Here is a 57,671-nt window from a genome sequence, read left to right on the forward strand (position 1 = left end):
AATACGATTTTCTGCAATTTTTTACAATGATTTTGAACATACTTTAATTACAGTGTATTGAAAATCAAAACATTATTGCAATTCTAAGGAACAACTAAATAAGGAAAACAGATCATAAAAGGATAAAAAAATATTCTGCACCGTTCAGATACAGAATATTGATATGATTCTAAAATAGAAAACAGCAGTCTATTTTTGTGACAATGCCATTAAAATTTTATCGGGAGTAATCGGCAAATCTCTCATTCGTATACCAATGGCATTATAAATTGCATTGGCTATCGCAGGTGCTGTACCAATAATTCCTACTTCTCCGAGACCTTTCGCGCCGGAAGGGTTAATATTCGGATCGGGTTTATGAATAAAGTCGACTTCAATAATCGGAGCATCCGCATTAACGGCAAAATGATATCCTGCAAGATCATTACCGATTAACGTTCCTAATTTTGCATCGATCTGGTTTTCTTCCATCAGCGTCATTCCGATCCCGCCAACTGCGGCTCCCGACATCTGATTGGCTGCTGCCTGACTATTGATTATTTTTCCTCCGTCTGCTACGACAGCCAGTTTTTCAATTTTAACTTTTCCGGTTCGCTTATTAACGCGGACTTTGCAAAAATGTGCCGCTGAAGAGCAGAAGGCAAATTTCTCACGTTCGCTTCCCGGTTTTGAAGCTACTTCAAGACGAATTTCAGTCAGATTATTCTTTTCAAACAATTCTTCATAAGAAACAGAAACAGTTGAATTATTTTTTAAACTGATGCTTTTATCTGAAAGAAGAATATTTTCCAGAGCAGTTCCCTTAAAGCTTCCATTAACTAATGATGCATATTCCGCCAGTTTTTGCTTCAACTGATTGCTCGCATCGTACACCGCACCACTTACCGATGAAAGCCCTGTACTTCCACCCTGACTTGGCGCAGGAGGAAGCGCAGAATTTCCCAATTCTATATTGATTTTATTTTTTGAAATTCCGGTAATTTCATGCGCAATGTTCTGCATTCCGGTTCCGGTTCCCGTCCCGATGTCTGTCATCGCGGTCTGTACAATGAGACTTCCGTCTTTGCTCATGATAATTGCTGCTTTGGCTTCTGCTCTTCCGGCATTCCACATTCCGACTGCCATTCCGTAACCGATGTACCAGTCGCCTTCAATAACGGTAGACGGAGTTGCTTTTCTGGCATTCCATCCGATCATTTTAGCACCTTTGTTTATACATTCATCCAGAAAATGGGTAGACCACGGCAAATTTGAATCAGGATGTTTTTCCAGTGAAATATTCTTCAATCTCAACGCTACAGGATCCATTTTAAGTTGGTAGGACAGTTCATCAATGGCAGATTCCAAAGCGAAAACTCCGGTACAGTCTCCCGGACCGCGCATCCACGTTGGTGTGCTTAAATTTAACGGAACATTAGCTGCTTCCGTTTTTAAATTGGGAAACTTGTAAATTAATCTTGTCACGCGGGTAATACCGTCGTTAAAATTTTCATAGACTGAAGTTTCGTTCTTTGCCTGATGTAAAATTCCTGAAAGATTTCCTGACGGATCTGATGCCAATTTTATTCTCTGCCATGAAGCCGGTCTGTATCCTGTTGCCGCAAACATCTGTGGTCTGGTAAGCATCAGTTTTACAGGACGTCCAACCTGTTTAGCTCCCATTACCGAAGCTAAAACGTGTGGCCAGATTCTAAGTCCGGAGCCGAAACCGCCTCCTACAAATTCACTGAATACCTGTATATTTTTTTCAGGGATAGAAAATAACCTTGCAAATGTTCTCTGAACATTATTTACTCCTTGGTTTTTATCGTAAAGCTTCAACGTATCATTGCCTGTCCAATGAGCAATCGTGGCATGCATTTCCATGGGATTATGCACATCTGCATTAATATTATATTGCTGATCTACCGTGAATGGTAAATTCTGCCAATTGTCAAAATTTCCTCTTTCTTTTCCTTCTGCTTTTAAAGCAACTGTTTCTTTCGCAGAATCAAAATCAACCGCAAAACTGTCTTTCTGATATTCAGCCTCCACCAAAGATGCGGCAAAAGTTGCGTCTTCCAGTGTTTCTGCAATCACCATCGCAACAGGCTGTCCTTTGAAAAATATTTTATCCGTATGAAAAATCGGCAAGCCAAATTTTGCTTCTTTGATCTTTTCTTCAGTTGCCATACCAGGAACCGAAGGTTTGTGAAGATGGGTAATGATATCAATAACGCCTTCCACTTCTTTGGCTTTATCAACCGAGATCGACTGTATTTTTCCGGAAGGAACCGTACTGTTTACCAATACGGCGTAGGAGATATTTTTAACTTCGTATTCGGCAGCGTATTTACCGCTTCCGGTAACTTTTTCCACTCCTTCAACACGTCCTTCGGGTCTTTTGGATCTGATGTTCAGTAATTCGAGTAATCCCATAATTGTTACTTTTTAATATATCCCGATCTTATTGATTTACACAATTTTGTAATGCTGTTACAATAGCTCCCTGAAGCATCGGTATCTTATAGCCGTTCTCAGACAAGGGTTTCAGATCTTTGGTCGCCAGTTTAGCAGCTTCCTCAAAGATTTCTACCGTAGCTTTTTTTCCGTTCAGAAATTTTTCTGCCTCCAACCATCTCCAGGGTTTATGCGCCACACCTCCTGAAGCTAAGCGGGCATCTTTTATCGTTTTCCCATCCAGATCCAGTGCTGCTGCAACCGAAACCAATGCAAAAGCGTATGAAGTCCTGTCTCTTACTTTTACATAAGCAGAATGTTTCCCGAAAGCATTATCAGGAATTTCTATATTGGTTATTATCGCATCCTGCGGTAATGTATTATCTAGCCAAGGAGTATTTTCCGGCAGTTTATGAAAGTCTTTAAATGGTATTTTAATTTCTTTCTGATCTTTTGTCTGAGCGGTAATGGTGGCATCCAATGCAGCCAGAGCCACACAAAAATCCGACGGATGAACCGCAACACACTGATTATTATATCCTGCAACGGCACTCATTCGGTTGGCACCATCAATGGCACTGCAACCGCTGTTGGGTTTTCTCTTGTTGCAGGGTGTTGTAATATCATAAAAATAAGGACATCTGGTTCGCTGCAATAAATTTCCAGCTGAACTTGCCATATTTCTGATCTGTGGTGAAGCACCCGCCAAAATAGCTTTTGAAATGAGAGGAAATTTTTCCGTCACATCTTTACTATTTGCAACTTTGGTATTACTTGCCATTGCACCAATCTGCAATTTATTATTCTGATGAATTACCGCATCGGATAATGCCGTGGTAACATCAATCAGCTTCTCCGGCTGGGCAATGTTTTTCTTCATCAGATCTACCAGATTCGTTCCGCCTGCAATATACTGACTGACTTCTGATTTCATAGTGGAAGCTTCAGCAGCAGATTTTATTTTTTCAAAATTAAATGGTCTCATTGGGCTGCAACTTTTTGAATGGACTGAACAATACCGTTATACGCTCCGCAACGGCAAAGATTACCGCTCATATATTCTTTAATTTCTTCTACAGAACCTGCATGACCTTCATTAACGCAGGCAACAGCAGACATAATCTGTCCCGGCGTGCAATATCCGCACTGGAAGCCGTCACATTCTATAAATGCCTTCTGCATCGGATGAAGCTCATCTCCGTTTGCAAGACCTTCAATAGTTGTGATCTCTTTTCCCTGAGCCATTGCCGCTAATGTAAGGCAACTCAGTGCTCTTTCCCCATTGATATGGATGGTACAGGCGCCACATTGTCCGTGGTCACAGCCTTTTTTAGATCCGGTAAGATTTAACTGTTCTCTGAACAGATCCAATAAGGTAGTTCTCGTATCAACATAAAGGGTATGACTTTTTTTATTGATGGAAAGCGTAAGTCTGGATACGTTTTTCTTGGGAACAAGATACTGTTTCACATCCTGATAAAATGCTTTTACCGAAGACGGAATAGCCATAAAACCAGCCAGTAATCCTGAAACTTTGAGGAAGCTCCTCCTGCTGTATTGTCCTTTTAATTCCATAAGTTATTTTTTAATCAATATAATTGTATACGGATAGGTTTTAACAAATATCATCAATTAAAATAAGAAATTGATGATACACATTACAGTTTTATATACCAATATTACAGTTTTTGAGTGTAGCCCGGAAAAAAACAGATAATATTTATGTAAATTTGAATATATAATAACTTTTTAATGATTTTATCTCAACAAAAATCATACATAAGTTGAAAAAACAATGAGTAATCCATAAAAATGTTTTCCGGTGAAAGAGATCAATGATATTGTAAAAGCATATAAAAAGGCACATTTAAATGGGTTAAAGGCTGCTTTGGCAACGGTGGTAAAGGTAGAAGGTTCTTCATACAGACAGGCAGGAGCGAGAATGCTGGTTACAGAAGACGGACAGCTTACAGGCGCCATCAGTGGAGGATGTTTAGAAGGTGATGCTTTGAGAAAAGCGCTGCTTGCCATTCATCAGAAAAACAATAAGCTCATTACGTATGATACCAGTAATCCGGATGATCTGGAATTTGGCGTTCAGTTGGGATGTAACGGAATCGTACATATTCTTTTTGAATATATTAATGAAAATTCTCCTCAAAATCCTATTTCCCTTTTAGAGAAAACAACGGAAAAAAGAGATGAATCTGTTATTATCACCATATTTTCACTGGAAAAAAGAAATAAACAGATCGGAACTGTCGGATTGATAAAAAAGGAAAATACAATAATATCGGACTCAGGTTGTATTTCAGAAAATGAACTGAATCGTTTTTCTTCAGAAGTTTTAGAAAAAAAACAAAATATCCTCACTCAGATTTCGTCAAATGAAATTCTGCTGCAATATGTTCCGCCACAGACCACTCTGATTATTGCAGGAGCAGGAAACGATGTTAAACCTTTGGTAGAAACGGCTTCTATTTTAGGATGGAAAACAGTAATTGCAGACGGAAGAGCTACACACGCCCTGAAAAAGAGATTTCCTCTTGCGGATGAGGTATTGCTCGCAACGCCCGAAGAAATCATGAAGATCATAGAAATTGACGGAGCAACGGTTTTCGTGATGATGACGCACAATTATAATTATGATCTCGCTTTGCTGAAGCTCATTATCCATCAACCGGTACAATATATAGGATTATTGGGACCTAAAGCCAGGTTCAACAGAATGATGGATGATCTTAAGAATTCAGGAATTACGGTCGGAGAAAAAGAATTAAATAAACTTTTTGGTCCGGTTGGAATAGATATTGGTGCAGAGACTTCGGAAGAAATTGCCATTTCCGTAATTGCAGAGATCAAAGCGGTCTTAAGCGGAAAAAAAGGTTCCTCATTAAGGGATAAACCAGAAAAAATGCATACTGATATTCTCAGTATATAAGGAAATTATGATAACAGATCAATTCGGAAGAACCCATAATTATCTTCGGATATCTTTAACGGACAATTGCAACCTGCGCTGCTTTTACTGTATGCCGGAAGAAAATTATGATTTCACACCGCATGCTAAACTGATGCAGGCGGATGAAATTGATACCATCGCAAAAATATTCGTTGAGCACGGCGTTACTAAAATCAGACTTACTGGAGGTGAGCCGTTCGTGAGAAAAGATGCTTCAAAGATCATCAGAAATCTGGGAAAACTTCCTGTACAATTGACGTGTACTACCAACGGAATTCGAATTGATGATATGCTTCCCGAAATTATTCAGTCAGATTTTCAGAGCATTAACATCAGCCTTGATACTTTACAGAAGGAAAAATTCCTGAAAATTACCCGCCGCGATTATTTTGACCGCGTCCTAAGAAATATTAATCTTTTACTACAACATAACATCAAAACCAAGATTAATGTTGTTGCCATGAAAGATATTAATGATGATGAAATTTCAGATTTTATCGCTTTTACAAAAGATCATCCTGTAGAAGTTCGGTTTATTGAGTTTATGCCTTTCAGCGGAAACAGATGGAGCAGCAATCAGGTCATGACACAAAAAGACATTCTGAATATTATCAGGGAAAAATATGATTTCAATCCGCTTCCTGTCGGTTTTCATGATACGGCGAAGCCATACAGCATTGATGGACATAAAGGAAGTTTTTCCATTATAAGCACGATGAGCGAACCGTTTTGCAGCGGCTGCAACAGAATCAGGCTTACCGCAGACGGAAAATTAAAGAACTGCCTGTTTTCAAAAAAAGAAACCGATCTTCTTACGCCTTTACGAAATGGTGAAGATATTTTACCGATTATAGAATCTTCGATCTGGTCTAAAGCAAAAACGCAGGGCGGACAACTGAATGAACAATTTGAAAAAATAAACACGTCCGTCATTCAGAACAGAAGTATGATCAATATTGGCGGATGATGAAAAATACAGGAATTATATTACTGGCAGCCGGAAATTCTTCCAGAATGGGATCTCCGAAACAGCTTTTGGTGTATCAGGGAAAAACATTTTTAGAAAGAATAACTGATACTGCTTTAGAAATATTTGATCCCAATCAAATCGTTTTGGTTCTCGGAGCCCGTCATCATGAAATATCTTCTGTCATTAAAAATAAAAATATACAAATCGTTATCAATGAAAACTGGGAATCAGGAATGGCTTCCTCCATACAATCAGGAATGAAAACACTGTCCGTTCTGTTTCCGGAAATGGAAAGATGTTTCATTTCGGTATGCGATCAGCCTTATCTTACGAGTGATTTATTTTCAAAAATGCTTCATTTGCAGGAAACTTCAGGAAAGGAAATTGTTGTCACAAAATATGCCTATACATTGGGCGTTCCTGCTTTATTTTCTAAAAAATATTTTAAACCATTAACGGAACTTACCGGTGAACAGGGCGCCAAAAAGATCATTCAGCAGAATATGAACGATGTGGAATCTTTTGAGTTTGAAAAAGGTGCTGTTGACATTGATACTCCGTCAGATTATAATCATTTAAAAACCCAACCATGATAAGCGTAGAAGAAGCACAAAAAATAATTGAACAAAATATTCCGGAAAGAAAAACCCGGATTCTTCCTTTGAAAGAAGCATTCGGACATACAACCGCAGAAGATATTTATTCAAAATATGATATCCCGAATTTTTCACAGTCCTCAATGGATGGCTACGCGATCCGTTTTGAAGATAAAGATCTAAAGCTGAAAATTTCGGGCGAAATGCAGGCGGGATCTACAGAGCAGTTTCATCTCGAAAAAGGGAATGCCTGTCGTATTTTTACGGGAGCTCCCCTTCCCATCGGTGCAGATACCATCGTTATGCAGGAAAAAGCTTTGACAGAAAACGGATATCTCACGGTTCATGATAACGACCTCGAAAAAGGGCTGCACGTACGAAATGCAGGAAGCGATGCGAAAAAAGACACTGTTGCAATACGTTCAGGAAGTTATCTTTCGGCTGCTGCCATCGGATATCTCGCCGGAATCGGATGTACGGAAATCAACGTTTTTGCTCCTCCATCCGTTTCGTTAATTCTTACGGGGAACGAACTCGTACAACCGGGAGAAAATTTAGCTTTTGGTCAGGTTTACGAATCCAATTCCTATCAGTTGGAAAGTGTTTTAAAACAATGTGGAATTACTACCGTTAAAATTTTTTGGGTAAAAGATGATCCTTCTGAGGTTGCAAAAACGCTGGATCTCGCCATTTCCAAAACAGATATTGTCATTTTGGTGGGCGGCGTAAGTGTCGGCGATTACGATTTCGTAATTGAAGCCGCTAAACAATGCGGCGTTGAACAGAAATTTCATAAAATACGGCAGAAACCCGGAAAGCCTTTCTATTTCGGAACGAAGGGAGAAAAACTTGTTTTCGGGTTACCCGGAAATCCTTCATCGGCATTAACCTGCTTTTATTTATATATTGCGCCATTACTTTCAGAAATAATGAAACGTCCGGCGATTACGGAGAAAACGAATGCAATTTCAACTTCTTCGTATGGAAAGAAAACCGGTCTTACCCATTTCCTGAAAGCAACCTATGAAAACGGAAAAGTAACGCCGCTTCATGCGCAGGAATCGTATCGTCTCCAGTCTTTTGCAGAAGCCAATTGTCTGATGATTTTACCTGAAGATTCGGAAGGCTGTAAAAAAGATGAAGAGGTTGAAATTATTGTATTAAAGTAAGTTCAAATAATGAATGTAGAATTTTTTTATCTGATTTTATTTATCATTGCAGCTTTATATGCAGCAGTCGGACACGGTGGCGCAAGCGGTTATCTGGCGTTAATGGCTTTATACGGAATAGCTCCCAAAGAAATGAAACCTACCGCTTTGGTACTTAATCTTTTCGTCTCGCTTACTTCTTTTATACAATATTATCGGGGAGGACATTTTAAACTCAGGATCTTTATTCCTATTGCTTTGGCGTCTATTCCTCTGGCTTTCGTGGGTGGAATGATTCATATTGAAGACACTTTGTACAAAAGAATCTTAGGTATTTTACTGCTGTTTCCTGTTTTCCGTTTTTTCTTTTTTAAAAGTCCGGATGACAGCGAGCTGAAAGATCCCCAAATCTATTTATCCTTACTTTTCGGAGGAGTGATAGGTTTATTATCGGGAATGATCGGCATTGGCGGAGGAATTTTGTTATCTCCGGTTCTTATTTTACTGAAATGGACCAACCAGAAACAGACCGCAGCAATCAGCGCTGCTTTTATTTTTGTTAATTCCGTGGCAGGTTTAGGAGGAATGTTCACCAAAGAGATTTCTTTTACCAGCGATATGTGGATGTACATCATCTGTGCATTTGCAGGAGGATTGCTTGGTGCCTATCTAGCTTCAAAAAAACTGAACCAAAACGGTCTGAAATATGTACTTGCTGTTGTACTTTTAATGGCTTCCTACAAATTAATATCAAGCACTATTTAAAGATCATTAAATGAGAAATTTAATTTTACTTCTTACAGTTTGCTGCGCTTCCGTTGCTTTTGCCCAATCTGCAAAAAGCATTGAGATTATCGCTCCGGATAACCAGAAAACAATTGTAACATCCGCCGAACTTTTGAAATATCCACAACATACATTAGACAGCATACAGATTACCAACCATTTAAAAGAATATAAATCTACCCTTAAAAATATAAAAGGGGTTTTGCTGAAAGATGTTCTTTCAAAAATTTCATTTAAAGAAAAATCACCAAAAGTTTTAAGCGAATACTACATTACCTGCATTGCAGAAGACGGCTATAAAGTTGTTTTTTCGTGGAACGAAATTTTTAACACGACTGTTGGTGATAATATTTTAATAATTCCGGAAATCGAAAACAGACCAAAGGATGGCATTTCTACCCTGTCTTCTACTGATTTTGCGACCGGAAGACGATATGTAAAAATGCTGAAAACCATTCAGCTAAAAAAAGTAAATGAATGAGTACTGTAAAAATAATAAGCTTTGGCAGACTGAAAGAGATTTTAGGTCCGGATTTTGAAGCGGAAGCCGAAAATACCGATGATCTGATCAATAAGCTGAATGAAAAATTTCCCCAGTTGAAAGATTTAAAACTGAGAATTGCAGTGAATCAGAAGATTATTTCAGAGAATACAGCTTTACAAAATAACGATGTGGCAGCTTTAATGCCGCCTTATTCAGGAGGATAAATTATGTTGAATTCAGAACGCTACGACAGACAGATTAAATTACAGGGTTTCGGCATCGAATCTCAGGACAAACTTACTTCAGCGAAAGTTTTGGTGATTGGAGCCGGCGGTTTGGGCTGTCCTGTTCTCCAATATCTCACCGCAGCCGGAGTCGGCAATATCGGAATTGTAGATGATGACCGTGTTTCGCTGAGCAATCTGCACCGGCAGATTCTTTACAATTCGGATGATGTTGGTAAACTGAAAACCGAAGCCGCTTTCGAAAGGCTGAATGCAATGAATCCTGAAGTACAGTTCAGTATTGTTTCTAAGCGAATAATTCCCCAAAATGCAGTTAATATTGTTTCTGAATATGATATCATTATAGACTGTACCGACAATTTCGCAACACGCTACTTGCTTGATGATCTATGCCGGATTTTAGAAAAACCTCTGATTTTCGGGGCAATTTATCAGTACGAAGGTCAGATTGCTGTTTTTAATGTCAGAAATAAAGAAGGTTTTACAACCCATTACCGAAATCTTTTTCCTGAACCTCCAAATCCGGGAGAAGTTCCGGACTGTAACGAGGCAGGAGTTTTGGGCGTTTTACCCGGAGTTATCGGAACTTTACAGGCTACAGAAGCCATTAAACTAATGACAGGAATCGGAGAACCGCTGATCAATAAATTAATGACAATCGATATTCTAAGTTATCAGACTGCTGTTTTTGAAATTCCTTCGTTAAATTTAACGGATAAAAATATTCCTTACAGTATTGAAGAATTTGAGAACATGAACTATCAGCTTCACTGCGGAATTGAATTTGCCGGAATTAAAAATATTTCTCCTTCAGAATTTAAAGAAGCCGTAAAACTTCCCGATACGGTTGTTATTGATGTTCGCGAACCGGAAGAACAACCAAAACTGGATGTTCCATATGTCTCGATTCCATTATCTCAGCTAAAGGAAAATGTAAGCCAGATCAATAACAGAAATGTCATTGTTGTCTGTCAATCCGGTAAGAGAAGCCTATCCGGAGCGAAAATTTTACAGGAAATTTTAGGATCAAAATACAGCATCAGTCATCTGGAAGGCGGAATCAATCATTTAAATAAAGAAACTCATGAGTAAGATTAAAAATATATTTCAGAACAGTCCTGTTTCACCTTTATTCATCGCGGAAAGCATTACCAAACATTCCGCAAAAACGGAAATTGGAGCCCATCAGATTTTTCTGGGACAGATTCGCGCAGATGAAATTGAAGGTAAAACGGTAAAAGCCATAGAATATACAGCTTACGAAGATTTAGCCCTCTCACAGATGGTAGCGATACGGGAAGAGATTTTTGCTAAATATAAACTTACCTGTATGCATATTCATCACAGTTTGGGAATCGTGAATGCAGGAGAAATATGCCTTTTTGTGTTTACCTCATCAAAACACCGCAAAGAAGCGACTTCAGCCTGTAACGAAGTAGTGGAACGTATAAAAAACGAACTCCCAATCTGGGGCAGAGAAATTTTTGAGGATGAAACGCATCAATGGAAAACAAACCAATAAACCATGGTAGATATTACTTTTAAAACCTTTACGCTGCGAAAAGCGATTGCAGCGGCAACGATAAAAACTTCAGCAATTTCAACGGTAGAAGCCGTACAAAACGGAACGGTTCCGAAAGGCAACGTTCTTGAATTTGCAAGAGCTTCCGCTTTACTGGCGATTAAAAAGACCAGCGATGTTATTCCGGATTGTCATCCTTTGCCCGTGGAATTTGCTTCGATTAATTATGAAATGAATGGTTTGGATATTAACATCACCGTTGAAGTTCATACCATTTATAAGACTGGCGTTGAAGTTGAAGCCATGCACGGAGCTTCTGTAGCAGCTTTGGTTATTTACGATATGCTGAAACCGATTGATAAAAATGTAGAGATTTCCAATATCCGGCTTTTGGAAAAGCAGGGTGGAAAAAGCAGTCAGAAAAATATTGAAACGGAAAACCTTACCGCCGCAGTAGTTGTCTGCAGTGACTCTGTTTCTCAGGGACTTAAAGATGATACTTCCGGAAAACTTTTGGTAGAATCTCTTAACAATCACGGAATCAGTAATGTTGATTATTCAGTAGTTCCCGATGATATTTCTGCCATTCAGGAAAAAATAGAATTCTTTAAAAATAAAGGCTGTCATCTTCTTGTTTTTACAGGCGGAACGGGTCTTTCGGATCGTGATGTAACACCGGAAGCGGTTTTACCATTCATCACCAAAGAAATTCCGGGAATTATGGAAACGGCAAGAAATTATGGACAGGATCGTGTAAAAACGTCCATGCTTTCCAGAGGAATCGCCGGATTTTCTGATGATATGCTGATTTTAACGTTTCCGGGATCTTCAGGTGCGGTAAAAGAATATGTTCAGGCACTATTTCCGCAGGTTTTACATGTATTTTCCGTAAAAAAGGGAGACGGACATTAATGGATGTTGAGTTTCATTTCTATGTAGCTAAAAAGTTAAAAAACTCCATGGAGTTTTATCTGTGTAGACACCATATTCGGAAGATGTTTGGCGTTCCGTAGGAACGCTATCTTTAGGATATTTATCGTATTACAGATATCAATCCTACGGATTGATTGATGGATGTATTCTTATTTCTACACAGATTCTGCTCCTAAAGGAGCAAAATTCTTTTACTTTAAACAATCTTATGTAAAAGTTACAAATGAAATTTAATTCTAAATTAAGTTCAATATTAAAAAGATTAAAAATTAATTGATAGTCAAAATGTTGTATTTTATCAATTATATTAGGCTTCGGCTCGATGTAAAGATTCCAAATTAAAATTAACCATCCGAAATCAAGTATGAGTTTTGGCTAAAGCCAATTTTCCATCTTAATCGTTAAAATGTGCTAAAGCCCATTTCTATTGATATTTGCATTGTTCTTTAAACTCATGCGAATTATCTATTTCTCAGGAGAAGAACTGTTTTCTCTATTTTTTCCACAGCGGTTTCAATCTCCGAAAGAGTGGTATATTTTCCTATGCTGAATCGTATTGAAGCCAGTGCATCATGATCACTCATTCCCATTGCCTGAAGCACGTGAGAAGGTTTGGTTGTAACGGCATTGCAGGCAGAACCGCTTGAAACGCAGATATTTCCTAAGGAAAGAATAAGATCTTCGGAATAAATACCTTCAAAACAGATATTGGTGGTATTGAAAATTCTTGCGGAATAATCTCCATTGATGCTTGTCTGAGGAATTTTCAGCAGCTTATTTTCAAGATGATCTCTTAGCATTTTAATTTTTTGAGCATCCTGTTCCATCTCCATAAGTGCGATCTCGGCTGCTTTTCCCAATCCGATAATTCCCGGAACATTTAAAGTACCGCTTCTGAGGTTATGCTGTTGTCCTCCCCCCTGAATTTGTGGCTGTACTTTATTTTTAATCGCGGAAGCAATATAAAGTGCTCCAATTCCTTTAGGGCCGTAAAATTTATGGGCTGAAAAAGCCATCAGATCGATATTCAATTCCTTTACGTTCACAGGTATTTTTCCAATAGCCTGTGTCGCATCACAGAAAACACAGCAGCCTTTTCGATGCGCGATTTCTGCGATTTCCTTTATGGGGTGAATGACACCTGTTTCATTGTTAACCAACATGATACAGACCATCAGCGTTTTTTCGGTAATCAATGATTCCAGCTCAGCAAGATTGATATTTCCCAAATGATCTACATTGAGATAATCAACTTTAAATCCATCTTTTTCGAGTTGAAAACAGGTATCTAAAACAGCTTTATGTTCTGTGGCTACTGTTATGATATGGTTTTTATCGGTATCTGTTTTAAATCCTTTTAACGCAAGATTTACAGATTCCGTCGCTCCGGATGTGAAAATAATTTCCTTAGTATCTGCACCGATGAGTTCCGCTACTTCTTCAGTTGCATTTTCAACGGCTTCTTTTACAGTAAGTCCAAAAAGGTGAGAGCTTCCTGAATTGGCATATAACTGATTAAAGTAAGGCAGCATCGCATCCACTACCTTCTTATCAACCGGAGTTGCTGCGTTATAATCAAGGTAAATAAAATCATTATCCATCATAACATTTTAATTAATTTATAAAAATAGCGAACTTTTTCAGGTTAGTTTTAAATTTAGTTCAGAAGTTTGTGTATCGCCGAATATTTGTAGGGTTTAAAGCAATCTTTTTGCCGAAAAACATTCAGTATATTTGCAGTATGCTTTCCAAGAATGATTTTCCAAAATTAAACGGACTTGTCCTTGTCGGAGGAAAAAGTCTGCGGATGGGAAATCCTAAAGACAAAATCAACTGGCATGGCAAAGAACAGCGGTATCATGCGGCAGATCTTTTAGCTCCATTCTGTGATGAAGTATTTATTTCCTGCAGACAGGATCAGCTTGAAAATTTTAACACGGATTATAAAGCGCTTCCCGATACTTTTTTAAATATGGGACCTTTTGGCGGATTGCTTTCCGCATTCGATTTTCAGAGGGATAAAGCATGGCTGGTTATTGCCTGTGATCTTCCTCTTGTAGACCAAAGTTCAATAGATTTTCTCTTACAGTTCAGAGATCCGGAAAAAGTGGCAACAGCCTATGAAAGTCCTTCTGACGGATTACCGGAGCCGTTAATTGCCATCTGGGAACCCAAAAGCTATCCTTTGCTTCTTCAGTTGCTTTCAACAGGAAACTCTTCATTAAGAAAGGCTTTGATTAACAGTGATGTAAAAATACTGAAAGCTGAAAATCCGGATTTTTTAATGAATGTAAATACGCCCGAAGAGCTGATCAAAGCAAAGGAAATCTTACGAAATCAGATTTAAAAGGGGTTCGGAAATAAATTAAAAATTTACCCTGAAGATAAGTTTTTCAGAATTATACCTGTTTAAACAAACTTATTATAAACAACAGTCCTAATCAATAATATTCTGAGACGTTTTTTGAGGCACAGCAATGGATTTCCCTGTGATTTCGTGGATCGTTTCATCGATCATATGGCACATTGTATTTAAGGCTAAATCATTGGCATCCGTTCCAAACGGTTCTTCAATTTCATCGGCAATGGCTTCAAATGCAACAAATGTGTATGCTATAAAGACCACAATAAGCGGCATGAACCATCCGAGCGAATCTACAAGACCGAAAGGTAACAAAAAACAATAAATGTACACTGTACGATGCAGCAGAACTCTGTAGCTGTACGGAATAGGAGTTGAAATGATTCTTTCGCAACCGCCAAGAATATCGGAAAGTTTATCAAAATTTTCATCAAAACGTGCCTGCTGTACAGAATCAAGAACAGCTTCATTTTTCAATTTCTGAACCCATTCGGCAAGCAGCCGTATAATAACAGCGGGTTTATATTTTGATGCTACAACGATTTTCAAATGTTCATCATTAAGTCTGGATTTTAAATCTTCGTAGCCATCTGTTCCTCTCAGTTGATGCTTCAGCGCAAAAGCAAATGCACTAATAAGCTGAACGAAATTATGAAGAGAAACATCATCATTTTTATTGCCCAATGTCATTGCCTGTCGCGTAAGTGTCCGTGAAGTATTCAGCAGATTTCCCCACAGTTTTCTTCCTTCCCAGAATCTGTCGTAGCTTGCATTGTTCCTGAAACCAAGAAATAATGCCAGAACAAATCCGAACAGGGTAAGCGGTGCCGGATTCAGCGGAACTTTAAACGAAAAAATATTTCCGTGAAAATAGGTAACCAGTAAAGAAAAAGCCAAAAGCAATCCCAGACGGGGAAGCAGAGCGGGCAAAACGGAGCCATGCCATACAAAAAGCATTCTGAACCAGTGTTCCTTTTTTCTTATAATCATTATTGAACTATAAATATTTTAGATTTTAAACTTATCCGATGACTATTTCCGTAGCTGATATATATTTTAAGTTGTTTTTCAAGCTTAAAATGATTCATAACAGAGATTGCATTACTCCAAACTTGTTCCGGATGCCGCAATAATATGCTCATCGATCTTTTTAAAAATATCCGGCTCGTGTTTTCGGATTTTGATTCGGACATATTTGGAAGCGGGCATATTGGCTCCATTCACTACATTGTTGATGGATACCAACACATTGGTTTCCGGGAAATAGGTCATGGTACTTTTCTGCGGAATAGGATATTTTACCACAATAAAAAGCGGTGCAATTCTCTCTTTGCCGTCATCATAATTGAAAAGATCTACATGATCTCCTTCTTTCAGACCAGCTTTTTCAATGTCTTTTTCGTTCATCATCACCACTCTCCTTTCATTGAAAATTCCACGGTAGCGGTCATTTAAACCATAAACTACTGTATTGAACTGGTCGTGTGTTCTGGTGGTTCCCATCAGATATTCATCATCGGCAAGCGAATTATCGGGTACGGATGTTATATTGAAGGCTGCTTTTCCAGGATAGAATTCACTGTTGAAAACTCCGTCTCTCGCTGAATTCGGAAGATAAAAACCGGCTTTCTGCACTACTCTTTCGTTGTAATTTTCAAATCCCGGAATGCATTGCTCCACATCATCACGAATGGCATCATAACTGTTGATGAATTTATCCCAATCCACTACGGAACGTTCTCCCAAAACCGCTTTTGCCATTCTGCAGGCAACATGGGTCTCATTGATCAGATGTTCTGAAATCGGGTCCAGAATTCCTTTGGAAGCCTGTATCACGCCCATTGAATTTTCGGTACTTACATGCTGAATTTCTCCGTTTACAATATCTTTTTCACTTCTGGAAATCACCGGTAAGATCAGAGCTTCTTTACCATGAATCAGGTGATTTCTGTTCAGTTTTACAGAAACTATTACCGATATTTCGAGATTGCGCATTGCTTCTGCTGTAAAGCTAGTATCGGGAGCTGCGGAAAGGAAATTCCCTCCCATACAGAACATGAATTTTACTTTTCCTTCATGCATCGCCTTCAGCGATTTTACCACATCATAGCCTCCTTTTCGGGGTACTTTAAAACCATAATATTCCTCAAGTCTGTCCAGCTGTTGTTTGGTGGGATGATGGTTGATAAGCAATGTTCTGTTTCCCTGTACGTTGCTGTGACCGCGTACAGGACAAGCTCCGCCTCCACGAATTCCGATGCTTCCTTTCATTAGTAAAAGGTTCACGATATTGTAGATCATTTCAACACCGTTGTGCTGCTGCGTAATTCCCATTCCCCAACAAATAATCATACGTTTTTTTGAAGCGATCATTTGCGCTGCTTCTTTCAGACTTTCAACAGCAATTCCGCATTGTTCAGATAAAAAATTGAGGTCATATCGTTTTAATTCTTCAGCCAGTGCTTCGAAACCTGCTGTTTTTTTTGCTATAAAATCCTGATCCAATACTTTTCCTGGATTTTTTGCTTCTTCTTCCAGTACAAGGATCTGAAGGGCTTTTAAGAGCGCCATATCTCCATTGATCTTGACAGGAAGATACAGATCTGACAATTCAAAAGGCTTATTGAGTAAGGCACGAACGTTCTGAGGATCTTTAAATCCTTTCAGACCTGCTTCCGGAAGCGGATTGATGCCTATGATTTTTGCTCCGTTTTTCTTTCCTTTTGTAAGGGCAGAAAGCATTCTCGGTGAATTGGTTCCCGGATTCTGTCCGATAATTATGATGAGATCGGTATCATAAAAGTCTTCCAGTTTTACGGTTCCTTTTCCGATACCAATGCTTCTGGAAAGTGCATATCCTGAAGTTTCATGGCACATATTGGAACAATCGGGGAAGTTGTTGGTGCCGAATTCACGGGCAAAAAGCTGATATACCCAGGTTGCTTCATTGCTGGTTCTTCCGGAGGTGTAAAATATAGCTTCGTCGGGAGAATCCAGAGCATTTAATTTTTCTGAAATTTTTGCAAAAGCTTCATCCCAGCTTATCGGCTGATAATGTGTTGCTCCTTCCGGAAGATACATCGGTTCTGCAATTCTTCCTAACTGGCTGATTTCAAAATCCGTCATTTTGGCTAAATCGTATACCGAATTCTCTTTAAAAAATTCTGCTCCTATTTTTTTTGAGGTCGCTTCTTCAGCCAGAGCTTTTGCTCCGTTTTCGCAGTATTCCCCCAGTTTGGAACGTTCGTCATCCGGATCGGGCCATGCGCAACTGGGACAGTCAAATCCGTCAAACTGGTTCATGCTGAAAAGTGCTCTTCCGCCACGAAGGACTGAGGCATTGAGAACCAGCTGTTCCAGTGAATGAACCACTGCAGGAACTCCTGCTGCCCAATCTTTTGGCGGTTTAAGTTTAAGATTCATTAATTTATAAGGAGATTCCGCCGAAGGCTGTCCGCTTTTTTCTTCTTTTTTATTGAATACCTCTTTATTTCCCATGACTTCTACATTTTTAAAAAATGAAAAAAATTAGCATTTTAAATTCGGATTAGGATAATTATCGCTTTGATCTTCCAACGTATTATCGATGCAGACAAAATCTTTTTCTACTAAAATTTTCACCGGCCCGGATTGTCCGTCAAATCCTACTCTGTCGGTGGAAATCCATTCAGCGATCATGGTTTCAGGCATTTTTAAAACCATGGTGTTATCGATGAAAGCCGATGAGAGTTCTGCGTCTTCTGTTTTTTCAATAGAATAGATAAAAGGACGGTCTATAAATTGTGTGGTACTTGAAATTTTTCCGTTTTTTCCGAGTTCTGCTACTTCAGACTGAGTGAGGCGGAATCTTACGGAGTTGTCTTTTATTCTTATTTTCATAATAGATTTTCAATTTTAAAATGGCTTGCGGAATGGTAGATATTAAACCTGTTGTTCCGCAAAAAGCCTAATAAAGTAATATCAAATTCTTTGGCAAGGTCTATTGCCAGACTTGAAGGCGCTCCTATTGCGGCAACAGTTGCAATTCCTGCCATTGCTGCTTTCTGAATAAGCTCAAAGCTGGCTCTTCCGCTCAGAACCAAAATTTTATTGTCCATAGGAAGCAAATCTGCAGATAATGCATAACCTATCAGTTTATCCAGAGCGTTGTGTCTTCCTACATCTTCGCGCAAAGCCAGAAGATTGCCTTCCGGATCAAATATACCGGAAGCATGTATTCCGCCTGTAGCACTGAAATTATTCTGAAACGACTGTAATTTTTCGGATAATTGATAGATCGTACCCAGAGAGACTTCTGTGTTTTGTCTTTTTTGATCTTTAAAAATGCTAATTGTTTTTATAGATTCTATGGATCCTTTTCCACAGACCCCACAACTGGAAGTTGTATAGAAATTTCTGTCGGCTTTCATAAGTTCGGGAACAAAACCTTCATTTAGTTCTACAATAACAATATTTCCGCTGTTTCTGGAACATTCTTCCTTTGGAGAATAAATGGCTTTAACCTGATTATTATTGGTTATGATACCTTCTGCAAATAAAAACCCAACCGCCAGTTCTTCATCATTTCCGGGGGTTCTCATGGTAACAGATATATTTTTAGATTCTTTTTTATCTGCTGAATAATAGGAAACTCTTATTTCTAACGGTTCTTCTACAGAGACATCATCCGTATAATGAAAACTGATGTTGTCCTTAACTTTAACGATTTCTATCTGCTTTACCGATTTATCTGATAACAGATGGGCTTTCATAATATAATGGTAATTGGTAAATAAAGGTACAAATTTTATTCCTGAAATAAGCGGTAGACGAAAATTCAATTGCTTTTAAAGAAATTCGAAAGCAATATTTTTCTCAGACTGATAAGAAATGATGTAAACTCATTTCAGTTATTTATTATGAATTTAGATTTATTTTAAGCTTAAGATAATTTACAGATTCTAATTTAAGGTTTTTGAAATATAATACTTCAAACCTCAACATAATATTCTGAATTCAGCAAAATAAAGGTTACAACTACTCTTTTACTATTCCAAATATAGATTTTTGATGTAACATTTTGGTTGTTTACCTACTAACTTTCGATTAAAATATTCACTGTTCATTAAGTAATTGATACGAGAATTTTATTCTTCTGAGCTCAAATTGATATCACTGATCAGCATTTATCGCAAGAATTAATTTAAACAGCTTTTACTTTAAAAGTACTTAACGACTGTAAAATAAAAATGACAACATCTCTATGAATGCTGTCATTGTCTTTATTTTCTGAATTGTTTTCGCGGATATTTTTATTTCCAGTCTCCATGGAAAGCCAACATCTGTTCTGTTGTAGCCTGAAAATGTCCTTCTGTGAATGAATCCTGCAAACGCATCAGACTTCCTTTCTGTGCAGCAAAAAATACGGTCTTTTTATCAGTTATGATTTTAAAGAGCGATTCATACTTTCCGTCTCTCAGATAAATGTATCCGAATTCTACAGTCGTGTAATCTAATTTTTCAAAATCTTCTCCCTGCTCCAGTTCGCCTACCGCGGTATTTGCAAGGGTTTCTTTTACTTCATTTATCTGTTCAGCGGAGATTTTTTCTGCCTTTTCCATATTTATTTTTTAAAGTTTGTGTTTAAATTCATTAAAAACTTAACTAAAATATGTTTAAACTAATTTTTAAATTAACTTAAAGTCGCTAATAACTTTATGCATCAATAATCAAAGTGCTCAAAAGATCAAAAATCGAGGATCTTTAAGACTTTTGTTATCTTTTTTATCTGTCATTATTACTTTAAAATAAGATTTCAATCTATCTTTTTGACTTTTCAAGTTAAATAAAAAGTTTAAACAAATCTCTCATGAAAATACTAAAATTTCTTTTTAAACGAAAAAATAAAACCTCGCATACGCAAGGTTTATTTTATACGCAATTGTAAGAAATTTATGCATGTCCTGTGGCGAGGTACGACATCAGCCAGCCTGCACAACCGATCGCCAATCTCAAGATTAGTTTTTTAAATATTGTTTTGGACATGGATTTTCCCTGTTCAAGATATTCGTCTGTTCTTTCATTGGCTGTTCCTACTTTTTTTGACAATTTGGTTCCCGCCACCGCACTGAGAGAAAACACGTAAAGAATTGCAGCCCACGCAGCACTTGCGAATCCTATGAACATCAAAATAGTTCCTATAATTCCTAATGTATCCATTGTTCTAGTTTTTTGAAAGTTTTTTGAGATACAACTGGAAACTCATGAATGCAAAAGCTGCTGAAACTGCCAAACCTAAAAACCCGATCAAAGCCATTGTTTTCGGATTGATTCCTGAATATTTTCCAGCCTCTATATCCGGAGCAATGATCCACAGCGCAAGCGATAAAACAATCACCAGTAAACTGACAGCTCTTACAGCATTTTTTTTCATAAAGGCAATAACAATCATGACAAATGCCAAAACGGTTACTGCAATACCCAGAATTCCGGCTGTATCCACCTTCCATTTCGGGGGTACTTTTTCCAGAATCTCAAGGCTTTCTTTTACCTGAGGATCATCTATTTTTGTAATATCGATTCCCTATTTTTTCAGATCATCAATCTGTTGATGGGCTTTATCTACAACACTGTAGTCATCGCCTCCCATTCTGCTCTCAATATTTTTGAATAGTAAGCCGGAACAAGTACCGCCTACCAAAAATGCAAGAACCATAAATATTAAAGTCAATACTCTCATAAACTGTTTAAATTAAATATGTTATTCGATTTTTTTTAATTATTCAACTACTTCTATACTGGTAATTTTGCCGTTTTGCCAATGTGTTGTCGCTGTTCCGCTGCTTCCCAAAATATTTTGAATATGGAAGACATACGTTTTTCCGTCCTCTGTAAAATAAGAAAGTTCTGCTCTGTTGCTCATGATATTACTTGCCATAATATATCCATCCTGTGTTGCAATGGAATGAACATTTTTCCCTTCTTCAACATAAGGCGCAAAACCTTCCAGAAGACCAATGGGTTCTTCTGTGGTATAAGCATCTATAATTCCGTATACTGCGTCAGGAATAGAAGATTTATCTTTAGTTACAGCCGGGTTTATCACAGTATATTCTGTATCAGCAGGCGTATTGATTACGATTTTATCAATTACTGTATTTTCATCTACAAGAAAATAGGCATCTTCAAATCCTGTATCTATATCATGACCGAAATACATAAGATCATTGGCTGCTTTAATCTCTTTATCTTTGCTGAATACTTTCAGGAAAATCATTTCATCCTTCGGATTTTTAACCTCCAGATAAATATATTTTTTTCCTTTTGGGGCAATTTTAATCATTTTCTCCTTCTCAGAGCGCAAAACTTTCATCTCTTCAAACTTCAGAATGGTAATGGGATTGTTTTCTATTTTAAATTCTTTGCCTATTTCTATTTTTACAGGTTCCTGTCCGCAGGAATTTAAAAGTAATGCAGCCGAAAGAATCGGAATCAAAAAAAATGATCTTTTTTTTCATGGTTTGTTTAGTTAAATTATAAAATTTTTCTTCTTTTTTTGAATATTTTATTTTTTATAAAAATTCAAAATGCAATAATAAACGAAAGCAAAATAGCAATTCCGACAAATGAACATTTGTAAGGATTACTGGTAAATTCGTAAGGTTTACGAGCAAATCTGTACTCAGTTTTACACATGAAGATGATCCAGCAATGCCAGAAATTCCTCTTTCTTTCTCACCGAAATTGGTATGGCTGCGTTATTTTTCATCATTACCGTATTACCGCCATCCGATTTTACATAATGATCAAAATAAGACATATTAATAAGATGGGACTGATGGGTTCTGAAGAAATTAAAAGGAGTTAAAATATTTTCATATTCTTTTAAATTGGTAGAAACAACTAATTTCGGTGCGTTGATAAAATGAAACGTGGTATAATTCTTCTCGGACTGACAATTGACAATATCCTGAATATTAACCAAGTAAATTTTATCCGTTGTCTTCAATCTAAGTTTCTGAATATTTTTAGGACGTTCAGGATTAGAAAACAAATAACTGAATTTGATATCGAAAAGTTCTTTCCTTACTGATTCTTCGGCTTTTTTTACTGCTTCTATCAAATCCTCTGTTTTCAATGGCTTCAAGAGATAATCAACTGCTGAAAAACGGAATGCTTTTACGGCAGAATTCTCACAGTCTGTTATAAATATGAGTTTGAATGTATTCGGACTTAATTTTTCGAGCAGATCAAAACTGCTTCCGTCAGAAAACTGGGTATCCAGAAAAACGATATCGGGAGAAAACTGCTCTATCACTTTTATACCGGATTCTACAGAATGCGCCTCTCCTACTAAAGTAAGATTTGGGCAGTTATTTTTTATCAGAGTACAGTGTTTTTTCCTGACTTCAAGATTATCATCAATGACGATGACTTTTAGCATGATTATTAATTTTCACAAATATAGAATATTTCCAATTTCTCACAATAAAAACGTAAATAATCCGGAAATGCTTTAAAAAGGCATATTTATTGTAAAGTATGAAGGACACCAAATAAAAAATTTAATATGAACAACGAAAAAAATGTAGCCGTACTAAACGATTTACTGAACATTACCAATGACAGGATTGAAGGATTTTCAAAAGTGGAAGACAAAGTATGGGACACTCATCCGGCGTTGAGAAGTGATTATGACCAGATGGTTTCGCAGTCTCAGACTATGAAAAATGATCTGATAACACACATTAACGAGCATGGCGGTGATGCAGATAATACAACCAGTACCGCAGGAGCTTTTCACAGAGCATGGATTGATGTAAAAAATGCTTTTTCAGCAGATAAAGACGAGTCTACGCTGAAAAATGTTGTTTTCGGAGAAAAAGCAGCGATTGATGCCTATCAGGATGCTCTGGACAGCGGAGATCTTTCTCCAGAATGTTCAAGACTCGTTTCGGATCAGCTTCATCATCTGAAATCTTCTTACTCAAAATTTGAAAATCTTGAAGCAAGAAATTAACAAATAAATTTCATCACCCATAAAGAGAGTTTTTCAACTCTCTTTTTGCGATTATATAAACCAATTATCCATGAAGAATATCGACAGTATTGCCCTTATCGGAGGCGGACCGGCTGCTTTATTTGTTGTAAAACATCTTATTGCAGAAAAAGTTTACCCAAAAGAACTCTATATTTTCGAAAAAAGCGAAGCTTTAGGATCCGGAATGCCTTACAGCCATTATGGAGCAAATTTTGAACACGTTGCCAATGTTTCCGCCAATGAACTTCCGGAATTACCACAGTCCTTCATCGATTTTGTGACAAAAAAAGATCTGAAAGATTATCCGGACTTTGTGAGCCCAAACCACGGAAACATCAATGAATACAAAGTAATTCCCAGACTTCTTTTAGGAAACTATCTGGAAGATCAGTTCAATATTTTACTGAAAACTGCCGGTCAGCATAATATTAAAGTCAAAGTTTTTAAAAACACAAAAGTTGTAGATATTGACAGGAAAAATGATGATTTTTTTACGGTAATTACAGAATCCGGTGATGCTCACAATGTGTCTAAAGTAATTATCTGCACGGGACATCAGTGGTCTTCTGAAAACGAAACCCGCAGCAAAGGATGGTACGATTCTCCTTATCCTCCTTCAAAGTTTGAACGTGCTTCCGATCATCCGGTTGCGATCCGCGGAACCTCACTTACCGCAGTAGATGCAGTGAAAACTCTGGCGAGATTAAACGGAACATACATCAAAGAGAATGACGATCTGAAATTTAAGATTAATGAAGAAAGCAAAAATTTTTCCATTACCTTATTTTCGAAAAGGGGATTTCTTCCTGCTTTAAGGTTTCATTCCGAAGGAAGTCCCTATTCTGAAGGCTGGATCATGTCTCATGATGAAATCCAAAAATACAAACAGGAACATAACGGCTTTGTGGATCTGGATTATGTGTTCGACCTGAATTTCAAACAACCGCTGAGAAAGAAGAATGAAAAATTTTATCAGGAAATAAAAGACCTCACGATTGAAGAATTTGTTGAAAAAATGCTTGAATTGAGAGAAAAACTGGATAGTTTCCAGCTTTTTAAAGCCGAATATGCTGAAGCAGAAAAATCAATAGAAAGACATCAGACTATTGCATGGAAAGAAACGCTGTCTGCTTTCAGCTATGCGATTAATTATCCTGCCAAACATTTTTCAGCAGAAGATATGATGAGACTCAGAAAAACCCTGCTTCCGCTTATATCCGTGATTATTGCTTCTCTTCCACAATCTTCCTACAAAGAGCTTATTGCGCTTTATGATGCAGGAGTACTGAATTTAATAAGCGTGGATGATGAAAGCCATATTGAATCTCATGAGGAAGAAGGAATCATTTATCATTATACGGATGAAGATGGAAATAAAAAATCCGATCATTACAGACTTTATATCGATGCCATTGGTCAGCAGCCGGTTCAATTTAACAGCATTCCTTTTGAAGGTCTGAAAAACGGAAGATTCATCAGTTCTGGCTACATCAAATTCAGAGATCCGGAAAAAGGTAAAAGTGAATTTGAAAAGGACAGCAGCCATATTATGAAAACGGAGCCTGATCATTATTATCTTCGGGTAGACGGACTGAATATTAACGATCATTTTCAGGCTCTGGATTATTACGGAAAAGTTACAGAAGATCTTTACATTATGGCAGTTCCGTATATTGCAGGATTAAATCCGGACTATTCCGGACTTGATTTTTGTGATACCGCAGGAAAAAGAATTGTACAATCTCTATTATAAATGAGCTTCAAATTCCGCATTCGTCAGAATTTCATAAATTGGGCGAATGCATTTTTTGAATTCTCAAAGATGGATAAACAATTTAGAATTGTTTTTTGGTTCTGTTTATTATTAACTCACCTTTTTATCAGGAAGAGTAAACCAGAATGTACTTCCCTCTCCCAGCTTACTGTCAACTCCAATTTTTCCCGAATGCTTTTTAATAATTTCAGAACAGATATATAATCCAAGACCAAGCCCTGAATAAGATTTGCTCATATGCTCCACACGGTAATAACGGTCGAAAAGATGAGGAAGTAAAGATTCCGAAATGCCGTTTCCGAAATCGCGGACAGAAACTTTGATCTCATTTTCCAGTGATTCTATGGAAATATGAATTTCTTCGGAATCTTTGGCATATTTAACCGCGTTATTCACGAGATTTACCACGACCTGTTCTATCCTGTGTTCATCGGCATACACCATCAGATTTTCATCTCCTTTTAAAATAAGCTGATATTTATTTTCGAATCGCACATGGCTGCAGCTTTTACTCAGCATTTCGTGCAGATTAAAAACTCCGTATTCGAGCATTAACTGATCCTGTCCTAATCTGCTCATATTCAGCAAATCATCAATCAGCATATGCATTTTCTCGATCTCCTTATCCGACTGTTCTATAAGGCGGGTATGAATTTCAGAATAAGGACGGTCTTTTATCCTGTTCAGCAATTGTATGGAAGCCTTTACAGCGGTTAGCGGAGTTTTAAGTTCGTGACTGGCAACGCTTAAAAAGTCGTCTTTGCGCTGTTCCGCAAGTTTTTTTTCTGTGATGTCGGAAGTCATTCCCACCATTCTGTCCGCAACACCGTTTTTATTATATCTGGGTCTTCCGTGCGCCTGAATCCAGTGGATGGAGCCGTCCTTCCATTTTACAGGGTATTCTGCTTTATAGATGCCGTTGGTTCTAATGGCTTCCTGTACCAGACTTCTCACTTTTTCCCTGTATTCGGGAAGCATCGCTTCAAAGAGATCCGGATAATTGAATTCTTCTTCGGGCATATATCCGAAATTATATTTAAACTGATCGTTGCTCTGCATCATTCCGGTTTCAAGATCTACTTCCGTGGAGCCCAATTTGCTTGCATCCAGAGCAATTTCAAGCCTGTTTTTTATTTCAGTAAGCGAATGTCTGGATTGTACCAGCTCGGTAACATCATTTGCCACCACGAGAACAGATGTGCTTTTATTATTTTCATCAAATATCGGCTGATACGCAAAATTGAGATAAAGCTCTTCAAGCAGTCCGTTTTTTTCTATCAGAACCCTGTTTTCTTTGCCAAAATAAGGTTCTCCCTTCTCATGCACTTCCGTGAGAATATCAATAAATGATTGTCCGATCAGTTCCGGAAGTGCTTCCTGCAAAGGCATCCCGACAATCGACCGGTCTTTGTTCCAGATATTCAGAACCATATCATTCACAATATCTATTTCAAAATTCTCTCCTTTTAAAGAAGCCATTGCTACAGGAGCTTTTTCCACCAAAGTTTTGAATCTTTTTTCGTTTTCAGCTAAAGTATGATTGGCGGTTAACAGTTCTTTTCTGGTCTGTAAAAGCTTATTGTTAACGCTAAAAAGCTCTTCATGCTTAGAACTCAGATCTTCGTTGGTGGCAAGATATTCTTCATTAAGTGCGGAAAGATCATTAATTAGTTTCTGCTCAGACTTAGATTTTTCATCCACCATTTTTAAAGCTTCCTGTCTTTCTGTAACTTCAGATGCGGTGTGAAGTATATATTCAGTTTTTCCTGAAGAATCGAGAATTGCCTTATATTCAAAATCGAAGTAAAATTTCTGAAGCACTCCGTCGATATTAAGTATAGCGGGATAATCTTTCGCTATAAAACTTTGTCCGGATCTCCATACATTCTGCAGCATATCAAAAAAAGGCTGCCCTTTTAATTCGGGAACAGCATCCAGAATATTTTTTCCTACAACACTGCTGCCTTTTCCCCAAAAATTAATCATGGCTTCATTTGCGCTTATGATTTTGATATCATCACCCTGATAAACAGCCGTTGCGTTGGGAGAATAAAATAGTACAGACAATAATTTTTCAGGGGAAATATTCTGAGGAGAATTCATAATTCAATTTAAATAATCAAATATAATTATTAAAAACTACTAAAAAAACCGGAATATAAAGTTTTATGAATTTTAATAATTGTTTTTTGATACGATCTTCAAACGAAATGTAAGCCAAAACAAACAATTTTATGTTGATCCGGTTTTATTTTACAGTAAAGGGAATTACAGTTTGAAAACTGATACATACCGGGTTTGTCTACACTTTTTTAAAATAAAAATATTCTTGTCGGAAAACGCAAGGACGCAAGTTTTTTATTAATCCCAAATCTTTTAAGACGCAGGAAAATCAAAGACTTTTAATAAAGGATTGATATTTAATTTTATCGCGATTAAGCTTAAACAGGTTTGCCATAAAAAAAGCGGCTGCAAAAAAAAATTTGCAGCCTGCTTCCTAACCAAATAATATGAAGATCTCTTTACATTTATTCTACTTTTTTACCCCATCGGGTTTTATTAAAAAGACGCAGCTTCCAGCCACTACAAACAGAATTCCTGCTAAAATAATAGCCGAAGAAGGATTATTTCCCAGAAAATTATTAAAGATAAAACCGAAGGATAAGGTCTGAATGAGCATAGGAATAACAATCATCATATTGATCACTCCCATGTAAATTCCTCTTTTGCTGTGAGGAATGGATGGAGAAACCATAGAATACGGCAATCCCATCATGGAAGCCCATCCGATTCCCAATGCAACCATCGGAAGCAAAATGAAGTATTCATTTTTAATAAAAGGTAAGGTCATAATACCTAAACCTGTAAGGAACAAACAAAATATATATGTGTTTTTAGAACCAAATTTTTTAGCAAAGGGAACCAAGAGCAAAGCGGAAAGCATCGTAACGATATTATAGGAACCGTTCATTAATCCGGTCTGCCCTACTGCAACCTCAACCTGATGCAGTATTCCTTTTGCCCAGCTAAGATCTTCTGCAACAATTGAAGCGCCGTTTTTTGCACTTTCCAGAAAATTATTGGCTTTAGATTCATCCGCTTCGGAAATTCCGTATAGCGACGATTTCAGCATCGGCGTGATGAACTGCCAATAGACAAAAAGTGCGTACCACTGGAAAAGATAAACCAACGCGAGTTGCCAGAGAACTTTCGGCATTTCTTTTATTGCAACAATAATTTCTACAAAAGGTGTAAAAAATGTACTTTTTTCCTTTGCGATTCTTAATTCTTCAATTTCTTCTTCCGTTGGCGGGATTTCGGGTGTTTTATACACGGACCACGCAACAGATGCGATTGAACAGAATGAACCCAAAAAGAAGGAATAATAAACCCATACAGGAATTCCTCCACTTGCAGAATTTCCGCCTAAATATTTCTGAAAAACAAATAACGATAGATTGGCAAGGGTAATCCCCGCTCCTACAAACAGACTCTGCATCTGAAAACCAAATGTCTGCTGATCTTCCGGAAGTTTGTCTCCGATGAAAGCGCGGTAAGGTTCCATTGCGGTATTATTTGCGGCATCCAGAATCCATAAAAGTCCCGCTGCCATCCAAATGGTAGAACTGAAAGGAAATAAAAACAAGGCTATACTGCAGAATAATGCTCCTAACAAAAAGAACGGTTTTCTGCGCCCCCATTTTGGACTCCAGGTTTTGTCGCTGATGGCTCCGATTAACGGCTGGATCAGCAATCCGGTAATGGGACCTGCCAGATTGAGGATGGGAAGCTGTTCTGCATGCGCTCCCAAAAACGAATAGATGGGATTAACCGCAGTCTGCTGAAGCCCAAAACTGTACTGAATCCCGAAAAATCCGACATTCATATTCCAGATCTGCCAGAAACTCAGGCGCGGAATGATTCTTTTTGCGTTCATAAATCTGTGTTTACAAGTTCATAGTTTTTTCCGAGAATAAGATCTGCATTATTTTTGAAACTGCGGATAATATGATGTTCAATTTCCAAAACTTTTTCTACAAAGTCACTTTGCTCGTCACGATTGCGTTTCATACGGTTTTCGTGAGTGTCTTTGTAATTGCGGTCTATGAAAATTTTAAAATCAAATTCTTCAATTTCGAGAATGTAGGTTCCTTCCACAATGATGACTTCGTACCCTGAAGTACCGATTTTTTCACTGCTGATCAGATTCTCGCTGTAGTAAACCAAAGGCTTTTCAATCTCCGCAGATTCTGTTTTAAAATCTTTTATATTCTGAGATAATTTTTCAAGATCTACTTCCTTAATTCCTACATTGTCCAGAGATTTTAACCGATTCTCGTGGTTGGTTTTCGGAGGAAGTTTAAAATAATCGTCCATCTGCAAAACCAAACTTTTCACATTCTCCTGCTCCAGAATTTTCTTTAGGGCAAAAGCAGTTACCGATTTTCCGCTTCCGCTTTCTCCTGCAATCCCGATCGCAATTTTCTGCTTTCCATCCAAGGGAAAGTTTTTTTTCAATAATGCTGTTATTTCTTTGGCTGTAGCCAGATGTTTTTCTTTTAATTCTATAACGTCGCCGACCATTTTTTACTTTTTTAAGATGAAAAATTTGAAAAACTGTACTTTAATAAGTCATTAAAAGATATCCCGATGCCGAAAAGCAAAGCTGATCTGTTCCCAATGGCAATAGCTGATCTGTGGAATAGTATTCTCTGAAATGCTCTCCTTTTTCATTCATCAGTTCTTCGTACTGCTTCAGGATTTTTTCAGGAATATCTGTTACGCCTTTCTGTTTAAGTCCGAGACAAAGCCAGCCTAAAAATATCGGCCATGAACCTCCGTTATGGAAATGATAGGGTTCGTTTTTGAAGCTGTAGCTATAGTTGTTTTCCAGCAGACGCCAATCGTCATCTCCGGGGAAAATCACGGGATAAAAAGCAGGAAGCATCCAATGTCTGAATTCCTCTTTTACTCCATTTAAAAATTCTGAAAAAGCGTTTGTATCCAGATCAAAATCCAGTAAAAGAGCGAGTGCATTTCCTGCAAGATCAAAACGTCCGTCATATCCGTTTGCATTCAGCGAAGCGTAGAAATAGGGTTTTGCGGTAACTTTCGCATAAGCCGTTTCGTGATATTTAGCTGAATCTGAAGCATTTTCATTTTTATAAAAATTTTCCTGAATCAGATTTTTTGTATTTTCCGCTACAGTTTTTAATGTTTCATCATTATAAACTTCAGCAGCATTTTTTAAAGCCCAATATCTCAGAACGTTGTCGTACAAAGTATATCCGGAAGTTACATATTCATCTGCCCAGTTTCCGCCCAACGGACTGTACACCAAACCTCTCTGGTTGTATTCCCAGCTTTTAAGACAGGAAAGGGCTTTGTAAATTTTTTCTTTCAGACTGTTTTTAAGCTCCTGATTTTGCGTTTTTGTAAGATATTCGCAGGTTGTAACGATCCACCATGTTGTGGCATCGGTTCTTCCGACGTGTGTTCCGTAGCTTGCTTTATCATTCACCACATTGGAAGGGATCTGTCCGTTTTCCGCCTGATGTTTAGCGAGTGTAAGAACAGATTTTTCCAGTCCGGCAAGAATTTCTTCATCATTTACTAAAATTCCGGCATATCCCGTCATCATAGAATCTCTCGCCCATACTCTTGCGTAGTTGTCTCTTTGTTGTGCAGATGCCAGAATTCCTTCTTCTGTAATGGCTTTCCTTATAATTTCAATGGCTTCCTGTCTAAACATATTACATTTTTTTGAAAAAAATGCGGAATGAACTTTCATTCATTCCACATTTAGAGGTAAAAGTATTAAAAGTCAAATTTTACACTTGCGCTGTAGCTGCTTCCCGGAAGCGTTCTTGCTCTTACGATTCCGTTTCCTCCTGCGATAGATCCTTCTTCAGCTTCTGTAACTGCAATGGTGTTGAAGATGTTGTTTGCATTTACGCTAACCGAAAGATTTTTCATCAGTTGGTAAGAAATATAAGGGTTTACAATCGCATAACCAGGCATAATTAATTTGTTTGAATCCTGAGTGTAAGCTTTTGTTGCTCCGATTAAATAGAAACCAACATTCAGTTTATCTACGCTGAAGTTAGGGTTTACGGAGTACATGAATTTAGGTGTTCTTCTAGGCGTGTTTCCAACGATGGTAGGATCCAGTGCGTTTTTAATTTCCGCATGAGTGTAAGTAAGTCCTGCTTTTATGTCAAAACCTTTTGTAATTCTGTAATATCCGTCCAATTCTACCCCAAGAGACTCGTATTTGTTTTCTGTTTTTCTCTGTGTAGTCGCTTCGTAATTCGCTTCCTTAGTTCCTGCATAGAAAAGCGTTGTATTAAGGAAATATCCTGCTCCTCTCAGTTTGTAACCGGCTTCCACCTGATTTACTTTGTTTACTTTTACAGCGTCCAATGCAGGATCGTCATTATTGGTATAATTGTATCCTGAGAATAAAATTCTGTCTGCAGAAGCACTTCCACCCTGGCTCACTCTTGCAAATACGGCGTTTTTACTGTTTAAAGCATAGTTAGCTCCCACTGAATATCCGAAAATTCCGTATCTGTAGTTTACAGGAACATTGATATTGTCGTTAGAACCTACCAATTGTTCAGGAATATCAATTACTCCGTTTCCGTTCATATCGCGGCTTGTATAGGTAACGGTTCCTCCTGAAAAAGTTCCTGTTACTTTTCCGATATCATATCTTACACCTGCATCGATGGTTAATTTATCGGTTGCATTGATTTCGATCTGTGCATGAGGCGCAGTAATATCATATTTCGTATTGTAATTTCTTTTTAAGTTCCCCCAGTCTTTCATTCCATAGTTAAGTAAACCCTGATCTGTAATGAAAGTTCCTGAAAGGTTTTTAACATCTACCAATCTTGCATTGCTGTCGCTTACTTCTTGAATGTAATTATTCCACATCCAGTCCATATTGATGTTTTGTGAAGCTTTGTACAATCCTGCGTTGAATTTCACATTGCTCCATTTTTTGCTGATGTTAAAATCATTCACAAAATTATTGAAGTTGTTAAGCTTTACATTGAAAAGTGCTATTTTCATGTAATAGGCATTCATATCAACCGGAGTATTGGTTCCTGAATACACCGCACTTCCGAAATTGGTAAAGTTAGCTGCCGTAAAGAAATCGCTTCCTTTGCTTACACTTGCAGGGAAAGGTGCAATGAACTGTCCGTTGTTTGCGGAATAACGGATTTTTTCTTCAAATTTCCATCCTTCTCCAAGGTCATAATTGAATTCTGCACCAATGGTTTTTGAAATGGAATGCATTCCGTCTGAAACATCGCTGTTGAAAATATTACCGTCGTTTCCTAATGTTCTGTCGTGCTGTAAATTAATTGTCTGTAAAGCACCGTTCAGGATATTATAATTGGATAAAGAAGACCATTTCGGATCTGCATCTGTTCCTGAAACCGCAACCGGCATCGGCATATACGCGGCAGTTCTGTCATCCAGAAGTTTAGCATAAATTCTGAAGCTTCCTTTCTCGAACTTTTTCAGTAAAGATACTCTGAACTGTCCTCCGTTATTGGAATTGAATCCTGTTTTTCTTGGTCCGTCCCCGATTCTGTAGAACCCTCCCAAAGCTAAAAACGTGTTATCTGCGATTTGCGTTCCGTAGTCGAAATCTGTTCTGTAGTTTTTATAGTTTAATCCTAACTGCTGTGTGATGCTTCCGCCTTCTTTTTCTCCGGTCTTCGTGATGAAGTTGATGATCCCCGCTGGAGAATTGCTTGCAAAAACAGATGCAGAACCTCCTCTTAATGCTTCCACTCTGGAAACAAAAGAATCGAATCTTGTAAACTGATCCTGTGTTCCGAATGCGATATCTCCGAACTGCATTACCGGTAAACCGTCTTCCTGAATCAATAGATATCTGGAACCTCCTGCTGAAACAGGAACCCCTCTTACCGTAATATTGGAGTTTCCTTCCCCACCTGAAGATTCTGAACGGATTCCCGGAATGGTACGGAAAATTTCGGCAGTTGTTCTTGGAGCAGCATTTTCTATATCTTTCATTTTTAAAGTAGAAATAGAAGTACTGGTTTTAATAGAAGCTTTAGGGTTGGAGTTACCTGTGATAACTACCTCATCGATTGCTTTACCTCTTGTAATTGTATCATTTTCTGTACTCTGAGAAAACATAAAGGCTGCTGTATTCATCGCGCCGAAAATGAGCAATCTGGTAAAAATTTTTGATTCCATAATTTTTAAGAGTTTTTAATTATGGTCTAAAAGTATTTTTTTTAACATATTCAAAATGTAGTTTTTGGTTTGTGTTAAATTTATATTAATTTCAAACGTTTGCGCAAACGTTTGCGGTGGATAACTTCTAAAAATTTTAACTTTTTATTAACTTTTTAAAACAAAATATTAACATTTTTTAACTTAAATTTAACCTCGAAACATCACTAAATTAACCCAAAAATTGCCTCAATTAACTTAAAAATGAAAAGAGTCACTATAAAAGACCTCGCAGAAATGCTCAATATCAGTGTATCTACAGTATCCAGAGCGCTTAAAGATCACCCCGATATCAGCAATGCCGTAAAGCAAAGAGTAAAGGAGGCTGCAGAAACTTTTAATTATATTCCTAATGATTTTGCGATCAACTTCAGGAAAAAGTCTTCAAAAGTTATCGGGCTTATCATTCCGGAAATGTCGATGTTTTTTATTCCTTCTATTATAAGAGGAATTTCTTCTGTGCTGCATAAGGAAGGGTATCATTTTTTTGTATTGTCCTCTGAAGAATCTGTGGGAATGGAGGAAGAAAACATCATTACCTGCATCAACTCGCGTGTGGACGGAATTCTTATTTCTCTTACAAGGCAGACGAAAGATCTTTCTCACCTGAACAGAATAAAGGAGATAGAAGTTCCTGTAGTAATGTTTGATAAAACGATTTCTCAGAGTTCTTTTGAACAGATTATTTTTGATAATAAACTGAATGTGGAAACTGCCGCTGAAAAGCTTGCCAATAATAGCTGCAAAAAAATTCTTGCCATTTTTGGGGATGAAAATCTGGACATCACCCAAACTAGAAGGGATTTTTTCCTGCAAAAGCTGAAAGAATATCCGCAAATGGAATGCAAGGTTATTTTTTGTGAGTCTGCAGAAAGCGTAAAGGAAAAGCTGAACATTATTCTGGACTATGAACAGTTTGACGGTTATTTTGCGATGAGTGACGAAACGCTTGCCGGACTTCACAGTTCTCTTATCAAAAAGAAGGTACAGACTTCGGATGTAAAAGTAATTGCGATAACCGAAGGCACACTTCCGAAATATCTTGATGAATCTTACGAATGCATCATCAACGATGGGTTCAGTATGGGAACGATGGCGGCTTCTAAGCTGTTGCAGCTTATTAAAAATAACAGGTAATCGGGGATAACAGGATTTTCATAGATTATTTTTGCTAAATTTGCCTCAAAATAAACGTACACGAAATGAAAAAAACAACTCTACTCTTTCCGGACTTTTCTCTCTTTAAGCCAATAATTTCAATCCCTAAATTTTAAACAGTTTTCGCTAACAAATTATTTAAAGCATCACTTTTATAATCGGGTAAAGTGATTGATTTTTAAAATAATATGAAATACAAACTTCTATTTTAAGAATTATCAATTAATTAACAAATTTAAAATTTACTTTTATAAACAATTAAATTTCAAATATTTAATATAATTCACGCTAAAAAGAATAAATTTTATCTATTGATTCCTTTTAACAGATATTAAAAAAAATTGTTACATTTGTTTTGAGGGAGTAAAAAATACTTTTTCGCGTTTTTATTTGTTAATTTAGAATACCAGATTATATAGCATTAAAAATCAACCCATGAGAAAAATAATTCTACTATTTGTATGTATGTTCGGTATTTCAGTTTCCTCACAGATCAAGGTGTTGAAAAACGAAACTCTGATAGAAATTGGTAAAGATAATGCCGTAGGTTTATATAAAAAAGATGATAAATTTACTTTCAATTATCAGGATCTGAACACCGCCAACCTTAATACTTTCAGATCATTTTCTTTTCAGAATCTTAATAAAGACGTTTCCGGACTTTATGAAATTATTGAAAACGGATTTATCGACATTCCTGTAGGAAACATCATTCTGGAACTTCCGAACGATATTATCGAACTGCATTTTGAGAAAAACTACGGTACTCCTACTGTTCAGTTTATCCAGTATATCAACAAAAACAGAAAATTCGTAGGAAAATCGCAGCTTCTTACAAAAAAACAGATTGATAAGATTTTCGGTAAAACCAACGGAAAATCTGCATTGTATGAAAAGCCGGGACAAAAGAATAATGTTCAGCCGACGAATGCTTCCAATCCGCAACCTGCTGCAGTTCAGCCTGCCGCAGAAACTTCAGGCAAGAAGTCCAAAAAATAATCAAACTTTTTAAAATATTGCATCAACTCATTCATCCGGATGAGTTTTTTTATTTTATTTTTGCAAAAAGATCATTACGAAATTATGTCTCTTCAAATAAATAATTTAACCAAAAAATTTGGTGAGCAGACTGCTCTGAACAACATTAACGTTTCCATTGACAGAAATGAAATCATCGGTCTTTTGGGTCCGAACGGAGCCGGAAAATCGACTTTAATGAAATCTATTGTCGGCGCACTGAAAATTGATGAAGGAGAAATAATTTTTAACGGAAAAAGCATCACGGAAAACGAAATCGAAAGCAAAAAGAAGATCGGTTTTCTTCCTGAAAACAATCCGCTGTATCTGGAAATGTATGTGAAAGAATATTTACAGTTTGTTGCCAATATTCATAAAATTCCGGCTTCAAGAGTAGATGAAGTGATTGAACTCGTAGGAATTACGCCTGAAAAATCTAAAAAAATCGGTCAGCTTTCCAAAGGGTATAAACAGAGAGTTGGTCTTGCACAGGCAATTATTCATCAGCCGGATCTTTTGATTCTGGATGAACCTACGAACGGACTGGATCCGAACCAAATTATCGAGATCCGAAATGTGGTAAAGGAAATCGGACAGCAGAAAACGGTTTTGCTTTCCACGCACATCATGCAGGAAGTGGAAGCGCTTTGCTCACGTGTGATCCTTATTCATAAAGGAAATATTCTGCAGGACTGCCCGATTGATGAGTTCAAAGGCAAGTTCGAAAGCCTTGAAGAAGCATTTGCAAACTATACCGCATAAAAAGAAAAAGCTCCAAAATCTGGAGCTTTCCTCTTTTGCACCGAAGATTTTGGCAAAAGATATATAGAATGGTTAAAAGTTTTTAAAGTGAGCAGAAAAATTTTCTGTACTTTGAATATATATGATGTTGTGTTTTTTTGATTCTTACATTCAGCCAAAATATTTAAGAATTGTTATCGCTTTTTTCTTCAATTACATTAGCCGTTTCTAAGTTTTTCTTCTGAACCTGCTCCAAAAGCTGTAATCCCAAAAGTCCGCTGATTCCTCCATTTGCTGAATCTCCGCTTCCGCCGATCAACACTTCAGGCATAATTCTTACGTTTTGGCTGGCAATATTTTCCATGATCTTTAACTGGGTGAAATTATTTCCGCCCATTGCTTCCACAGACAATTTGTAAGACTCTGCGTTGGATTTACCGATCGCTAAGATTTTTTCCGCTTCAGCATTACCGGTTAATGAAATCTGTTCTGCACTTGCTTTTGCCAGTAATTCGATTTTTTCGGCTTCGGCTTTTGCGAGAAGTCTTGTTTTTTCGGCTTCACCAGTTGCCAGAAGTTTCAGTCTGTCTCCTTCCGCAGTTGCCTGTAATCTTACGGAATTAGCGTCTCCGGTTGCTTTTTTTACGGATGCGTCGGCAATTCTTTCTGCAATTAAAACGCCCTGATCCGCTTTTACAATTTCCTTCTGCATATCTGCAACGGCGGTTTCTTTTTCCAGAGCCTGTCTCGTTTCCTGAGCAAGCATTTCGGTTTCGTAAGTAATTTTCTGTTCTTCTGCTAACTTTCTGTCTGTTAAAGTTTTCATCAGACTTTCAGGAGGAACGATAGCTCCAATTAACGTATCCACTGCATTTACATTATATTGTTCTAAAACGCTGCTGATGTGGTCTTTTGCAGATTGCTGTCTTTCTTTTCTTGTTCCTAAAAAGGCAATTACATCGCTGTCCTGCGCAGAGTTTCTGAAGTAATTCCCGATCGTTGGTTCCAAAACCTGACTTACAAGATTGATCATATTTCCGAAACGGGCAATTACTTTTGGCGCTTCATACGTCGGAATATGAATAATTTGCGAAACATCCAAGTTGAAAGGGAAACCGTCTTTGCTTCGAACTGTAATGGTGGAAAGATTTTTATCGAGTTGATGGGATTCGCTTCTTTCGTAAGCCCAGTTTAAGACAAGATTGGTAGTCGGAACAAGTTCCACTTTCATAATATAAGGGTTAATCGGATATTTTCCGGGACCGATAGGTTCTGCCCAAACTCCTTTATGTCCTTTTTCTACAATATTTCCGTGTTTAAAGTCTACGCCGCTTAAATCCTGTCCTTCCTCTCCTACATAACTGATAATGACTCCGACATGACCGATCGGAATTTCCGTCATTTTTACCATTTCAACTTTTGTAAACCAAGGGTTTAAGAAATATGAACCCGCCAAAATCACCTGTTCCTGAAGTCCTTTGTAACCACCGCTGTTTAAAAAAGTATCAACATCTTGAAATTTATTATGATCGTTGATGATCTTTCCGGCAATCTGCCCTTCTTCCAACGGACTTCCTTCCATCGTTGTTATAATTCCCACTGCATTATCCGGAATCTGGGTCATGTCTGTGAGTTCAATTTCAAACAGTAAAGTATTGATTCTGTAAGATCCGGGAGCAATGATGGCGGTTTGGCGGCCTTTTCTTCCTCCGTTTTTTAAGAATGCTTCGGCATCCTGAAAAGAATCGCAGTCTACTTTTCTTCCTAAAATTCTTCCGGTTTCCAGCTCCATCCCGTCTTTCGCAAGAAGTAAGCCTATTTTTCCTGTGGGAATTACGGTGAAAGGCTGAAAATCAATAGAATATTGCCAGATCCATTTTCCGAAATAAACTCCGGGAGCCAAAGTCTGTGCCTGAAAACCGGCTTCCCCGTTGGTGGCGATAATTCTTCCTTCGGGAAGTTCCTGCTTACCGACAAGTACGAATTTTTTGGTAACCAAGCCTATTCTGTCCTGCGGAACAATGACCAATCCGAAGAAAATTCTTAAGATAAATTTGTAAAAAATAACGCACAATAGTGCAATAACGACCGGAATCATCCAGCCATGAAAACTTAATTCCATAGTTTGTTTGTTTTTTTGTATGATTAAATTTGAAAACAGGAATTGCGCTCTATTTTTTCATAAAAAGAAAAACAGAGTACGAATTATATGATAATTCTTTCGAAAAATTTAAGAAAGTGCAGGAGGTGAAGTATTGAAAATCGTGAAGATGATTTCTGATACTTTTAAAAGGAAAAACTTAAAGTTAATTAGTTTCATTTTGATAAGAAAGGAACGAGATCCTTTTGATGATACAAATGTAAGAAAGAAAAATATTCAGTTGTTTCAAAAAATTTAAATATTTTTTTGAAAATCTATTAATTAACTGATAATCAATTTAATTATTTTTTTGATGTAATAATTTTTAATCCAGACAGGGTGATTTTTAACGATAAATCGGATCTAAAACTAATCAACCCTCTCTGAATTGGCTTCAAATTTGATTAAATTTTCATCTAATAATAGCTAAAAAATGATCAGAAAAATCTTATTAGGTGCATTTTGCATTGCTCAGTTTTCATTGGTTCAGGCTGGAGCTTTTAATGAAAATCCGGTTTCAAAAATCAGTTATCAGCAGGAAAAAGTTCCCAAGTCGTTTATTATTAAAACCAAAAAGTTTAAAATTAAAATTGATAAACAACCCAACGGAAATTATCTGTATCAATCCTGGGCAGCCAACGGAAAGGTGACTTCCAAACCGAGTATGATTATTTCGGACGGAGAACTGATTCCGGACGGAACAGGCGGAAATTATTATTACGAGTTTAATAATAACGGATATACTTACCAGATCTGGAGAAATTATTTAACGAGTTCGGCGAAAAAAGCTCCGTATACTTTAACGGTAACCGACAGAAACGGCAAAACAATTGTTAATCAGGATGGTTACGTGGTTAAAAATTAATTTCAATAATATATTTAGTTCCTGACTTCACCGTCAGGAATTTTTTTGTTTTTTTTAAAACAATGGAAAATTGTTTAAATTTTTATGGACCACAAAGGGTTTTACTTTTCTGGTGAAAGATAAAAACCAATAGATAGATAGATAGATAGATAGATAGATAGATAGATAGATAGAAAAAGCTGTAGTTTTTATTTTGGGGGAGTTATCTATTGAAGATATTTTTGAAATAGTAAATGGATGGCTGATTTCTAGCCCCAATTGAGCGGCATGTCTGAGCTCTTTTTAGAATTTCGGCGGCAGCTTCGCTGCCGCCGAAATTCTAAAAAAGCGAGTAGCGAAAGTGGGAAAAAGCTTCAAAGAAAAAAGATTTAGATTGGAAAGGCTAAGTTTGAGGTTAAGGCTATCCTATCTGTTTTTCCCATTTCGTCATTAAAGTTACTCTAAAAAATTGAACTCCTTCGGAGTTCTGCTGATGCATTTTCTTTTTCTGTTGTACAGATATGATTCTACAGAATATTTTACGTGTAGAAAAATGGTATTATTTCTAATATTTTGGTAAATTCACTTAAAATAATCAATATCCAATGGCTTTTACCATTAAATCGAATCTGATCGACATCGTTGCAAGGGAAACCTACCCTGCTGAAATCATTATTAAAGACAACAAAATCAGTTCAATACAAAGAATTTCAGAAAAGCAGGATACGTATGTTCTGCCCGGATTTATTGATGCACACGTTCATATTGAAAGCAGTATGCTGGTTCCGTCTGAGTTTGCAAAGATTGCGGTAAAGCACGGAACGGTGGGAACGATTTCAGATCCTCATGAAATTGCCAATGTTTTGGGAGTTTCAGGGGTAGATTATATGATCGAAAATGCTCAGAAAGTACCTTTTCATTTTTATTTCGGGGCTCCTTCGTGCGTTCCTGCGACCCATTTTGAGACGGCAGGTGCGGTGATTGATTCGGGTGATATTGACGGGCTTTTAAGCAAGAAAGAAATTGTATATCTGGCTGAAATGATGAATTTTCCGGGGGTTATTTATAAAGATGAGGAGGTTCTGAAAAAGCTGGAATCTGCGAAAAAACATAACAAGCCGATTGACGGTCATGCTCCGGGTTTAATGGGGGAAGAAATGAAATCTTATTTCAGTGCGGGAATTTCTACAGATCATGAGTGTTTTGGTTATCAGGAAGCACTGGAAAAGCTTGAATTCGGGGTGAAAGTGATGATCCGTGAAGGAAGTGCGGCAAAAAATTTTGATACTTTAATTCCTTTATTAAAAGATTTTCCGGATCAGATGATGTTTTGCTGTGACGATAAGCATCCTGATAATTTGCTGGAATCTCATATCAACGATCATGTGAAACGCGCTCTGGATTTGGGTTATGATTTGTATGATGTGCTGCGTGCTTCTTCGTACAATGTAGTTAAGCATTACAATTTACCGGTCGGATTATTGCAGATTGGCGACAATGCAGATTTTATAGAAATCGATAATCTCACGGATTTTACGATTTTAAAAACGTACATCAACGGAGCATTGGTTTCAGAAAACGGGGAATCGTTTATTGAATCTGTGGAAGCTGCGACAGTGAATAATTTTAGCTGCAGCTTAAAAAGTCCTTCGGATTTTAAGGTAAAAAGTGAAGGGGAAAAAATTCGTGTGATTGAAACGCTGGACGGACAACTGATTACAAAAGAAATTCATGCAGAAGTTTTAAATAACGATGGTTTTGCTGAATCTGATCCTGAAAATGATATTCTGAAAATTGCTGTGGTGAACCGTTATCAGGATGCGCCGGTTGCAACAGCTTTTATCAAAAATATAGGCTTAAAAAACGGAGCGATTGCTTCGTGTGTTGCGCACGACTGTCATAATATTGTAGTGGTGGGAACGAATGACGATGACATATGCAAAGCCGTGAATCTGATCATTCAGGCAAAAGGCGGAATTTCTCTTGCCCATGATGAGGAAGAAATGGTTCTGGAACTGCCGATTGCCGGAATTATGACGGATCTTCCTGCGGAAAAAGTGGCAGAAGCTTATATTAGATTAGACCGGCGCGCAAAGGAATTGGGAAGCAGATTACGAGCGCCTTACATGAGTTTGTCTTTCATGGCTCTTCTGGTGATTCCCGAGCTGAAACTTAGCGACAAAGGGCTTTTCAACGGGAAAAGTTTTGAGTTTACGGATGTCTTTATCAAGTCTGTTTAAACTTTTATTTAACCGCAAAAGAGGATATAAACTTTTATTTAAAGTTGCGAATTATATATGAAAAGTTCACAATAGCTTTTAAAAATCTTTGATTTTATTCTTTTGAGCGCTTTGATGATTATAGAAATTCGCTTTAACATTGTCTTTTGTCCCTTTTGTGGTTAATTCTGAAATTAGTTTATCAAATAAATTGTACTGCCTTTTTGTTTGTAAACCGCAAAGATGCAAGACGTATCAACTTTCAGTAATTTTTTAAGGGGAAATGAAGTCAAAGATTTCAGACTATTCTTTTTTCGTTTTCCAGATCAGCGTAAAAACGGCTTTCATTAAAGCTTTCTTTGGCAGCCTGATAACCAATGTTAAAGATCTGTTCCAGACGGTCTTTTCTTCTTTCGAATGTTCCGTAGATGGAAAGTTCCTGCGATGAGATAAACCAGTCGCAGTGATCGAATTTAATTCTTTCGATGCGGTAAGAAAGCAGATCGTACGAGCGGGAGACAATGGCTTTAATCGATTTTAAATCATTGATTTTGACGTCTTGTGGGGGAGAAACAAAAACACCGATCAGCTTATCGCAATCGTCTCTGATGATGTCGGCGGGAAAATTATTCAGCACGCCTCCGTCGCAGTACATTTCTTCATCAATGATGTACGGAGTCGTCACTCCGGGAATAGAGCACGAAGCAATAATGGCATCGACGATTTTAAAACTTTTTTCAAAGATTTTTTCGGTTCCTCCTACCAATTCTGTTGCCACAATTCTTACGTCTTTATCGAGATCGCCCAGTTTCATTTCGCCGAAAATAGGATTGAGATAATTTCTGAAAATCACCGAAGAAACCAAGCCGGGCTGGTTGAATGCAAAATGTTTCCAGTTGAAAAAGTAAACCGAATTGAAAAATTCTAAAATTTCCTCGGGCGTTTTACCCACTGCATGAAGGCAGCCTACAATGGAACCTGCGCTGCAGCACGAAAGAACATCAATATTAATATTTTTTTCCGCTAAAAATTTTAAAACTCCGGCATGTGCGATCCCTTTTGTTCCGCCACCCGATAAAACAAGCCCAACTTTCCCAAATTCCATAGATTAAAATTAAGAAAACAAGTCGATAAAAACAGATTAATTTTTCTAAATGTGGTGATTTTGCATTATTTTAACACAAATAAAATTATGCTTAAATGAATATTGATGATCTGGTCTTATTTAACCAGAAAACTATAATGATTTTTAGTATTAAGTATTTAATGTAAAGCTTTTTTAAAAGAGGTTTTCTTCAATAAGAAATAGTTTAACCCACTTTTTTATCGTACAACTTAAGTATTTTCAGAAGATCGTCATCTGTTTTCCAGGAATCTATCATAGCGAGAAGATCCGGATAAGCCGCAAATCTTACTTTCAGGCTATTTTTAAGACTGGGATTGAAAAATCCGGATTCATTGATGATTTTTTGGTTTCTGCCGTCGATTAAGAAATCTGTTCCAACAAATTTTAAGCCGCCGTGAGGAAAAAATCTGTACCAGTTCATATTTTTGCCTTCATACAAAATTTCTACAAAACCATTGTCAAAAACCATTTTCCCGGCAGAAGCATAATATTCATGAGTGGTATTATTTTCATCGGTAATCTTAATGTATTCCACATCTTTTGGTTCCACCCAAGTTTCAGATCCGGAAGAATCCCTCATTTTCATCTTAAGTAACACCGTGGCTACATAATATTTTGTATTGGAAAATTTACCTACATTTCTGATCTTCGTTTTGATGGTATCGCTGGATGTTTTCAGAATGTACTCCACAGGAAAATATCTTTTATCGTCTTTGTTCTGAGAAAATGAAAAGCTAAAGCATACAAAAAGCAACAAAAAAATGATTTTTTTCATGAATGGTGGTTTAAAAAAGCCCGGCAAATTTCCGGGCATATTATCTAAATTTATTTTTAATTATTAATATACTTTTCAAAAATTCTTGAGAAGTCTTTCTGATTATATTTATCAAAACTGTTGGTGTTCCATGCAAAAATATACTCGTTGATGGCTCTCAGTTCCTGACTTTTGGAAACGTTTTCCTGCTTTCCGGAAGCAACTGTTGTAATGGCTTTCTGGATGCTGTCGTTAGAGAAATTCAGCAAAGAATGATTGTGGTGAACTTCCTGCTGAATCGCCAAAAGTGCTTTATACAGATCTTTCAACTGATCGATCTGACCTTTTGCAACGCTGATCATCAAAGGAACATTCCCGATATTGAAAGAAATTTCTACATCAAGATCGATGGTTCCCGCCGTCTGCAAAGCAATATTCGAGAAAGGAAACTGATAATATTCGTATCTCTTTAAGACTCTTTTTTTATCTAATGCACTGGCTCCGTCGATATGGATTAAAGCTCTGTTGGTAAAGCAGTATTCGTCTCTTTTCGATTTAATTAAAAAGAAAATTTTCTCGTTATCTTCGGAAAGGATATAATCGTCCGAATCTACTTTATCATAATCCTGAGAAGGGATAATTTTTCCGATATCTCCTAATCCCAGAGCTTCCGCAGCTAATTTTTTAAACATAGTTTGTTGTATTTGTATTTTATTTCCGGAATAAAATTAAGAAAATAACTGAGATAAAATCAAAAAAAATCATCTTAAAGAATGTTTAAATTTGATTAAATATTCAAAAATTTCATTCATTTTTTAACGCAAAGTTTTTATTTAAAGATTTAATTATTGAAGTGAGCAAAGAAGAATCAACAAGTTGATTTGATGAAGCAATGTTTTCAGGTTTCGTGAAGCAAATTTTATTTGCCTTTGCTTTCTAAGAATAATGTGTAAAGTTGAATTAAAACTTTGCGCGGTAAAATAATCGAATCATAAAATTTTAAATATCAAATTGAAACAGATCCTTTTCAAAGAGAAAAACCACAGACTTCTGATCTGTGGTTTTGATATTGTTGAACTTTGTCAAAGATTTTCAACTTTGTCAAAGATTTTCAACTTTGACAAAGTGAAAAATTAAATGTGGATTACTTCACCGTAAGCAGCCGCTGCAGCTTCCATAATGGCTTCAGAAACTGTCGGGTGCGGGTGAATAGATTTGATGATCTCGTGACCTGTAGTTTCCAGTTTTCTTGCAACCACTGCTTCCGCTACCATATCTGTAACACCTTCTCCGATCATGTGGCAACCTAACCACTCTCCGTATTTAGCATCGAAAATAACTTTAACGAAACCATCCGTATTTCCGTTTGCCGTTGCTTTTCCACTTGCCGATAGAGGGAATTTTCCTACTTTAATTTCGTATCCTTTTTCTTTAGCCTGTTTTTCTGTAAGACCGACTGAAGCTACTTCTGGGTGACAGTACGTACATCCCGGAATATTGCCATAATCGATTTTCTCAACGTGCATTCCTTTGATTTTTTCAACACAGGTAATACCTTCTGCTGAAGCAACGTGTGCCAAAGCCTGAGTAGGAATGATGTCTCCGATTGCATAATAACCCGGAACTGAAGTTTCGTACCATTCATTGACCAGAACTCTTCCTTTGTCTGTCTGGATTCCCACTTCTTCAAGACCGATGTTCTCAATGTTTGCAGCGATTCCTACAGCAGATAATAAAATATCAGCTTCAAGAACGATGTTTCCTTTTGCTGTTTTTACGGTAGCTTTTACGCCCTCTCCGCTTGTATCAACGCTTTCTACGGAAGCATTGGTCATAATCTCGATTCCTGATTTTTTCAGAGATTTTTCTAAGTGCTTAGAGATTTCCTCATCTTCTACAGGTACGATGTTTGGCATAAATTCTACAACGGTTACTTTTGTCCCCATTGTATTATAGAAATCGGCAAATTCTACCCCGATAGCTCCGGAACCTACAACGATCATAGATTTTGGCTGCTCAGGAAGAGACAATGCCTGTCTGTATCCGATTACTTTTTTACCGTCCTGTGGCAAGTTCGGCAATTCTCTTGAACGCGCTCCTGTTGCGATGATGATGTGCGTTCCTGTATATTCAGTTACTTTTCCTTCTTTATCGGTAACGGAAACTTTTTTACCTTTCTGTACTTTTGCAGTACCCAGAATAACATCGATTTTATTCTTTTTCATCAGGAATTCAATTCCTTTGCTCATTTTCGATGCAACGCCACGGCTTCTCTGAATTACGTTCGGAAACTCAAAGCTAGCTTCCACTTTGTTCAATCCATAATCTTCAGCATGATTGATATAATGAAAAACCTGAGCCGACTTCAATAAAGCTTTGGTAGGAATACATCCCCAGTTAAGGCAGATTCCTCCTAAATTTTCTTTTTCAATGATTGCTGTTTTGAAACCTAATTGTGCCGCTCTGATTGCTGTAACGTATCCACCAGGACCACTTCCGATGACAATAATATCGTAATTCATTAGTTTAAAATTTTTATGCGAATTTAAGGAAAAATATCGGATGTATGGCATTCTGACGAAATTGATCCCGGAAGGTTTTATTTCCGATTGTCTGGCTTATTTTACTTTATCTTAAGCTTTAAAAGTTGTTCATATTATAAAAGCATCAAAAATTAGAAATAGTTTTTAAATATTATCCAAAACATCATTCGATTAATATTATCAATACAATTTATTAAAACTATTAAAAATGATAGTTAAAAATTAAATTTCATATTAAAATTTTAATACTTTTGAAGCAATCAACTAAAATTAATATGTATGAAAAAGATTTTTTCGATTTTTGTGATGTGCGGAATTTTTGCAAACGCTCAAGTTGGAATAAGTAAAAACTTACCAACCAGCACATTAGACATTAACGGATCTGTAAGCGCTAATTACAGACAGGTGACTGCAACTGCTTATTCCATCGTTGCCAACGATCATTACATCACTTATAATGGCACTGCCAATTCTACGTTTACGCTACCGGTAATCGGTTCCGGAGCCTCAAGTTTTACGGGAAGAATTTATAAGATAAAAAATATTTCTGCTTTCAATATTACTTTACAGGCTTCAGGGGGAAATACGCTAAGAATAGACAATACTCCGGTTTCTACATTTATCATTCCTACTGGAGCATATGCAGAAGTGGTAAATAACAGCAACACTACCGGAGGAACATGGGATCTTTCTTTTATTACGCTGCCGAAGCCTAATAATGTGGAAATCTACGGAACACAGCTTTCGATACCGCCGCACGCTTCGGGAACAGCTCCGGTTGCCGACTGGACCGGACATTCTAATACAGCATATGATACGGGAACAGGAACTGATGCATGGTGGGTCATCAGCAAAGCATCTACATCGTTCTCGGTAGGAACAGGTTTTTCCAATGCGAGCAGAATGACTCTGGTTTACGAGTATCAGGGAACTCCTTTTAATATTACCAATATGAATCCTTCGCTTACCGCAGGAAACAATTCTAGTTTTCCGGATGTTTTCATTGCTTCTTTTGTAAGCCTTGCCAATAACGGAACTTCTGGTAAAACGAGACTTACGGTTTCTGTTGCGCGCGTGGATTTTATAGGAAACAACGGCTCCAACAACAGTAACTGGACCGGAACATTCCTTTTAAATCTATTGCTTGCAAGAAAGGTTTATTAATAAGCCTGTTTACACTTTTTTTAACCGCAAAAAGTCACCAAAGATGAACTAAAATTTTATTTAAAAACTGATCATTATAAATGAAAAAGCTCATAATCGTTTTTAAAAATCTTTGATTTTTATTCCTTAGGTTAGAACATAAAAAAACAGGCTATCTGTATTGGATAGCCTGTTTTTATTGTATTGGGAAATTACATTTTTCTTAGTAATCTCTTCTGACTCTGGTACTTTTCATTTAAAGCTCTTAATTGATCCTGCTTCATTTTTTTGGTTGCAAGCGGATGATTCATAATTGCTTTTTTCTCAGCTTTATATCTTCTGTCAAGCTCTCTCGATTTGCTACTGATCAACTCACTTTTTGAAGGATGTGGAGGTGCAGGTGGACGTTTCTGTCCGTAAGCATTCATTGATAATCCTACTAATAAAACGGTTGATATAAATAACTTTTTCATAATATTTACTTTTTTTGAATGAATTTATCATGAAATTCATTCCTGTTCGGTTTAAATATTACACATATCATACCATAATTTTTTTACGCCGGACTACTCAACCTCAATATTTTGTTTCAAAGGCAGATTTTTGGAAGAGTTTCCGACAAAGATTCTGTACGTTCCTTTTTCCACGATCCAGTTCATTTTTTCATCTAAAAACTGTAATTCTTTCACCGGAATTTTAATCGAAATCTGTTTGGATTCTCCGGGTTTTAAATAAATTTTCTGAAAACCTTTCAACTCAATAACCGGTCTGGAAACTGAAGCCAACAGATCTTTTACATACAACTGAACGACTTCGCTTCCTGCTTTCGAACCTGTATTTTTCACAGTCACTTTTGCGACAATTGTATCATTTTCAGAATATTTTGTTTTATTTAACTGTAAATCTGAGATTTCAAAAGTGGTATAGCTTAATCCAAAACCGAAAGGATACAACGGTTCGCCGCTCAGATCGTAATAATCATTTCCTCTTCCTGTCGGATGATGGTTGTACGTCAAAGGCAACTGACCTTCTTCTGTTGGAAAAGTGATCGGCAGTTTTCCTGACGGATTTTCTGCTCCGAAAAGTACTTTTGCCACAGCGTTTCCGCCTTCTTCTCCGGGATACCAGACATCCAGAATGGCTCCTACCTTATCTTTCCAATCTGTTGTTTTTATGGCAGAACCACCCACTAAAACAACTGTCGTGGGTTTATTTAATTTTGATATTTCATGGATGAATTTTTCCTGATTCCCGGGAAGACTTAACGAAGAGCGATCCTGAAATTCCCCTTCATGAATTCCGGCTGTAACAATGATGTAATCTGCATTCTGAACCTGTTTCAAAGCATCATTAAAATCTTTTCGGTAGTCATGTAAGCCATAGTTCCAGATCAGTTCAATATTGGCTTCTCCCCTGTTTTCGTGAAATTCAATCACAATATCATATTTCTGGCCTTTAGTAAATTCTACCTCAACGGTTTTGGTGGAATAGCTGAGTTTTTCCCAATTGTCAATTAACAATGAACCATTTAAAAACAACCGGAAACCGTCGTTTCCTCTTAAACCTAACTGATATTTTCCCGATTTTGGAGCTTCCAATTTTCCTGTCCACCGAACGCTGTAATTGTCGGGCTGCAGTTTTTCAGGATTGGGAGAATACAAAGTCCATTTGAAATTGATCTGTTCGTCCTGTTTTTCAAATTCAGGTTTTCCTTTTAATTCTGAATCTGAAAAGTAACTTCCTTTTAGACCTTTTTGATTTTCAAAAGACAAAACTTCAGCAGGAACCGTCATAAATTCTTTTATATTCCAGTCGATTCCTTTTGAATAAGTGATTTCGATATTTTTATTTTCAGCTAAATTTTTAATGCCATCCAAAATACTCACCTTTTTATTTCCCGGTCCGGAATAACCGCCTAATCTTGCATCAACAGCATCTGTTCCGACTACTAAAATCTTTTTATATTTTTCTGAAATCGGAAGCGTCTGCTGATTATTCTGAAGCAAAACAAAAGATTCTGCCGAAGCTTTTTCCGCTAATTTTTTGTGATTGATTTTCTTTAATTCTTCTATATCTTTATTAGAGACATAAGGATTTTCAAACAAACCGAGTTCAAATTTTGCTCTTAAAACTCTCGCGACTGCATTATCAATTCTTTCCTGAGAAATTCTTCCGTCCAAAAACGGAGGAATAAAAAGTTTATAATGTTGATATTCCGTTTGAAAAATCACATCAAGCCCCGCATTGATCGCCTGTGCAGAAGCATCATCGTAATCTTTTGCCGTAAAATGCAGCACATTTGCTCCACCAACTGCACTTGCATCGCTGATGACAAACCCCTTGAAATTCCAGTCCTTTTTTAATTTTTCTGTTAACAGCCTATGATTTGCCGTTGAAGGTCTTCCGTCCAGTAAATTGTAGGAAGTCATTACCGAACGGCTTTTTCCCTGTTGAAAGGCTTTCTGAAAAGGGATTAAATGGGTTTCTTCCAGATATCTTTTACTCCAATGAATCGGATATGAATCTCTTCCGCCTTCTCCAACATTGGCTAAAAAGTGTTTCGGAGTGGTAATAATTCCCTGATTTTCAAAGGAACTGACGAAATTGACACCCATCACGGAAGTCAGAAACGGATCTTCACCATAAGTTTCCTCTGTTCTACCCCATCGAACATCGCTTGCTAAATTCACAACCGGCGTCAGAATCTGACGGATTCCTCTCAGTTTAGACTCTTTTGCAATCGCTATTGAAACTTCTTTCATCAACTCAGGATTGAAGGTTGCCGATAAACCAATTGCCTGTGGAAAAGCAGTTGCTCCTTCACGCATTAATCCGTGCAAAGCTTCATCGAAAGGAATAATCGGAATTCCCAGTCTCGATTCTTCCACAAAATATTTTTGAATGGCATTGATTTTTTTTGCGAGTCTTTCTGCATCTTCATTGGCATTATATTTCAGCATTTGTCCTGCAACTCCGCCTCCCTGATTTCCTGCGCTTACCTGTAAACCGAAGATTCCGTGGAAATACTGATCTTTCGGAACGTTATCCAAATCTCCGGGAATCATGAAGCACTGCCAGAATTTTTCTTCGGGTGTCATGCGTTTCAATAGATCCTGAACTCTGGCTTCAACAGGTTGTTTGAGGTCTTTGTATAGTGGTTTTTGAGCTATAATAAATGTTGTGCTCAATAATGAGATTGCTATGATTTTAAAACGAAATTTAAAGAACATACATAATTTGATTTAATTATTGTTCTTTTGTCTTAAAACAAAAGAACCAAAAATTCAAGACTTGGAACTCTCCGCTAAAAATTAAAATTTAATCCTAAAATTCCCAAAACTTGCGCGAATTTGGTATTAGTTCTTCGGTTCAATATCTGTGTCGCGCTTTAAACAATGGGAATTTCTTAACGGATTAAGTTTTAATTTTCTTAACGCTTCGATTTCCTAGGTCGTTTTTGATATAAAAATAGTCACAATTTGAACTACTGCGTAATCTGGATTACGGTTGAATATTTTAACTGGTTTCTTTCCTTTGGTAAATTGATTTCGATTGAATTTCCGGTTTGTTTCCACTGGATTTTATTGGATAATCCTAAAATTTTCAATGATTTTGGTTTAAAATTTTCAGGAATAACGAAATTTAGGATTGATGGAGCCTGATAATTTGTTTTTTCATCCAGATGAAAAATATTCACTGTTTTTCCGTCTTTGCTTTTCGTGTAGTAAAAATTTCCGTCGTGATAAGGGGCAACACTTCTTGTTGCAAAAACAGCCGACTGGTTTTTATCCATCCAACTTGAAATTTCTTTCAGTCTTTCGTAAACAATGGGATCGTAGTCTCCATTCGGTCCGGGAGCAATATTCATGAGGTAATTTCCGCCTCTTGAGATGATTTTAATTAACGTTTCGATGATTTTCTGAGAAGATTTGTAATTGTCGTTGGGAACATAGGAAAACGAATCTCCCATCGTAATGCAGCTTTCCCATGGAATGGAAAGTGGCTTTTCCGGAACCGCCTGTTCCGGCGTGACATAGTTTTCCCATTTTCCGGGAACGGTACGGTCTACAACAATGATTCCGGGTTGATTTTTACGCGCCATGGTTCCGATCTTATCCATATCGATGTCCTGTTCAACTTTGATGGTTCTCTGCCATTCTACATTGGGATCGATGGTATTAAAGGGACGAACCCAGCCTCCGTCTAACCAAAGAATGTCAATTTTGCCATAATTGGAGGTGATTTCGTTGAGCTGATTAAACGTAAAATTTTTAAAACTGTTCCATTTTTCAGGATATTTTTTAGGATCATAGTTTACATTTCGGTCTTTTGGCGGAAAATACGACCACCAGTAATCGTCGGAATGCCAATCGGGTTTTGAAAAATAAGCTCCGATTTTAAACCCGCTATGTCGGAATGTATTGAAAATTTCTTTTGTTACGTCTGCTTTTGGCGTTTTGGAAAAAGGCGTTTTGGAAGAAGTAATTTTATAATCAGACTGTTGGGTATTAAACATTGCAAAACCGTCATGATGTTTTGTTGTAAAAACCACGTATTTCATTCCTGCTTTTTTTGCAGCTTCTGCCCATTTCTGCGGATTGAACTGAACCGGATTGAAAGTTGTCTGAAGATTTTCATAGTTTTTTACGTATTCGTAGTATGATTTTCCGTGTTCGGGTTTTCTCTGTGTCCATGATTCGTCTTCGGGACAGAGGCTCCAGCTTTCGACAATTCCCCATTGGCTGTAGGTTCCCCAATGCATGAAGAGTCCGAATTTTAGATCCTGCCAGTTTTCCAGATTTTGCACAACAAGCGGATCGGTAGGTTTCTGATAGCCTTCAGAAACATTGTGAGCCTGAGAAAAAAAAGCGGATGACGTAAGAAGTGATGAAAGGATTATGGTTTTTGCTTTTTGTCTGATGAACATTGACGTTTAGTTTTTGCTAATTTAATATTTCACCGGAAATTTTTAACCACAAAAGGCACAAAAGTTTTTCCTGACACATAAGTCAAATAAGTTTAGTTTAATTATATATTTTAGAAGATCACATAAGAAGAAAATCAAAGATTTTATAGAGTAATGCAACTCATGTTGATGAAGTTTAAAATCTAAGGTGACTTATGTGGTTAAAAAATACACTTATATTTCAGTCTGTAAAACTTTCATTTTGATAACAATAAATTTTTAAATGCAGATTCCACTGTTGAATAGGAAAATTTAAAGCCGCTTTTGATTAATTTTTCAGGGTAGACATTCCGGCTTTTTAATAGTAATTCGGTTTCGGTGTTTAAGAATATTGATGCGATTTCCAATTGCCAAACCTGTGCATTTATTCCAAACGGGATTTCCATTTGTTTTCTTAATTTTTTCATGAATTCTTTGTTGAATAAAGGATGGGGAGCTGTAATATTGATACTTCCTGAGATATTTTCATGTTCAATGATGAATTCTACAGCTCTGCAAAAGTCTTCAATATGAATCCAGCTTACGTTTTGGTTTCCTCTTCCCTGTTTTCCGCCCAATCCGAATTTGGTCAGACTCTTCAGTTTAGGAAGAGCTCCGCCGTTATTTCCTAAAACAATGGAAGTCCGTAACGCAACTTTTCGTAGATTTTCTGTTTCTGATTTAAAAAATTCATTTTCCCAGCTTTTACAGATGTTCATGGAAAAATCGTCACCAATGATTCCGTTTTCTTCTGTGTTCAAAAGTTTTTCTGAATGAACGTAAATGGTTGCGGAACTTGCATTGAGCCAGATTTTGGGTTTATGGATACATTCATCAATTGCCTGCTGAAGAACTTTTGTGCTTTCAATTCTTGAATTGTAAATTTCTTTTTTGTTGTTTTCCGTATATCCGCAATCGACGGATTTGCCGGCAAGATTGATCAGAACATCAGAATTATCGAGGATATTTTTCCATTCTCCTAACGTTTTAGCATTCCAGAATATTTCGTTTTGGCGTTTTGGATTCCGGGTTAAAATATAGACCTGATTTCCTTTTTCAGTAAAATATTTTTCGAGGTTTTTACCGAGAAAGCCTGTTCCGGCGGCGATGATTATTTTCATTTTTGGTTGATTGCATTTAGTTGATTGTTAATGGATTTAAATATTGAGATGCTTTCCTTCGTCAAGCTCAGGATAAATTTAAAGCTCAGCATGACATCGCTAATATTAATTGTTTAGCAAACGCCCGATAAATATCCGCATGAACATTTTACTTTTTACTTGGTTGTTTTTACTTTTAGATCAGATACTTTTTTGTTTTTACTTCAATTTCAGAACCTTCTGCAAGCATTACAGACATTGGTTTCCTATGATTTAAACATTCAAAATCATTCCCGTATACTTTTTGAAAATTTATTTTTAACTGATAGTTTTTGATTAAATAATAATTCCATTTCGGATGGCAGACTTGATATTCTGATGTTTTATTTTCTTTTTTTGTGAAACCGTAATAATGTTCAGTAATGAACTCAAATTCAGAATTGTTTTCCATTTTTAATGGTTCACTTTCTGCACTGATCTCTATTGAATGCCATTCTTTATCTTTCCAAGAGTATTTTATCAGCAGTTCTTGATCTTTTTGATGAATGATATTTTTCATGGGCATTGTTTTATAATTTTCTTTGTAAACCGAATTTGCCACAAAACTTAAAGCCGGTTTCGGAACAATTTCTTTAATGAAAACAACTCCTCTTTTCCAATCATTACCTTCTTTTTTCTTTACATAAAATCTTAAATTTACTTCTTCGAAATTTCTGTGAAAAGGAATCGGAAGTCCGAGTAATTTTGTATTTAAAAACATAAACCCGACTACACTTACATAGCATTTTCCCTTGTAAAAATCAAGTTCTGTACCTTTGGGAAGATATTTTTCTAAAACTTCGGGATTGATTTCGTAGTTGATGATGGCTAGTTTTCGCCATTCGGCTTTTAGGAAGTTCATTATTTTTGGTTGGTTTTTATTCGTTGATAGTTTTTAATGTTGAGATGCTTTCCTTCGTCAAGCTCAGGATAAACTTAAGCTCAGCACGACATCGTTCATACTAAACGTTTCGACGCTCGCTTCGCTCGCGCTTTATTCCATTTTTCTTCGCTAATTTTTCATTATTTTCTGCGGTGAATTTTATCAATTTGTTTCTCTCTAAAAGAAAGTTTTTCATGTAATTTTTAAGAAACAGAGTATCAAAAATTTTTCCGATGATTCCGAAAGGGGAATGAAATTCGAAAATATCTGTCATGATTGTGTTTTTACCTTCCTGCCTGAAAATATGCTGATGATTCATGGATTTGAAAGCGCCCTTCAACATCATATCTGTGAAATGATAAGGTTTCTTCATGCTGATAATTTTTGTAGTCAAGGTTTGCTCGATTCCTAAATGTTTTGCTTTCCATGTTACCGTTTCGCCTTCTTCGATGAGTCCTGAAGTTCGTCCTGCGATTGCTTTTTCTCCTGTTTTAAAAGTTGATTTCTAATGCAGATCGATGTCTCTCGCAAGATCAAAAACAGTTTGAATGTCGGATTTGATGATGGTATCTAAATAGATTGTTGACATTTTAAAAAGTTTGTTTTTTAGTTTTTAAAGATTCATCCAGATTAAAATGGCTAAAACAGTTATTCGGAAAACGATCCATGAAATTGTCGGAAGAGGGTTTAATTTTAAAATTCCGCATCTTCTGAGATGTTCTAAAAGCATGATAAAAACAACGGTTCCAAAATAAATAACTGATGCATTTGCATTGAGATTAAGAAATAAAGCCGGAATCAGAAGTAAAGTGCCGATTAAAGAAACCGTCATCATATTTCCGAGATAATTCCAGATTTTATCTTTTAAATAGGTTTTTAAAATTAAAGTCTGCCAAACGATTTGTCCGCAACAGATCGCAAATTCTCTCCAAAAATTCTGAGTGAGATTTAATCCCAATTTAGGTAAAAATATGCTTAAAATATACCCTGAAAAAATGACCACAAAAGCGATGTAAGCCAATCTGTATTTTAGATTGAAATCCGGAACACAAGCTTCTTCATGCTGATCTTTTGCGGAAGGAATAATCTGCTTCCGGTTATAAGAAACAAAGGAATACAGCTTTTTGAAAAACCAGTGCAAAGGCTGAATCCTTGCAATTTTTTCAAGCTTTGGAAAAGAATTTCCGATGATTAACAAAAGACTTTCTAAACCATAAATTACTGTATTTTTTTCGTGATCGACTAATGCGATTTCGTTTTTTGCACGGTTGAAATCAATCAGGTCTTTATTTTTGAAACTCAGATCTGTAAAGGCTTCTCTTCCGTTTTCATCGAGCATTCCGCATTTGATGAAGCCTTTTGAATAGATGTTGCACATGGGACATTCGTTGTCGTAGATGAGGGTGTGGTTTTTTAGGGTTTTCATGGTGATTAATTTTACAGGTTTAAAAAGTCTCCTCGTGTTCTTTTGTTTTGGACTTTGAATGTAAAATACATCCAGATTTTAAATATGAGTGTTTTCATTTTTAATGATTTTATCTTTGTTCATAGCGTGTTTACGGCCTTTCAGGAAAAGCAGCAGGTTCAGAAGCATCATAATTCCCAGGTAAATAGAAAATTTACCGATCTTTTCACTCATGTCTACCACAAGACTTTCTAAAGTTTCTATTCTGTAGAACTCGATGATGCATAGGGCAAAGCCAATGTTCAGCAGGTAGAATCCTATTTTGAAAAGGGAGTTTGTTGCCATGGCAATATCTTCTTTCTGGTGGAAAATATCAATCATAAAAGTCTTTGAGTTTTTGAACAGAAATTGCGAAACAAAAACGGTAAGCGTAATTACGATTGGCAAATAAATCATATACGCTGAAAAATTGTACGTTGCTGTGGTAAGAATAGTTGCTGTCATAATAGTTTATTTTATGGTTAAATTTTTTCTAAGGAAATAAAGGGTAAAAATGTTGATATAGTGTAACACACAAAGAATCAGCATGATATTTCCGATGCGTATTGCAGTAACTGAAAGAACCTGTTCAAAAGAGGCAACCCTGTCCCAGCTTGTCAGGCTAATGGCAATATATCCCAGATTCACAAGGTAATAACAGGCTAAAAGTATTCTGTTGATCGTAAGGCAAAGATTTTTGTCGTGGATGAGGTATTCCAGATACAAATTTCCTGCAAGATAACATCTTCGTCCTACGTCAATGGTAATGTAAGAACTGGCTGCCAGAAAAATCATGTATGAAACAATATTGAACATCTTATAGTTTTTATATTTTCAATAATTTTTGAAATTTTATTTTAAAAAAATTGATTACTCTATTTTATTTTGCTGCATCGTTTTAATATTATAAAATCCATATATCAAATAGTATATATTAAAAAATACGCCTCCGATGCCCATAAAGTTTATTACAAAATCCTTTCTGAAATCAATCAGATATACTGCAGTAAAATACAGGATAATGAAAAACAGAATAACGCCGCAAAAATAATATCTGTGAAATCTGCTTTTGCTAAGTGAAACTCTCAATAAGAAGCCTATCAGATTTGAAATACCGACATAGAAAAGAGCGATAAAAAAATCTGATCTCTGTGTTTTCTGATAGTAATTAACCGCAACGGGCAAAAAGAATACAAGGCTTACAACTGTTTGAAATATTACTTCTCCTTTTAAAATTTTACGTTCCATGTTTTTGAGTTTTTATTGTTATTGTATTTTCAATAATTTATGAAAGTTTATCTGAAATAAAAAAGGAAAATTTCCTTTTTTATGCTTCAACTATTTGTTTGAGATTCTTCACTTCACTTTTGAACTTCTTCCATGAATCTTCAGTGTATGTCCAGAATGGCAACCAATTATTTTAACAAATTGGTAATTTTCCCAACCAGCCAATGATCGTCACTTTTTATCGCGAGATCCATGATATTGTTGATTTTTCCTGTTACGGAACTGAAATCGTCCATTAATTTGATGAACTCTTTTGCTCCTTCGGAATCTTTATCTTCAATATTTTTCAGTTCTTCCAAAAAAGAAATAACGGGCTCAATTTCTCTTTTTCGACGTTCTTTTGTAATCTGCTTGAATAAAAACCAAACGTCTCTTTCCGCAACAAAATATTCTTTCCGGTCGCCTTTTACAAATTCTTTTCTTACGATTCCCCAATCCATCAGCGCACGGAGATTCATATTGGCGTTTCCTCTTGAAATTTCAAGCTGCTCCATTACCTCATCGGTAGAAAGTGCTTTACCACTTGCCAAAAGCAGGGCATGAACCTGCGCCATGGTACGGTTGATCCCCCAATTGGTCGCAAATGTACCCCAAGTCTGAATGTATTTTTCTTTAGCTTCTGAAAGTTGCATTTTGTTTTACTTTTAGTTTCTGATACAAATGTAATAATAATTTTCGAACTTTCAATAATTTTTGAAAGTTTATTTAAAATAAAAACAGACATCCTTTGAGAATGCCTGTTAACACTAACTTTAATTTTTTATAATT

At 36.8% G+C, this 57,671-nt stretch carries 56 protein-coding genes (1 of these 56 running past the window's edge); 20 read left to right on the plus strand and 36 right to left on the minus strand.

Going from position 1 to position 57,671, the window contains the following annotated elements; all coding sequences use genetic code 11:
- Positions 1 to 189: 189 nt before the first annotated feature.
- From DD829_RS07395 to DD829_RS07405, 3 genes are read right to left on the minus strand one after another with little or no spacing between them, the layout of a single operon-like run.
- A complete protein-coding gene (locus DD829_RS07395) occupies positions 190 to 2,418 on the minus strand; it encodes a xanthine dehydrogenase family protein molybdopterin-binding subunit (protein WP_108410494.1) in 2,229 nt (742 codons plus the stop codon).
- Between the two features lie 28 nt (positions 2,419 to 2,446).
- The gene (locus tag DD829_RS07400; RefSeq protein WP_108410493.1) at positions 2,447 to 3,424 is read right to left on the minus strand and encodes an FAD binding domain-containing protein; all 978 of its coding nucleotides are present in this window, start codon (positions 3,422 to 3,424) and stop codon (positions 2,447 to 2,449) included.
- On the minus strand, positions 3,421 to 4,014 hold the full coding sequence (locus DD829_RS07405; protein ID WP_108410492.1) for a (2Fe-2S)-binding protein: 594 nt from the start codon (positions 4,012 to 4,014) through the stop codon (positions 3,421 to 3,423). The genes DD829_RS07400 and DD829_RS07405 overlap by 4 nt, the downstream gene beginning before the upstream one ends.
- A 247-nt stretch (positions 4,015 to 4,261) precedes the next feature.
- Here DD829_RS07405 and DD829_RS07410 point away from each other — a divergent pair, with 247 nt between their 5' ends.
- From DD829_RS07410 to moaCB, 10 genes are read left to right on the plus strand one after another with little or no spacing between them, the layout of a single operon-like run.
- The gene (locus DD829_RS07410; RefSeq protein WP_108408854.1) at positions 4,262 to 5,380 is read left to right on the plus strand and encodes an XdhC family protein; all 1,119 of its coding nucleotides are present in this window, start codon (positions 4,262 to 4,264) and stop codon (positions 5,378 to 5,380) included.
- Positions 5,381 to 5,387: 7 nt separating this feature from the next.
- Positions 5,388 to 6,368, plus strand: coding sequence for a GTP 3',8-cyclase MoaA (gene moaA / locus DD829_RS07415; RefSeq protein ID WP_108408855.1), 981 nt, complete (start codon positions 5,388 to 5,390; stop codon positions 6,366 to 6,368).
- On the plus strand, positions 6,365 to 6,964 hold the full coding sequence (locus DD829_RS07420) for an NTP transferase domain-containing protein (protein WP_108408856.1): 600 nt from the start codon (positions 6,365 to 6,367) through the stop codon (positions 6,962 to 6,964). Before moaA ends, DD829_RS07420 begins: the two co-directional genes overlap by 4 nt.
- Positions 6,961 to 8,136, plus strand: coding sequence for a gephyrin-like molybdotransferase Glp (glp, locus tag DD829_RS07425; protein WP_108408857.1), 1,176 nt, complete (start codon positions 6,961 to 6,963; stop codon positions 8,134 to 8,136). The genes DD829_RS07420 and glp overlap by 4 nt, the downstream gene beginning before the upstream one ends.
- A gap of 9 nt (positions 8,137 to 8,145) precedes the next feature.
- A complete protein-coding gene (locus DD829_RS07430) occupies positions 8,146 to 8,880 on the plus strand; it encodes a sulfite exporter TauE/SafE family protein (RefSeq protein WP_108408858.1) in 735 nt (244 codons plus the stop codon).
- 10 nt (positions 8,881 to 8,890) lie between these two features.
- Positions 8,891 to 9,382 carry a molybdopterin-binding protein gene (locus tag DD829_RS07435; protein ID WP_228408141.1) on the plus strand — a complete coding sequence of 164 codons (492 nt, stop codon included), beginning with the start codon at positions 8,891 to 8,893 and terminating at the stop codon, positions 9,380 to 9,382.
- A complete protein-coding gene (locus DD829_RS07440; RefSeq protein ID WP_029293851.1) occupies positions 9,379 to 9,609 on the plus strand; it encodes a MoaD/ThiS family protein in 231 nt (76 codons plus the stop codon). The genes DD829_RS07435 and DD829_RS07440 overlap by 4 nt, the downstream gene beginning before the upstream one ends.
- 3 nt (positions 9,610 to 9,612) lie before the next feature.
- Positions 9,613 to 10,722, plus strand: coding sequence for a HesA/MoeB/ThiF family protein (gene moeB / locus DD829_RS07445; protein WP_228408142.1), 1,110 nt, complete (start codon positions 9,613 to 9,615; stop codon positions 10,720 to 10,722).
- Positions 10,715 to 11,152, plus strand: a complete 438-nt coding sequence (locus tag DD829_RS07450) for a molybdenum cofactor biosynthesis protein MoaE (RefSeq protein WP_108408860.1) — start codon at positions 10,715 to 10,717, stop codon at positions 11,150 to 11,152. Before moeB ends, DD829_RS07450 begins: the two co-directional genes overlap by 8 nt.
- A 3-nt stretch (positions 11,153 to 11,155) precedes the next feature.
- Positions 11,156 to 12,064, plus strand: coding sequence for a bifunctional molybdenum cofactor biosynthesis protein MoaC/MoaB (gene moaCB, locus DD829_RS07455; protein ID WP_108408861.1), 909 nt, complete (start codon positions 11,156 to 11,158; stop codon positions 12,062 to 12,064).
- Positions 12,065 to 12,546: 482 nt separating this feature from the next.
- Here moaCB and DD829_RS07460 read toward each other — a convergent pair whose 3' ends face one another.
- Positions 12,547 to 13,689 carry a cysteine desulfurase family protein gene (locus DD829_RS07460; protein ID WP_108408862.1) on the minus strand — a complete coding sequence of 381 codons (1,143 nt, stop codon included), beginning with the start codon at positions 13,687 to 13,689 and terminating at the stop codon, positions 12,547 to 12,549.
- 107 nt (positions 13,690 to 13,796) lie between these two features.
- Between DD829_RS07460 and DD829_RS07465 the strand changes: the two genes are divergently transcribed.
- Positions 13,797 to 14,432 (plus strand): NTP transferase domain-containing protein, encoded by a 636-nt coding sequence (locus DD829_RS07465; RefSeq protein ID WP_228408143.1) that lies wholly within the window; start codon positions 13,797 to 13,799, stop codon positions 14,430 to 14,432.
- A 90-nt stretch (positions 14,433 to 14,522) separates the two neighbouring features.
- Here the strand turns inward: DD829_RS07465 and DD829_RS07470 are convergent, their stop codons facing one another.
- The 10 genes from DD829_RS07470 to DD829_RS07510 all read right to left on the minus strand — a co-directional run bounded on the left by DD829_RS07470 (position 14,523) and on the right by DD829_RS07510 (position 22,869).
- Complete coding sequence (locus DD829_RS07470; protein ID WP_076395870.1) at positions 14,523 to 15,437, minus strand: bestrophin family protein; 915 nt, start codon at positions 15,435 to 15,437, stop codon at positions 14,523 to 14,525.
- A 111-nt stretch (positions 15,438 to 15,548) separates the two neighbouring features.
- Entirely contained in the window at positions 15,549 to 17,945 is a 2,397-nt protein-coding gene (locus tag DD829_RS07475) for an FdhF/YdeP family oxidoreductase (RefSeq protein ID WP_108408864.1), read from the minus strand.
- Between the two features lie 30 nt (positions 17,946 to 17,975).
- The gene (locus tag DD829_RS07480; protein WP_108408865.1) at positions 17,976 to 18,326 is read right to left on the minus strand and encodes a DUF7009 family protein; all 351 of its coding nucleotides are present in this window, start codon (positions 18,324 to 18,326) and stop codon (positions 17,976 to 17,978) included.
- Positions 18,323 to 19,267 carry a formate dehydrogenase accessory sulfurtransferase FdhD gene (gene fdhD, locus DD829_RS07485; RefSeq protein ID WP_228408144.1) on the minus strand — a complete coding sequence of 315 codons (945 nt, stop codon included), beginning with the start codon at positions 19,265 to 19,267 and terminating at the stop codon, positions 18,323 to 18,325. The genes DD829_RS07480 and fdhD overlap by 4 nt, the downstream gene beginning before the upstream one ends.
- A 471-nt stretch (positions 19,268 to 19,738) precedes the next feature.
- Positions 19,739 to 20,047 (minus strand): hypothetical protein, encoded by a 309-nt coding sequence (locus DD829_RS07490; protein WP_108410639.1) that lies wholly within the window; start codon positions 20,045 to 20,047, stop codon positions 19,739 to 19,741.
- A 331-nt stretch (positions 20,048 to 20,378) separates the two neighbouring features.
- Positions 20,379 to 20,645: a hypothetical protein gene (locus DD829_RS07495; protein ID WP_108410640.1), complete on the minus strand. Its 267-nt coding sequence runs from the start codon at positions 20,643 to 20,645 to the stop codon at positions 20,379 to 20,381.
- 4 nt (positions 20,646 to 20,649) lie between these two features.
- Positions 20,650 to 20,928, minus strand: coding sequence for a hypothetical protein (locus tag DD829_RS07500; protein ID WP_123906828.1), 279 nt, complete (start codon positions 20,926 to 20,928; stop codon positions 20,650 to 20,652).
- Between the two features lie 81 nt (positions 20,929 to 21,009).
- The gene (locus DD829_RS24300) at positions 21,010 to 21,141 is read right to left on the minus strand and encodes a hypothetical protein (protein WP_262497943.1); all 132 of its coding nucleotides are present in this window, start codon (positions 21,139 to 21,141) and stop codon (positions 21,010 to 21,012) included.
- A gap of 63 nt (positions 21,142 to 21,204) precedes the next feature.
- Complete coding sequence (locus DD829_RS07505; RefSeq protein WP_108410642.1) at positions 21,205 to 21,921, minus strand: hypothetical protein; 717 nt, start codon at positions 21,919 to 21,921, stop codon at positions 21,205 to 21,207.
- A 192-nt stretch (positions 21,922 to 22,113) separates the two neighbouring features.
- Entirely contained in the window at positions 22,114 to 22,869 is a 756-nt protein-coding gene (locus DD829_RS07510) for a LytR/AlgR family response regulator transcription factor (RefSeq protein WP_108410643.1), read from the minus strand.
- A gap of 126 nt (positions 22,870 to 22,995) precedes the next feature.
- On the opposite strand from DD829_RS07510, the gene DD829_RS07515 reads away from it, so the two are divergent.
- Both DD829_RS07515 and DD829_RS07520 read left to right on the plus strand, forming a co-directional pair.
- Positions 22,996 to 23,445, plus strand: a complete 450-nt coding sequence (locus tag DD829_RS07515) for a PA2169 family four-helix-bundle protein (protein ID WP_108410644.1) — start codon at positions 22,996 to 22,998, stop codon at positions 23,443 to 23,445.
- 70 nt (positions 23,446 to 23,515) lie between these two features.
- Positions 23,516 to 25,219: an FAD/NAD(P)-binding protein gene (locus DD829_RS07520; RefSeq protein ID WP_108410645.1), complete on the plus strand. Its 1,704-nt coding sequence runs from the start codon at positions 23,516 to 23,518 to the stop codon at positions 25,217 to 25,219.
- Positions 25,220 to 25,330: 111 nt separating this feature from the next.
- Here DD829_RS07520 and DD829_RS07525 read toward each other — a convergent pair whose 3' ends face one another.
- From DD829_RS07525 to DD829_RS07545, 5 genes are all read right to left on the minus strand, one after another.
- A complete protein-coding gene (locus DD829_RS07525) occupies positions 25,331 to 27,343 on the minus strand; it encodes an ATP-binding protein (RefSeq protein ID WP_116547649.1) in 2,013 nt (670 codons plus the stop codon).
- A gap of 430 nt (positions 27,344 to 27,773) precedes the next feature.
- Positions 27,774 to 29,177, minus strand: a complete 1,404-nt coding sequence (locus DD829_RS07530) for an MFS transporter (protein WP_108411182.1) — start codon at positions 29,175 to 29,177, stop codon at positions 27,774 to 27,776.
- Positions 29,174 to 29,824, minus strand: coding sequence for a uridine kinase (locus tag DD829_RS07535; RefSeq protein WP_108411181.1), 651 nt, complete (start codon positions 29,822 to 29,824; stop codon positions 29,174 to 29,176). Before DD829_RS07535 ends, DD829_RS07530 begins: the two co-directional genes overlap by 4 nt.
- A 40-nt stretch (positions 29,825 to 29,864) precedes the next feature.
- Positions 29,865 to 30,992 (minus strand): glycoside hydrolase 100 family protein, encoded by a 1,128-nt coding sequence (locus DD829_RS07540; protein WP_165796719.1) that lies wholly within the window; start codon positions 30,990 to 30,992, stop codon positions 29,865 to 29,867.
- Positions 30,993 to 31,057: 65 nt separating this feature from the next.
- A complete protein-coding gene (locus DD829_RS07545; RefSeq protein WP_228408145.1) occupies positions 31,058 to 33,481 on the minus strand; it encodes a TonB-dependent siderophore receptor in 2,424 nt (807 codons plus the stop codon).
- A gap of 243 nt (positions 33,482 to 33,724) precedes the next feature.
- Here DD829_RS07545 and DD829_RS07550 point away from each other — a divergent pair, with 243 nt between their 5' ends.
- From DD829_RS07550 to DD829_RS07560, 3 genes are all read left to right on the plus strand, one after another.
- Positions 33,725 to 34,657: a LacI family DNA-binding transcriptional regulator gene (locus DD829_RS07550; RefSeq protein WP_108411507.1), complete on the plus strand. Its 933-nt coding sequence runs from the start codon at positions 33,725 to 33,727 to the stop codon at positions 34,655 to 34,657.
- A 456-nt stretch (positions 34,658 to 35,113) separates the two neighbouring features.
- On the plus strand, positions 35,114 to 35,677 hold the full coding sequence (locus tag DD829_RS07555) for a hypothetical protein (protein ID WP_228408146.1): 564 nt from the start codon (positions 35,114 to 35,116) through the stop codon (positions 35,675 to 35,677).
- An 84-nt stretch (positions 35,678 to 35,761) separates the two neighbouring features.
- Complete coding sequence (locus DD829_RS07560; protein ID WP_108411665.1) at positions 35,762 to 36,457, plus strand: ABC transporter ATP-binding protein; 696 nt, start codon at positions 35,762 to 35,764, stop codon at positions 36,455 to 36,457.
- A 163-nt stretch (positions 36,458 to 36,620) separates the two neighbouring features.
- Here the strand turns inward: DD829_RS07560 and DD829_RS07565 are convergent, their stop codons facing one another.
- A complete protein-coding gene (locus tag DD829_RS07565; protein ID WP_116547650.1) occupies positions 36,621 to 38,558 on the minus strand; it encodes an SPFH domain-containing protein in 1,938 nt (645 codons plus the stop codon).
- A 451-nt stretch (positions 38,559 to 39,009) separates the two neighbouring features.
- Between DD829_RS07565 and DD829_RS07570 the strand changes: the two genes are divergently transcribed.
- A complete protein-coding gene (locus tag DD829_RS07570; protein ID WP_087706093.1) occupies positions 39,010 to 39,441 on the plus strand; it encodes a hypothetical protein in 432 nt (143 codons plus the stop codon).
- A 584-nt stretch (positions 39,442 to 40,025) separates the two neighbouring features.
- Entirely contained in the window at positions 40,026 to 41,660 is a 1,635-nt protein-coding gene (gene ade, locus DD829_RS07575; protein ID WP_108411229.1) for an adenine deaminase, read from the plus strand.
- A 277-nt stretch (positions 41,661 to 41,937) separates the two neighbouring features.
- Here the strand turns inward: ade and DD829_RS07580 are convergent, their stop codons facing one another.
- The 4 genes from DD829_RS07580 to lpdA form a co-directional block, all read right to left on the minus strand.
- Positions 41,938 to 42,744: a patatin-like phospholipase family protein gene (locus DD829_RS07580; RefSeq protein ID WP_076396594.1), complete on the minus strand. Its 807-nt coding sequence runs from the start codon at positions 42,742 to 42,744 to the stop codon at positions 41,938 to 41,940.
- 205 nt (positions 42,745 to 42,949) lie between these two features.
- Positions 42,950 to 43,540 (minus strand): hypothetical protein, encoded by a 591-nt coding sequence (locus tag DD829_RS07585; protein WP_108411508.1) that lies wholly within the window; start codon positions 43,538 to 43,540, stop codon positions 42,950 to 42,952.
- A gap of 56 nt (positions 43,541 to 43,596) precedes the next feature.
- Positions 43,597 to 44,211: a PH domain-containing protein gene (locus tag DD829_RS07590; RefSeq protein ID WP_108411509.1), complete on the minus strand. Its 615-nt coding sequence runs from the start codon at positions 44,209 to 44,211 to the stop codon at positions 43,597 to 43,599.
- Positions 44,212 to 44,652: 441 nt separating this feature from the next.
- The gene (gene lpdA, locus DD829_RS07595) at positions 44,653 to 46,041 is read right to left on the minus strand and encodes a dihydrolipoyl dehydrogenase (RefSeq protein WP_087706084.1); all 1,389 of its coding nucleotides are present in this window, start codon (positions 46,039 to 46,041) and stop codon (positions 44,653 to 44,655) included.
- Between the two features lie 300 nt (positions 46,042 to 46,341).
- Between lpdA and DD829_RS07600 the strand changes: the two genes are divergently transcribed.
- Positions 46,342 to 47,226 carry a hypothetical protein gene (locus DD829_RS07600; protein ID WP_076396588.1) on the plus strand — a complete coding sequence of 295 codons (885 nt, stop codon included), beginning with the start codon at positions 46,342 to 46,344 and terminating at the stop codon, positions 47,224 to 47,226.
- Between the two features lie 191 nt (positions 47,227 to 47,417).
- On the opposite strand, the gene DD829_RS07605 is transcribed toward DD829_RS07600, so the two are convergent.
- From DD829_RS07605 to DD829_RS24410, 6 genes are all read right to left on the minus strand, one after another.
- Complete coding sequence (locus DD829_RS07605; RefSeq protein WP_076396587.1) at positions 47,418 to 47,678, minus strand: hypothetical protein; 261 nt, start codon at positions 47,676 to 47,678, stop codon at positions 47,418 to 47,420.
- Positions 47,679 to 47,771: 93 nt separating this feature from the next.
- Positions 47,772 to 50,393, minus strand: a complete 2,622-nt coding sequence (locus DD829_RS07610; RefSeq protein ID WP_228408147.1) for a beta-glucosidase — start codon at positions 50,391 to 50,393, stop codon at positions 47,772 to 47,774.
- Between the two features lie 296 nt (positions 50,394 to 50,689).
- Positions 50,690 to 52,132: an alpha-L-fucosidase gene (locus tag DD829_RS07615; protein WP_108410635.1), complete on the minus strand. Its 1,443-nt coding sequence runs from the start codon at positions 52,130 to 52,132 to the stop codon at positions 50,690 to 50,692.
- 236 nt (positions 52,133 to 52,368) lie between these two features.
- Positions 52,369 to 53,271 carry a TIGR01777 family oxidoreductase gene (locus DD829_RS07620; RefSeq protein ID WP_108410125.1) on the minus strand — a complete coding sequence of 301 codons (903 nt, stop codon included), beginning with the start codon at positions 53,269 to 53,271 and terminating at the stop codon, positions 52,369 to 52,371.
- 175 nt (positions 53,272 to 53,446) lie between these two features.
- Positions 53,447 to 54,151, minus strand: a complete 705-nt coding sequence (locus DD829_RS07625) for a YqjF family protein (RefSeq protein ID WP_108410124.1) — start codon at positions 54,149 to 54,151, stop codon at positions 53,447 to 53,449.
- A gap of 100 nt (positions 54,152 to 54,251) precedes the next feature.
- Entirely contained in the window at positions 54,252 to 54,545 is a 294-nt protein-coding gene (locus tag DD829_RS24410) for a hypothetical protein (RefSeq protein ID WP_317047704.1), read from the minus strand.
- Here DD829_RS24410 and DD829_RS24415 point away from each other — a divergent pair.
- The gene (locus tag DD829_RS24415; RefSeq protein ID WP_317047703.1) at positions 54,544 to 54,681 is read left to right on the plus strand and encodes a hypothetical protein; all 138 of its coding nucleotides are present in this window, start codon (positions 54,544 to 54,546) and stop codon (positions 54,679 to 54,681) included. The two genes, DD829_RS24410 and DD829_RS24415, sit on opposite strands and share 2 nt — an antisense overlap.
- Positions 54,682 to 54,785: 104 nt before the next feature.
- Here DD829_RS24415 and DD829_RS07635 read toward each other — a convergent pair whose 3' ends face one another.
- From DD829_RS07635 to DD829_RS07660, 6 genes are all read right to left on the minus strand, one after another.
- Positions 54,786 to 55,598 (minus strand): DCC1-like thiol-disulfide oxidoreductase family protein, encoded by an 813-nt coding sequence (locus tag DD829_RS07635; protein WP_108410123.1) that lies wholly within the window; start codon positions 55,596 to 55,598, stop codon positions 54,786 to 54,788.
- 78 nt (positions 55,599 to 55,676) lie between these two features.
- Positions 55,677 to 56,081, minus strand: a complete 405-nt coding sequence (locus DD829_RS07640) for a hypothetical protein (RefSeq protein ID WP_029297034.1) — start codon at positions 56,079 to 56,081, stop codon at positions 55,677 to 55,679.
- A 6-nt stretch (positions 56,082 to 56,087) separates the two neighbouring features.
- On the minus strand, positions 56,088 to 56,432 hold the full coding sequence (locus tag DD829_RS07645; protein ID WP_108410122.1) for a hypothetical protein: 345 nt from the start codon (positions 56,430 to 56,432) through the stop codon (positions 56,088 to 56,090).
- A gap of 54 nt (positions 56,433 to 56,486) precedes the next feature.
- On the minus strand, positions 56,487 to 56,864 hold the full coding sequence (locus DD829_RS07650) for a hypothetical protein (RefSeq protein WP_108410121.1): 378 nt from the start codon (positions 56,862 to 56,864) through the stop codon (positions 56,487 to 56,489).
- Positions 56,865 to 57,031: 167 nt separating this feature from the next.
- The gene (locus DD829_RS07655) at positions 57,032 to 57,535 is read right to left on the minus strand and encodes a GbsR/MarR family transcriptional regulator (RefSeq protein ID WP_029297026.1); all 504 of its coding nucleotides are present in this window, start codon (positions 57,533 to 57,535) and stop codon (positions 57,032 to 57,034) included.
- Positions 57,536 to 57,655: 120 nt separating this feature from the next.
- A protein-coding gene (locus DD829_RS07660) for a VWA domain-containing protein (RefSeq protein WP_317048566.1) crosses the window boundary here: on the minus strand, positions 57,656 to 57,671 show its final stretch. Its footprint extends 1,433 nt past the window's final position; the window shows 16 of its 1,449 coding nt (coding positions 1,434-1,449); the start codon falls outside the window, past its right edge; the stop codon is at positions 57,656 to 57,658.

This window comes from Chryseobacterium sp. HMWF035 (assembly GCF_003094695.1).
GTDB classification, from domain to species: Bacteria; Bacteroidota; Bacteroidia; order Flavobacteriales; family Weeksellaceae; genus Chryseobacterium; species Chryseobacterium gambrini.

Bases quoted from the DNA above. Each gene is read 5' to 3' on its own strand.
- DD829_RS07525 (WP_116547649.1), bottom strand. From the start codon at position 27,343: ATGAATTCTCCTCAGAATATTTCCCCTGAAAAATTATTGTCTGTACTA.
- DD829_RS07540 (WP_165796719.1), bottom strand. From the start codon at position 30,992: ATGTTTAGACAGGAAGCCATTGAAATTATAAGGAAAGCCATTACAGAA.
- DD829_RS07430 (WP_108408858.1), top strand. From the start codon at position 8,146: ATGAATGTAGAATTTTTTTATCTGATTTTATTTATCATTGCAGCTTTA.
- DD829_RS07400 (WP_108410493.1), bottom strand. From the start codon at position 3,424: ATGAGACCATTTAATTTTGAAAAAATAAAATCTGCTGCTGAAGCTTCC.
- DD829_RS07580 (WP_076396594.1), bottom strand. From the start codon at position 42,744: ATGGAATTTGGGAAAGTTGGGCTTGTTTTATCGGGTGGCGGAACAAAA.
- moeB (WP_228408142.1), top strand. From the start codon at position 9,613: ATGTTGAATTCAGAACGCTACGACAGACAGATTAAATTACAGGGTTTC.
- DD829_RS07435 (WP_228408141.1), top strand. From the start codon at position 8,891: ATGAGAAATTTAATTTTACTTCTTACAGTTTGCTGCGCTTCCGTTGCT.
- DD829_RS07555 (WP_228408146.1), top strand. From the start codon at position 35,114: ATGAGAAAAATAATTCTACTATTTGTATGTATGTTCGGTATTTCAGTT.
- DD829_RS07590 (WP_108411509.1), bottom strand. From the start codon at position 44,211: ATGTTTAAAAAATTAGCTGCGGAAGCTCTGGGATTAGGAGATATCGGA.
- DD829_RS07440 (WP_029293851.1), top strand. From the start codon at position 9,379: ATGAGTACTGTAAAAATAATAAGCTTTGGCAGACTGAAAGAGATTTTA.
- DD829_RS07655 (WP_029297026.1), bottom strand. From the start codon at position 57,535: ATGCAACTTTCAGAAGCTAAAGAAAAATACATTCAGACTTGGGGTACA.
- DD829_RS07620 (WP_108410125.1), bottom strand. From the start codon at position 53,271: ATGAAAATAATCATCGCCGCCGGAACAGGCTTTCTCGGTAAAAACCTC.
- DD829_RS07450 (WP_108408860.1), top strand. From the start codon at position 10,715: ATGAGTAAGATTAAAAATATATTTCAGAACAGTCCTGTTTCACCTTTA.
- DD829_RS24410 (WP_317047704.1), bottom strand. From the start codon at position 54,545: ATGAAGAAACCTTATCATTTCACAGATATGATGTTGAAGGGCGCTTTC.
- lpdA (WP_087706084.1), bottom strand. From the start codon at position 46,041: ATGAATTACGATATTATTGTCATCGGAAGTGGTCCTGGTGGATACGTT.
- DD829_RS07585 (WP_108411508.1), bottom strand. From the start codon at position 43,540: ATGAAAAAAATCATTTTTTTGTTGCTTTTTGTATGCTTTAGCTTTTCA.
- DD829_RS07625 (WP_108410124.1), bottom strand. From the start codon at position 54,151: ATGAACTTCCTAAAAGCCGAATGGCGAAAACTAGCCATCATCAACTAC.
- DD829_RS07510 (WP_108410643.1), bottom strand. From the start codon at position 22,869: ATGCTAAAAGTCATCGTCATTGATGATAATCTTGAAGTCAGGAAAAAA.
- DD829_RS07460 (WP_108408862.1), bottom strand. From the start codon at position 13,689: ATGATGGATAATGATTTTATTTACCTTGATTATAACGCAGCAACTCCG.
- DD829_RS07490 (WP_108410639.1), bottom strand. From the start codon at position 20,047: ATGGAAAAGGCAGAAAAAATCTCCGCTGAACAGATAAATGAAGTAAAA.
- DD829_RS07565 (WP_116547650.1), bottom strand. From the start codon at position 38,558: ATGGAATTAAGTTTTCATGGCTGGATGATTCCGGTCGTTATTGCACTA.
- DD829_RS07600 (WP_076396588.1), top strand. From the start codon at position 46,342: ATGAAAAAGATTTTTTCGATTTTTGTGATGTGCGGAATTTTTGCAAAC.
- DD829_RS07545 (WP_228408145.1), bottom strand. From the start codon at position 33,481: ATGGAATCAAAAATTTTTACCAGATTGCTCATTTTCGGCGCGATGAAT.
- DD829_RS07495 (WP_108410640.1), bottom strand. From the start codon at position 20,645: ATGGATACATTAGGAATTATAGGAACTATTTTGATGTTCATAGGATTC.
- DD829_RS07530 (WP_108411182.1), bottom strand. From the start codon at position 29,177: ATGAACGCAAAAAGAATCATTCCGCGCCTGAGTTTCTGGCAGATCTGG.
- DD829_RS07520 (WP_108410645.1), top strand. From the start codon at position 23,516: ATGAAGAATATCGACAGTATTGCCCTTATCGGAGGCGGACCGGCTGCT.
- glp (WP_108408857.1), top strand. From the start codon at position 6,961: ATGATAAGCGTAGAAGAAGCACAAAAAATAATTGAACAAAATATTCCG.
- DD829_RS07405 (WP_108410492.1), bottom strand. From the start codon at position 4,014: ATGGAATTAAAAGGACAATACAGCAGGAGGAGCTTCCTCAAAGTTTCA.
- DD829_RS07475 (WP_108408864.1), bottom strand. From the start codon at position 17,945: ATGGGAAATAAAGAGGTATTCAATAAAAAAGAAGAAAAAAGCGGACAG.
- DD829_RS24300 (WP_262497943.1), bottom strand. From the start codon at position 21,141: ATGGTTCTTGCATTTTTGGTAGGCGGTACTTGTTCCGGCTTACTATTC.
- DD829_RS07515 (WP_108410644.1), top strand. From the start codon at position 22,996: ATGAACAACGAAAAAAATGTAGCCGTACTAAACGATTTACTGAACATT.
- DD829_RS07635 (WP_108410123.1), bottom strand. From the start codon at position 55,598: ATGAAAACCCTAAAAAACCACACCCTCATCTACGACAACGAATGTCCC.
- moaCB (WP_108408861.1), top strand. From the start codon at position 11,156: ATGGTAGATATTACTTTTAAAACCTTTACGCTGCGAAAAGCGATTGCA.
- DD829_RS07560 (WP_108411665.1), top strand. From the start codon at position 35,762: ATGTCTCTTCAAATAAATAATTTAACCAAAAAATTTGGTGAGCAGACT.
- ade (WP_108411229.1), top strand. From the start codon at position 40,026: ATGGCTTTTACCATTAAATCGAATCTGATCGACATCGTTGCAAGGGAA.
- DD829_RS07550 (WP_108411507.1), top strand. From the start codon at position 33,725: ATGAAAAGAGTCACTATAAAAGACCTCGCAGAAATGCTCAATATCAGT.
- DD829_RS24415 (WP_317047703.1), top strand. From the start codon at position 54,544: ATGCTGATAATTTTTGTAGTCAAGGTTTGCTCGATTCCTAAATGTTTT.
- DD829_RS07535 (WP_108411181.1), bottom strand. From the start codon at position 29,824: ATGGTCGGCGACGTTATAGAATTAAAAGAAAAACATCTGGCTACAGCC.
- DD829_RS07480 (WP_108408865.1), bottom strand. From the start codon at position 18,326: ATGAAAATAAGAATAAAAGACAACTCCGTAAGATTCCGCCTCACTCAG.
- DD829_RS07645 (WP_108410122.1), bottom strand. From the start codon at position 56,432: ATGTTCAATATTGTTTCATACATGATTTTTCTGGCAGCCAGTTCTTAC.
- DD829_RS07615 (WP_108410635.1), bottom strand. From the start codon at position 52,132: ATGTTCATCAGACAAAAAGCAAAAACCATAATCCTTTCATCACTTCTT.
- DD829_RS07395 (WP_108410494.1), bottom strand. From the start codon at position 2,418: ATGGGATTACTCGAATTACTGAACATCAGATCCAAAAGACCCGAAGGA.
- DD829_RS07640 (WP_029297034.1), bottom strand. From the start codon at position 56,081: ATGACAGCAACTATTCTTACCACAGCAACGTACAATTTTTCAGCGTAT.
- moaA (WP_108408855.1), top strand. From the start codon at position 5,388: ATGATAACAGATCAATTCGGAAGAACCCATAATTATCTTCGGATATCT.
- DD829_RS07605 (WP_076396587.1), bottom strand. From the start codon at position 47,678: ATGAAAAAGTTATTTATATCAACCGTTTTATTAGTAGGATTATCAATG.
- DD829_RS07570 (WP_087706093.1), top strand. From the start codon at position 39,010: ATGATCAGAAAAATCTTATTAGGTGCATTTTGCATTGCTCAGTTTTCA.
- DD829_RS07650 (WP_108410121.1), bottom strand. From the start codon at position 56,864: ATGGAACGTAAAATTTTAAAAGGAGAAGTAATATTTCAAACAGTTGTA.
- DD829_RS07420 (WP_108408856.1), top strand. From the start codon at position 6,365: ATGATGAAAAATACAGGAATTATATTACTGGCAGCCGGAAATTCTTCC.
- DD829_RS07470 (WP_076395870.1), bottom strand. From the start codon at position 15,437: ATGATTATAAGAAAAAAGGAACACTGGTTCAGAATGCTTTTTGTATGG.